The organism is Candidatus Aenigmatarchaeota archaeon (assembly GCA_016932615.1).
Lineage (GTDB): Archaea > Aenigmatarchaeota > Aenigmatarchaeia > QMZS01 > QMZS01 > JAFGCN01.
In genome coordinates this window covers 111225-162402 of sequence record JAFGCN010000007.1, presented here as the reverse complement: position 1 = coordinate 162402, position 51178 = coordinate 111225, and the positions used below count along the sequence as shown (strand labels likewise).

General features: G+C 46.4%; 71 protein-coding genes and 5 tRNA genes (2 of these 76 only partly in view). 48 read left to right on the top strand and 28 right to left on the bottom strand.

Translation table 11 applies throughout. The annotated features are described in order from the left end of the window. From JW727_01925 to JW727_01910, 4 genes are all read left to right on the top strand, one after another. Positions 1–1791 carry part of the coding region annotated (locus JW727_01925; protein ID MBN2094779.1) for a carboxypeptidase regulatory-like domain-containing protein on the top strand (this coding region is incomplete at its 5' end). 922 nt of the annotated region lie to the left of the window's left edge, so 1791 of the 2713 annotated nt are shown. Between the two features lie 45 nt (positions 1792–1836). Continuing rightward, positions 1837–2484 (top strand): triose-phosphate isomerase, encoded by a 648-nt coding sequence (tpiA, locus tag JW727_01920; protein MBN2094778.1) that lies wholly within the window; start codon positions 1837–1839, stop codon positions 2482–2484. A gap of 53 nt (positions 2485–2537) precedes the next feature. Further along, positions 2538–2993 carry a hypothetical protein gene (locus tag JW727_01915; GenBank protein MBN2094777.1) on the top strand — a complete coding sequence of 152 codons (456 nt, stop codon included), beginning with the start codon at positions 2538–2540 and terminating at the stop codon, positions 2991–2993. An 8-nt stretch (positions 2994–3001) separates the two neighbouring features. Next, positions 3002–3343, top strand: coding sequence for a DUF3467 domain-containing protein (locus JW727_01910; protein MBN2094776.1), 342 nt, complete (start codon positions 3002–3004; stop codon positions 3341–3343). Positions 3344–3453: 110 nt separating this feature from the next. On the opposite strand, the gene JW727_01905 is transcribed toward JW727_01910, so the two are convergent. The 7 genes from JW727_01905 to JW727_01875 all read right to left on the bottom strand — a co-directional run bounded on the left by JW727_01905 (position 3454) and on the right by JW727_01875 (position 6937). Beyond that, positions 3454–3804 (bottom strand): hypothetical protein, encoded by a 351-nt coding sequence (locus JW727_01905; protein ID MBN2094775.1) that lies wholly within the window; start codon positions 3802–3804, stop codon positions 3454–3456. A 95-nt stretch (positions 3805–3899) separates the two neighbouring features. Continuing rightward, complete coding sequence (locus tag JW727_01900; GenBank protein ID MBN2094774.1) at positions 3900–4241, bottom strand: hypothetical protein; 342 nt, start codon at positions 4239–4241, stop codon at positions 3900–3902. Between the two features lie 153 nt (positions 4242–4394). Then, positions 4395–4739, bottom strand: coding sequence for a hypothetical protein (locus JW727_01895; GenBank protein MBN2094773.1), 345 nt, complete (start codon positions 4737–4739; stop codon positions 4395–4397). Between the two features lie 62 nt (positions 4740–4801). Further along, entirely contained in the window at positions 4802–5224 is a 423-nt protein-coding gene (locus JW727_01890; protein MBN2094772.1) for a 30S ribosomal protein S12, read from the bottom strand. Positions 5225–5226: 2 nt separating this feature from the next. Beyond that, a complete protein-coding gene (locus tag JW727_01885) occupies positions 5227–5622 on the bottom strand; it encodes a hypothetical protein (protein MBN2094771.1) in 396 nt (131 codons plus the stop codon). Continuing rightward, positions 5619–5855, bottom strand: a complete 237-nt coding sequence (locus JW727_01880) for a ribosomal L7Ae/L30e/S12e/Gadd45 family protein (GenBank protein ID MBN2094770.1) — start codon at positions 5853–5855, stop codon at positions 5619–5621. Before JW727_01880 ends, JW727_01885 begins: the two co-directional genes overlap by 4 nt. Continuing rightward, the gene (locus tag JW727_01875; GenBank protein ID MBN2094769.1) at positions 5843–6937 is read right to left on the bottom strand and encodes a DNA-directed RNA polymerase subunit A''; all 1095 of its coding nucleotides are present in this window, start codon (positions 6935–6937) and stop codon (positions 5843–5845) included. Before JW727_01875 ends, JW727_01880 begins: the two co-directional genes overlap by 13 nt. Before the next feature lie 115 nt (positions 6938–7052). Between JW727_01875 and JW727_01870 the strand changes: the two genes are divergently transcribed. Genes JW727_01870 through JW727_01860 form a run of 3 tightly spaced genes read left to right on the top strand, consistent with a single transcriptional unit; the run spans position 7053 to position 10057 of the window. Next, positions 7053–7580, top strand: a complete 528-nt coding sequence (locus JW727_01870) for a hypothetical protein (GenBank protein MBN2094768.1) — start codon at positions 7053–7055, stop codon at positions 7578–7580. A 42-nt stretch (positions 7581–7622) separates the two neighbouring features. After that, positions 7623–9380 (top strand): Glu-tRNA(Gln) amidotransferase subunit GatE, encoded by a 1758-nt coding sequence (gatE, locus tag JW727_01865; GenBank protein MBN2094767.1) that lies wholly within the window; start codon positions 7623–7625, stop codon positions 9378–9380. Next, complete coding sequence (locus JW727_01860) at positions 9377–10057, top strand: PHP domain-containing protein (GenBank protein ID MBN2094766.1); 681 nt, start codon at positions 9377–9379, stop codon at positions 10055–10057. Before gatE ends, JW727_01860 begins: the two co-directional genes overlap by 4 nt. 56 nt (positions 10058–10113) lie before the next feature. Here the strand turns inward: JW727_01860 and JW727_01855 are convergent, their stop codons facing one another. Continuing rightward, positions 10114–12516 (bottom strand): DNA-directed RNA polymerase subunit A', encoded by a 2403-nt coding sequence (locus JW727_01855; protein MBN2094765.1) that lies wholly within the window; start codon positions 12514–12516, stop codon positions 10114–10116. Positions 12517–12581: 65 nt separating this feature from the next. Here JW727_01855 and JW727_01850 point away from each other — a divergent pair, with 65 nt between their 5' ends. From JW727_01850 to JW727_01825, 6 genes are all read left to right on the top strand, one after another. Then, on the top strand, positions 12582–12746 hold the full coding sequence (locus tag JW727_01850) for a 30S ribosomal protein S27e (GenBank protein MBN2094764.1): 165 nt from the start codon (positions 12582–12584) through the stop codon (positions 12744–12746). Positions 12747–12830: 84 nt separating this feature from the next. Continuing rightward, complete coding sequence (locus JW727_01845) at positions 12831–13295, top strand: signal peptidase I (protein MBN2094763.1); 465 nt, start codon at positions 12831–12833, stop codon at positions 13293–13295. Between the two features lie 2 nt (positions 13296–13297). Further along, complete coding sequence (locus JW727_01840; protein ID MBN2094762.1) at positions 13298–13615, top strand: transcription factor S; 318 nt, start codon at positions 13298–13300, stop codon at positions 13613–13615. Between the two features lie 107 nt (positions 13616–13722). Further along, positions 13723–13941, top strand: coding sequence for a small nuclear ribonucleoprotein (locus JW727_01835; protein ID MBN2094761.1), 219 nt, complete (start codon positions 13723–13725; stop codon positions 13939–13941). Positions 13942–14004: 63 nt separating this feature from the next. Further along, positions 14005–14196, top strand: coding sequence for a 50S ribosomal protein L37e (locus tag JW727_01830; GenBank protein ID MBN2094760.1), 192 nt, complete (start codon positions 14005–14007; stop codon positions 14194–14196). Positions 14197–14250: 54 nt separating this feature from the next. Continuing rightward, positions 14251–14661, top strand: a complete 411-nt coding sequence (locus JW727_01825) for a hypothetical protein (GenBank protein MBN2094759.1) — start codon at positions 14251–14253, stop codon at positions 14659–14661. Positions 14662–14820: 159 nt separating this feature from the next. On the opposite strand, the gene JW727_01820 is transcribed toward JW727_01825, so the two are convergent. The 3 genes from JW727_01820 to JW727_01810 are packed head-to-tail and all read right to left on the bottom strand — an operon-like array spanning position 14821 to position 16276. Next, positions 14821–15066 (bottom strand): hypothetical protein, encoded by a 246-nt coding sequence (locus JW727_01820; protein MBN2094758.1) that lies wholly within the window; start codon positions 15064–15066, stop codon positions 14821–14823. Between the two features lie 40 nt (positions 15067–15106). Continuing rightward, the gene (locus tag JW727_01815; protein ID MBN2094757.1) at positions 15107–15895 is read right to left on the bottom strand and encodes an RNA-binding protein; all 789 of its coding nucleotides are present in this window, start codon (positions 15893–15895) and stop codon (positions 15107–15109) included. Between the two features lie 39 nt (positions 15896–15934). Continuing rightward, complete coding sequence (locus JW727_01810) at positions 15935–16276, bottom strand: hypothetical protein (protein ID MBN2094756.1); 342 nt, start codon at positions 16274–16276, stop codon at positions 15935–15937. A 52-nt stretch (positions 16277–16328) separates the two neighbouring features. Between JW727_01810 and JW727_01805 the strand changes: the two genes are divergently transcribed. The 3 genes from JW727_01805 (at position 16329) to JW727_01795 (ending at position 19275) form a co-directional block, all read left to right on the top strand. Beyond that, positions 16329–17042 carry a glucose-6-phosphate isomerase gene (locus JW727_01805; GenBank protein ID MBN2094755.1) on the top strand — a complete coding sequence of 238 codons (714 nt, stop codon included), beginning with the start codon at positions 16329–16331 and terminating at the stop codon, positions 17040–17042. Between the two features lie 14 nt (positions 17043–17056). Then, the gene (locus tag JW727_01800) at positions 17057–17308 is read left to right on the top strand and encodes a hypothetical protein (protein ID MBN2094754.1); all 252 of its coding nucleotides are present in this window, start codon (positions 17057–17059) and stop codon (positions 17306–17308) included. Between the two features lie 89 nt (positions 17309–17397). Continuing rightward, on the top strand, positions 17398–19275 hold the full coding sequence (locus JW727_01795) for a hypothetical protein (protein ID MBN2094753.1): 1878 nt from the start codon (positions 17398–17400) through the stop codon (positions 19273–19275). Positions 19276–19326: 51 nt separating this feature from the next. On the opposite strand, the gene JW727_01790 is transcribed toward JW727_01795, so the two are convergent. The 3 genes from JW727_01790 to pgk all read right to left on the bottom strand — a co-directional run bounded on the left by JW727_01790 (position 19327) and on the right by pgk (position 23882). Beyond that, positions 19327–19812, bottom strand: a complete 486-nt coding sequence (locus tag JW727_01790; protein ID MBN2094752.1) for a hypothetical protein — start codon at positions 19810–19812, stop codon at positions 19327–19329. 39 nt (positions 19813–19851) lie between these two features. Next, positions 19852–22587 (bottom strand): cation-translocating P-type ATPase, encoded by a 2736-nt coding sequence (locus JW727_01785; GenBank protein ID MBN2094751.1) that lies wholly within the window; start codon positions 22585–22587, stop codon positions 19852–19854. Positions 22588–22670: 83 nt separating this feature from the next. Next, a complete protein-coding gene (gene pgk / locus JW727_01780) occupies positions 22671–23882 on the bottom strand; it encodes a phosphoglycerate kinase (GenBank protein MBN2094750.1) in 1212 nt (403 codons plus the stop codon). 42 nt (positions 23883–23924) lie between these two features. Here pgk and JW727_01775 point away from each other — a divergent pair. Both JW727_01775 and JW727_01770 read left to right on the top strand, forming a co-directional pair. Next, a tRNA-Ser gene (locus JW727_01775) sits at positions 23925–24101 on the top strand. 169 nt (positions 24102–24270) lie between these two features. Further along, positions 24271–24870: a hypothetical protein gene (locus JW727_01770; GenBank protein MBN2094749.1), complete on the top strand. Its 600-nt coding sequence runs from the start codon at positions 24271–24273 to the stop codon at positions 24868–24870. On the opposite strand, the gene JW727_01765 is transcribed toward JW727_01770, so the two are convergent. Further along, positions 24871–25473, bottom strand: a complete 603-nt coding sequence (locus JW727_01765) for a YIP1 family protein (GenBank protein ID MBN2094748.1) — start codon at positions 25471–25473, stop codon at positions 24871–24873. It lies immediately after the preceding gene. 94 nt (positions 25474–25567) lie between these two features. Here JW727_01765 and sepF point away from each other — a divergent pair, with 94 nt between their 5' ends. From sepF to JW727_01730, 7 genes are all read left to right on the top strand, one after another. Beyond that, complete coding sequence (gene sepF, locus JW727_01760; protein MBN2094747.1) at positions 25568–25924, top strand: cell division protein SepF; 357 nt, start codon at positions 25568–25570, stop codon at positions 25922–25924. Further along, positions 25921–26055, top strand: coding sequence for a DNA-directed RNA polymerase subunit P (locus JW727_01755; GenBank protein ID MBN2094746.1), 135 nt, complete (start codon positions 25921–25923; stop codon positions 26053–26055). Before sepF ends, JW727_01755 begins: the two co-directional genes overlap by 4 nt. 25 nt (positions 26056–26080) lie before the next feature. Further along, positions 26081–26509 (top strand): HIT family protein, encoded by a 429-nt coding sequence (locus JW727_01750; GenBank protein ID MBN2094745.1) that lies wholly within the window; start codon positions 26081–26083, stop codon positions 26507–26509. Between the two features lie 26 nt (positions 26510–26535). Beyond that, positions 26536–27573, top strand: coding sequence for an HIT domain-containing protein (locus tag JW727_01745; protein ID MBN2094744.1), 1038 nt, complete (start codon positions 26536–26538; stop codon positions 27571–27573). 3 nt (positions 27574–27576) lie between these two features. Next, positions 27577–28143, top strand: coding sequence for a hypothetical protein (locus JW727_01740; protein ID MBN2094743.1), 567 nt, complete (start codon positions 27577–27579; stop codon positions 28141–28143). Between the two features lie 22 nt (positions 28144–28165). Continuing rightward, positions 28166–28484, top strand: a tRNA-Met gene (locus JW727_01735). Positions 28485–28518: 34 nt separating this feature from the next. Next, the gene (locus JW727_01730; GenBank protein MBN2094742.1) at positions 28519–29127 is read left to right on the top strand and encodes a hypothetical protein; all 609 of its coding nucleotides are present in this window, start codon (positions 28519–28521) and stop codon (positions 29125–29127) included. Positions 29128–29171: 44 nt separating this feature from the next. Here the strand turns inward: JW727_01730 and JW727_01725 are convergent, their stop codons facing one another. Further along, positions 29172–29828, bottom strand: a complete 657-nt coding sequence (locus JW727_01725) for a hypothetical protein (GenBank protein MBN2094741.1) — start codon at positions 29826–29828, stop codon at positions 29172–29174. Positions 29829–29854: 26 nt separating this feature from the next. Between JW727_01725 and JW727_01720 the strand changes: the two genes are divergently transcribed. From JW727_01720 to JW727_01710, 3 genes are all read left to right on the top strand, one after another. Continuing rightward, complete coding sequence (locus tag JW727_01720) at positions 29855–30217, top strand: hypothetical protein (protein MBN2094740.1); 363 nt, start codon at positions 29855–29857, stop codon at positions 30215–30217. A 95-nt stretch (positions 30218–30312) separates the two neighbouring features. Then, positions 30313–30972: a hypothetical protein gene (locus JW727_01715; protein ID MBN2094739.1), complete on the top strand. Its 660-nt coding sequence runs from the start codon at positions 30313–30315 to the stop codon at positions 30970–30972. Continuing rightward, positions 30969–31355 carry a hypothetical protein gene (locus tag JW727_01710; protein ID MBN2094738.1) on the top strand — a complete coding sequence of 129 codons (387 nt, stop codon included), beginning with the start codon at positions 30969–30971 and terminating at the stop codon, positions 31353–31355. The genes JW727_01715 and JW727_01710 overlap by 4 nt, the downstream gene beginning before the upstream one ends. Before the next feature lie 66 nt (positions 31356–31421). Here the strand turns inward: JW727_01710 and JW727_01705 are convergent, their stop codons facing one another. After that, on the bottom strand, positions 31422–32681 hold the full coding sequence (locus tag JW727_01705) for a histidine--tRNA ligase (GenBank protein ID MBN2094737.1): 1260 nt from the start codon (positions 32679–32681) through the stop codon (positions 31422–31424). A 392-nt stretch (positions 32682–33073) separates the two neighbouring features. On the opposite strand from JW727_01705, the gene JW727_01700 reads away from it, so the two are divergent. Further along, positions 33074–33385 (top strand): hypothetical protein, encoded by a 312-nt coding sequence (locus JW727_01700; protein MBN2094736.1) that lies wholly within the window; start codon positions 33074–33076, stop codon positions 33383–33385. A 6-nt stretch (positions 33386–33391) separates the two neighbouring features. Here JW727_01700 and JW727_01695 read toward each other — a convergent pair whose 3' ends face one another. After that, on the bottom strand, positions 33392–34033 hold the full coding sequence (locus tag JW727_01695; protein MBN2094735.1) for a ChbG/HpnK family deacetylase: 642 nt from the start codon (positions 34031–34033) through the stop codon (positions 33392–33394). Between the two features lie 47 nt (positions 34034–34080). Between JW727_01695 and JW727_01690 the strand changes: the two genes are divergently transcribed. From JW727_01690 to JW727_01670, 5 genes are all read left to right on the top strand, one after another. Continuing rightward, positions 34081–34455 carry a hypothetical protein gene (locus JW727_01690; GenBank protein MBN2094734.1) on the top strand — a complete coding sequence of 125 codons (375 nt, stop codon included), beginning with the start codon at positions 34081–34083 and terminating at the stop codon, positions 34453–34455. A 65-nt stretch (positions 34456–34520) separates the two neighbouring features. Continuing rightward, positions 34521–34718 (top strand) — tRNA-Ser (locus JW727_01685). 24 nt (positions 34719–34742) lie between these two features. After that, a complete protein-coding gene (locus JW727_01680; GenBank protein MBN2094733.1) occupies positions 34743–35000 on the top strand; it encodes a hypothetical protein in 258 nt (85 codons plus the stop codon). Between the two features lie 11 nt (positions 35001–35011). Then, positions 35012–35371 carry a hypothetical protein gene (locus tag JW727_01675; GenBank protein ID MBN2094732.1) on the top strand — a complete coding sequence of 120 codons (360 nt, stop codon included), beginning with the start codon at positions 35012–35014 and terminating at the stop codon, positions 35369–35371. Between the two features lie 28 nt (positions 35372–35399). Next, on the top strand, positions 35400–35612 hold the full coding sequence (locus JW727_01670) for a hypothetical protein (GenBank protein MBN2094731.1): 213 nt from the start codon (positions 35400–35402) through the stop codon (positions 35610–35612). A 52-nt stretch (positions 35613–35664) separates the two neighbouring features. On the opposite strand, the gene JW727_01665 is transcribed toward JW727_01670, so the two are convergent. Further along, on the bottom strand, positions 35665–36264 hold the full coding sequence (locus JW727_01665; GenBank protein ID MBN2094730.1) for a hypothetical protein: 600 nt from the start codon (positions 36262–36264) through the stop codon (positions 35665–35667). 50 nt (positions 36265–36314) lie between these two features. Here JW727_01665 and JW727_01660 point away from each other — a divergent pair. From JW727_01660 to JW727_01625, 8 genes are all read left to right on the top strand, one after another. After that, positions 36315–36559: transfer RNA gene (locus tag JW727_01660), tRNA-Lys, on the top strand. An 11-nt stretch (positions 36560–36570) separates the two neighbouring features. Beyond that, positions 36571–36813, top strand: a complete 243-nt coding sequence (locus JW727_01655) for a DNA-directed RNA polymerase subunit H (protein ID MBN2094729.1) — start codon at positions 36571–36573, stop codon at positions 36811–36813. Then, a complete protein-coding gene (locus JW727_01650) occupies positions 36810–38288 on the top strand; it encodes a DNA-directed RNA polymerase subunit B'' (protein MBN2094728.1) in 1479 nt (492 codons plus the stop codon). Before JW727_01655 ends, JW727_01650 begins: the two co-directional genes overlap by 4 nt. Further along, complete coding sequence (gene rpoB, locus JW727_01645; GenBank protein MBN2094727.1) at positions 38285–40087, top strand: DNA-directed RNA polymerase subunit B; 1803 nt, start codon at positions 38285–38287, stop codon at positions 40085–40087. Before JW727_01650 ends, rpoB begins: the two co-directional genes overlap by 4 nt. Before the next feature lie 80 nt (positions 40088–40167). Continuing rightward, the gene (locus JW727_01640; protein MBN2094726.1) at positions 40168–40314 is read left to right on the top strand and encodes a hypothetical protein; all 147 of its coding nucleotides are present in this window, start codon (positions 40168–40170) and stop codon (positions 40312–40314) included. A gap of 76 nt (positions 40315–40390) precedes the next feature. Beyond that, positions 40391–40549, top strand: a complete 159-nt coding sequence (locus JW727_01635; GenBank protein MBN2094725.1) for a hypothetical protein — start codon at positions 40391–40393, stop codon at positions 40547–40549. Next, positions 40519–41532, top strand: a complete 1014-nt coding sequence (locus JW727_01630) for an MFS transporter (protein MBN2094724.1) — start codon at positions 40519–40521, stop codon at positions 41530–41532. The genes JW727_01635 and JW727_01630 overlap by 31 nt, the downstream gene beginning before the upstream one ends. 23 nt (positions 41533–41555) lie before the next feature. Next, complete coding sequence (locus JW727_01625) at positions 41556–42725, top strand: MFS transporter (GenBank protein MBN2094723.1); 1170 nt, start codon at positions 41556–41558, stop codon at positions 42723–42725. On the opposite strand, the gene JW727_01620 is transcribed toward JW727_01625, so the two are convergent. After that, on the bottom strand, positions 42722–43303 hold the full coding sequence (locus JW727_01620; protein MBN2094722.1) for a hypothetical protein: 582 nt from the start codon (positions 43301–43303) through the stop codon (positions 42722–42724). The genes JW727_01625 and JW727_01620 overlap by 4 nt on opposite strands. Positions 43304–43337: 34 nt before the next feature. On the opposite strand from JW727_01620, the gene JW727_01615 reads away from it, so the two are divergent. Then, positions 43338–43967 carry an MBL fold metallo-hydrolase gene (locus tag JW727_01615; protein MBN2094721.1) on the top strand — a complete coding sequence of 210 codons (630 nt, stop codon included), beginning with the start codon at positions 43338–43340 and terminating at the stop codon, positions 43965–43967. Positions 43968–43987: 20 nt separating this feature from the next. Here the strand turns inward: JW727_01615 and JW727_01610 are convergent, their stop codons facing one another. Continuing rightward, positions 43988–44707, bottom strand: a complete 720-nt coding sequence (locus JW727_01610; protein MBN2094720.1) for a cupin domain-containing protein — start codon at positions 44705–44707, stop codon at positions 43988–43990. A gap of 90 nt (positions 44708–44797) precedes the next feature. On the opposite strand from JW727_01610, the gene JW727_01605 reads away from it, so the two are divergent. Beyond that, the gene (locus tag JW727_01605) at positions 44798–45181 is read left to right on the top strand and encodes a hypothetical protein (protein MBN2094719.1); all 384 of its coding nucleotides are present in this window, start codon (positions 44798–44800) and stop codon (positions 45179–45181) included. 14 nt (positions 45182–45195) lie between these two features. Here JW727_01605 and JW727_01600 read toward each other — a convergent pair whose 3' ends face one another. From JW727_01600 to JW727_01590, 3 genes are all read right to left on the bottom strand, one after another. Further along, entirely contained in the window at positions 45196–45738 is a 543-nt protein-coding gene (locus JW727_01600; protein ID MBN2094718.1) for a histidine phosphatase family protein, read from the bottom strand. Beyond that, positions 45738–46889: a hydroxymethylglutaryl-CoA reductase, degradative gene (locus tag JW727_01595; protein MBN2094717.1), complete on the bottom strand. Its 1152-nt coding sequence runs from the start codon at positions 46887–46889 to the stop codon at positions 45738–45740. The genes JW727_01600 and JW727_01595 overlap by 1 nt, the downstream gene beginning before the upstream one ends. A gap of 103 nt (positions 46890–46992) precedes the next feature. After that, positions 46993–47241: a hypothetical protein gene (locus tag JW727_01590; GenBank protein ID MBN2094716.1), complete on the bottom strand. Its 249-nt coding sequence runs from the start codon at positions 47239–47241 to the stop codon at positions 46993–46995. Positions 47242–47270: 29 nt separating this feature from the next. Here JW727_01590 and JW727_01585 point away from each other — a divergent pair, with 29 nt between their 5' ends. After that, positions 47271–47516, top strand: a complete 246-nt coding sequence (locus tag JW727_01585) for a hypothetical protein (GenBank protein ID MBN2094715.1) — start codon at positions 47271–47273, stop codon at positions 47514–47516. 26 nt (positions 47517–47542) lie between these two features. On the opposite strand, the gene JW727_01580 is transcribed toward JW727_01585, so the two are convergent. Next, positions 47543–48184, bottom strand: coding sequence for an HD domain-containing protein (locus JW727_01580; protein MBN2094714.1), 642 nt, complete (start codon positions 48182–48184; stop codon positions 47543–47545). Between the two features lie 87 nt (positions 48185–48271). Continuing rightward, positions 48272–48510, bottom strand: a tRNA-Val gene (locus tag JW727_01575). A gap of 75 nt (positions 48511–48585) precedes the next feature. On the opposite strand from JW727_01575, the gene JW727_01570 reads away from it, so the two are divergent. Then, the gene (locus JW727_01570) at positions 48586–49005 is read left to right on the top strand and encodes a hypothetical protein (GenBank protein ID MBN2094713.1); all 420 of its coding nucleotides are present in this window, start codon (positions 48586–48588) and stop codon (positions 49003–49005) included. Here the strand turns inward: JW727_01570 and pcm are convergent. Next, positions 48974–49606: a protein-L-isoaspartate O-methyltransferase gene (gene pcm / locus JW727_01565; protein MBN2094712.1), complete on the bottom strand. Its 633-nt coding sequence runs from the start codon at positions 49604–49606 to the stop codon at positions 48974–48976. The genes JW727_01570 and pcm overlap by 32 nt on opposite strands. A gap of 85 nt (positions 49607–49691) precedes the next feature. Here pcm and JW727_01560 point away from each other — a divergent pair, with 85 nt between their 5' ends. Both JW727_01560 and JW727_01555 read left to right on the top strand, forming a co-directional pair. Then, the gene (locus JW727_01560; protein MBN2094711.1) at positions 49692–49832 is read left to right on the top strand and encodes a hypothetical protein; all 141 of its coding nucleotides are present in this window, start codon (positions 49692–49694) and stop codon (positions 49830–49832) included. Next, positions 49822–50664, top strand: a complete 843-nt coding sequence (locus JW727_01555; protein MBN2094710.1) for a site-specific DNA-methyltransferase — start codon at positions 49822–49824, stop codon at positions 50662–50664. The genes JW727_01560 and JW727_01555 overlap by 11 nt, the downstream gene beginning before the upstream one ends. On the opposite strand, the gene JW727_01550 is transcribed toward JW727_01555, so the two are convergent. After that, positions 50656–51178, bottom strand: the 3' portion of a protein-coding gene (locus JW727_01550) for a hypothetical protein (protein MBN2094709.1). The gene runs 494 nt beyond the window's last position; only the last 523 of its 1017 coding nucleotides appear in the window; its start codon lies beyond the right edge, outside the window — the gene reads right to left on this strand; its stop codon occupies positions 50656–50658. The two genes, JW727_01555 and JW727_01550, sit on opposite strands and share 9 nt — an antisense overlap.

The following is a 51178-nucleotide window of genomic DNA, read 5'->3' as shown; positions in this document are numbered from 1 at the left end:
TCATATACCTCCATCGACAGGGACATACATTGTGATTGCGATAATGAGCGTGCCTGTTATCCATGGGGCGTCTGGTCCCTTTCGAATGCTGATTGGTATAAAGCTCAGTGCTTCCAATGTTGCCAGGCGGAGACCTGCGGTCAGGGCTCAAGCGGCAGCAAAAGCAGCAAGGAGCCGAACTGGGATGAGCCGCCAGGAGAGCAAACTCCTGAAGACCAAGGTGAGGAAGGCGATTGCCCTAACCTTTGTGCCAATTATAACCCTGCGGGATGGTATAGTTGCCAGGATTCATGCACGGCAAATGGGCTTCACTACCTGAGTGGAGGGGACTCTTACTGCCAGAACGAGCATGAGGGAAATACTGCAGGAAACCATTGCTGCTGCACTCCCACTGGTGAGGATGATGACGACAGCGATGGAAACTCGGGCGACAGAACTTGCCAGAGGGAGGCGGAGATAGATATAGACTTTGAGGAGAGCAGCTATTGTGCTGGACGGGGCAATTTCTTTGACCTGACAATTCAGTTTGAGTATGATGGTGACGAGTATGACATGAATGAAGGTGACTTCCGGGTCGTGGTTTCCGGAAACTGTATTAACACAAGGACTCTTAAAGCTTACAGCGACAGGGATGTTTTCAGAGACCGGGGTGATGGCGAGTTTGAGCTTGAGGGGGGCACTTACTGGTTTGGCGATGTTTGCCGGAGGACATTTGAGGTCACAGGAAAGTTTAAGGATGGCAGCAGGTCCTGTGAAATTACTGAGTCCCAAAGCGTGAATGTAAGGGACTGTGGAGATGATGACGATGATGAGCCTTCAACCACCTGTGATGAAGCTTGTAATGGCCGTGACTGGGATTGTGACGACAGTTGCCGTGATGATGAGGATCATGAAAGCGACGGTGATGACTGGTGCGAATGGGATGATTCGGACAATGACCGCTGCTGCTGCGAGGTAGAGGAGGAAGATGATGAACCTCCAACCACCTGTGCAGAGGCCTGCGGAAACCGGGATTCGGATTGTGATGACAGTTGCAGTGATGATGAGGAACGGGAACGTGACGGTGATGACTGGTGCGAATGGGATGATTCGGACAATGACCGCTGCTGCTGCGAGGTAGAGGAAGAGCAAACCGAAACTTGTGAGGAGGCCTGTGATGGCCGTGACTGGGATTGCGACGATAGTTGCAGTGATGACGAAGAGCACGAAAGCGACGGTGATGATGACTGTAGAGCTGGCGAACGATGCTGCTGTGAGGAAGGGGATGGCGATGATGACGACGGCGAAACCGGGGAGATGAACTGTGTCGTAACCGGCTGCATCGAATCGACAATAACCTGTGATGGAACTGCTTGCTCCATGCCTTCTTTGCCTTGTGGGGGAGGAATCTTTTCATGCAATGGGCCTTTTGCTTGCTCTGGTGGGACATGCACTTGCCGTGACGCTACCTGTCAGGGAAAAGGCACTCCTGATGAGAATGATGGCGAGGATGACGATCAGGATGACCCCCAAGAAACGCAAATCAAAGTGGACTGTCCCGAGACCTGCAATAACGATGAGCCCTGCACCTGCACAATTGAGGGTTGCCTTAGGGGCGTGGCACAGTTTTCGGGGAATGCGCTGGACATAAGGACAATGGTTACAAAGTACCATGAGATTCCCATAAAAATCCTTACTCGTTCGCCAGATACCATCTCTATTCATCCCGGAAATTCCGGAACTCTGGCATTTGAGGCAATGTGCATCAATCCAATGGCCAATTCTGATGAAGTGAGAATCTCGGTCAATTAACCGAAGCTTAATCAGAGAATATATTTACATTTGGCTATTGATGTTATGCTGTATCTTATAAATTTCAAGACTTATTTTAAGGGCACTGGCTTGAACGCAGTCCGGCTTGCAAGCATAATGGCAGATGTTTCAGAAGAAAATAATGTCGAGATGGCTGCTGCAGTCCAGCCGACAGATATTGACAGGGTAAGCAAGCTCGTTTCTGTAGTTTCCCAGCACATAGACCCGATTCCTTACGGCGCGCATACCGGCCAAATTCTTCCTCAGGCAGTAAGGGATGCAGGGGCGGTTGGAACCCTCATAAACCATTCGGAAAGGAGGATTCCCCTAAAGGAAATCGAAAACTGTGTTTCGGTTGCAAAGTCCTGCGGGCTTAAGACAATCGTTTGCGTTTCAGACATAAAGGAGGCAATGGAGGTTTCAAAGCTTCTTCCTGACTCGATTGCTTTTGAGGACCCTGACCTTATCGGCTCGGGCAGGTCTATTTCAAAGACAAAGCCGGACCTTGTGAGCCGATTTGTGGAACTCCTTGAAGAGCTAAGCCCTTCGGTGATGCCTCTTTGCGGGGCGGGCATAAGCACACGGGAAGACGTGGTGAAGGCAAAGGAGCTTGGGACGAGAGGCGTTTTGGTTGCGTCTTCAGTAGTGAACGCGGAAAGCCCAAAAGAAGCTCTTCTCAACTTAATCCTTTAGAGGCGTGCGTAAGCTTTCTATAAGCATTTTAAATATAAAAAGGGGAGTATATTATGTCTGAGGAGTATGAGATTGTTTCAGTTACTCCGCTGAGAAAGCTCGAAAAGCGCCTTGAGATGGTGGAGAAGGGTTCTCCGGGATATAATGCTGTCCTTCGTGACTTGGTTGAAATGATGAAGGAAAACCAGCGGGTTGTTGATGATTTGATTAAGACCAATTCCGAGCTTATTGCAGGAATAGGCCAGCTGTCCCAACACCTGGCAGGGCTTACCGGAAAGTTTGATGAATTCATGGAAAGCATTGAGGTTGCCGGAACCAGCGAAGAGCCTCAGGAGTGGGCTCACATAAAAGAGGAGGCAAGGAAGATGGCTGACCTCAATACGGCTTTTGATGACCGGCTAAAGAAGCTTGAGCGGCAGATGAAGCTTACCGCCTTAAGCAAATATTATTACCAGGCCCCGCAGGGGCAGGGTGCTGGTGATCAGGGCGCAGGCCAGGGGCAGTACTGAATTTTATCATGGCAGAAGCAGAAAAAAAGAAGGTTAACTTGAATATTGACCCTGGAAAGGAAGCTTTTTACTCGAATAATGTTGCCATATTCAATAACCCTAACGAATTTGTCCTTGATTTTGCGCAGGTAAGCCCCAGGATGGACATGGTTGACGGAAAGCAGATGCTCACCTATATAGCAAAACACAATTCTGTAGTGCTTGAGCCAAAGCAGACAAAAATTCTCCTAAACCTTCTCAAGGAAAATGTCGAGAAGTTTGAAAAAAGGTTTGGAAAAATTGAGGTTTCAAAGAAGCAGAATGATTCGAAAAAGCCCGCTTCAAAGAAGTTTATGGATTACATTGGCTAGTTTTCTACAGTTTTTTCAAGCCAGGATAAAGGAGATAGTATCTGCATTTGGCAAACCCAGGGCTGGTGAAATTTCAGAAAAATGTATCCGGGGGCGTATTAATTGGGGAATTACTTCTTCTCTGCCTCCTTGGGTTTCGCTTTCGGCTTAATCTTTGTTTTTGCTGGAGGGTTTAAAATCTTAATCTTGTTCTTTTCGCAGAATTCTGCCATTTCAGCCAGTTTTTTCTTTCCGACAGTCCCGGAAAGTATGATTGTCTTGCCTTTCAGCTCTTCAAGCCGGCTGATTGATGCCACAAGGGCAGGAACTTCTCCTTTTGGCTGTTTAAGGCCAATGTTGGGCCTTTCTCCCTTGCCTTTTTTGTTGTGCCGCAGTTTGTTGTGTATTCCCTTAGGCCTTCTCCACACACTCTTAAGTTTTTTGTACTTTCCAAGGTTGCTTCGGGCAAATGTCTGTCGCATAATATAATAGTAGCGGAAGTTTTAAAAATGAGCACTGACCGGGCATTTACTTCGAGGACATTTATTGCCACCATTTATCTCTTATTTTGGGCTAATTAGTTGGCATATTCATATTTAGGCACATAGCCTACCCCTTTCGTGCCTTTTATGACGGCATCTTCCAACTCATGCCCATGGTTATCCAGCCCTTTGTAAAATCCGCCATCAAAATAGCGAAAGTAACGTATTGTGCCCGGATGCTCCAAACTGGCCTCTATTGCAGGGCAACCATACCAAGGGACTAAATTTCCCCGGGCTTTTACTTCAATAGAATCACCTCCACGTATTAGCTTCAATCGGTCAAATTTAATTCCTGATTGGGTTTTCTCTCTTTTATTAATTCCCTCCACTTCTTGGGCCATATAGTCCTTGAACCAGTCCCATCGACTTTCTGCCATATTGAGTCACCTAAAATAATTATCTTTGCGATTTATAAATAATCCACTATTTAAGGAAGAAAAAACTTAATTCGATGACCTCTGCTTTTTGCCCCTTCTAAGCATATCAAGGGTGATGCCGTTTATCGTGAAAACCGGGTATTTTACTTCTTCTTAACGGGGTAAAATACGGTCTTTATGTAGCAAGACACTATTCATCCCACGAGACAACGCCCTTTTGAACTTTCTGCGAGTGGTAAAGTCTAAAATCTCGTATCGGTCACTAAAGGGTAGGTCCTCCAAGGATGTTTTAATATGGACATAAGCAACCTTCCTATAGGTAGATCCTATCTTACCAACATCTCCAATTGCAATGGTTGCTCCAGGAATGGGAATATTCACCTCATGGTAGGTTGTGTCTGGGTCTATGAGGGAGTAGTCCTCAGTGTAATCTTGATGTGTAGGATTTATTCTCAAGTTCTTTAATTCTGAGATTACATATGCCCTCATTTCGTCCATATCAAATCTAGGTCTGTGCATAAGAGTTATTAAAAAAGTATTTATTATATAGTAATTATCTATTACTTCGAGGACCTCTGCTTTTTGCCCCTTCTAAGCATATCTAGGCTGATTCCATTGACCTTGAATACCCTGTATTTGACGCCACCGAGGCTTCCGTATGCCTTTTTCTGGGAGCCGCCAATGTACTCGATTGTGACCTCATCGTGCTCCTGGACATGCTTTAGCGCGCCGTCTCTTGGAAGGTGGGTGGTTATCTCCTTTCCGTTCTTGATAAGCTTTACCCTTGCGCACTTAAGCATTCCCGAGTGCGGCTGCCTCTGTTCGACCTGCCTCTTGCTAAGGACAAGCCCCTTTGCCTGGGGAGCTCCTTCAAGGGGGTCAAGCTTCTTTTGGAGGTTGAAAATTCTGACTCGGTATTTTCTCTTGTTGAGCCGTGCTTTTTTTCGCACCTGTTTTAATCTTCTTGCGTTAAATGTTCCCATATTTACCTCCTGAAGACGACGTCTTCGACATTATAAAGTCTACCCAAAAAGCTTTTAATGGCGTCCCCGTCGCCCTTTACTTTTTTTGAGTCATGGGCGCTTACGAATATCTTGAGTGACTTGTCTTCGGCCTCTTTAAGCTTAATAGTGTCGGAAATCGCTTCCTTTAGGAATTCCTCGACGCTTTCCTGGTAACTGAATATCACAACCCGTTTTCTGATGTGGTTTTCAAGCGTTTTTATCTTTTTGCCTTTGTTTGCAAGGACAGCCCCCATCTTCTTTTTGTCAACCACAAAATAGGTCTTTTCCGGCTCGTCTATGCAGTCCATGGGGGCGACACCCGTGACTAGCTCAAATATTGAAATCAAGTGCAGCATCCCCTTGTCAAAGACCCTCATTTTCTTACCCCGCAGATAGCTATAGGAAAATTCTTACCTAGGGTTTTGCCCAGTTCCGTTGCAGTGGCTTTCAGCTTTTTGGTGTCTATCCCATCCAGCTTCTTTTTTGTTTCTTCTGGCGTGGACAGTGTGGTGTACACAAGGGCTATTTTTCCCTCTCTAAGCATTTTTAGCGTCTTGTTGGTCCCAAGAACCAATTTTCCTTCCTGAAGTTGCCTTACTATAGCTTCCATTTTAGTTTCACCGTTCCCGTCCCTACTGGACAAATCTGGCCAATCATAAGGTTAGCCATTAATGTATTCAGCTTGTCCTTTTTATTTGCCACTGCCGCATTGAAAAGAACCTTAATTGTTTCCTCGAAGTTAAGCCGGGCAAGAATGCTCTTCTTGCTTTTCATAAGCCCATACCTTCCAACGGCCCTGACATCGCCGTCAACGCACATGGCGTCTGCAACAAGCCCGATGTACCTTTTGTCAACATCTACGCCCTGCTGCTGCAGGGTAAGGATGAGTTCTCTTATGACAAGGGCGCGTGCCGCCTCTATTCCGAACACATCGGCCATTTCCTTTATGTTGGTTGTGTGCGTGTTTTTGGCGTCAATTCCTTCAATTGCAAGTATCTTTTTAAGGGTTCCTCCTCTTGACTGGACTATCCACTTTCCGTTCTGGTTGATGATAAGGGATTCCAAAACGCCTTTTATTCCGGCAATGTGGATTTTAAGCAATTTATCCTTTAGCTCCCTGTACTCGGAGTAGGTTTCAACTTTGTCAAGGGTAATTTTTCCCTCCTTTAGCTCCACGCCGTGCTTTTTGATGGATTTGCTTATGAGTTCAGTAACGCTCTCCTGGGTGAGGCCAAGCTTCTTAAGCGTCTTGTTATCGAGGGCTATTTCAACGGCTGAGTTTACAAGGTCATAGGATATTGTGGTTAAGGCGTCTTCAAGGTTTGATTCTACTATTTCTGACGCGATTTTCTTGGCGCTTTCTTCGCTGTTTTCCTCCAGGCGGCAGGTTATTACATCGTCTATGTTCTTTCTAAGGTCGAATATTTCAATAAGCCGTGGAAGGCCAAGAGACATCTGTATGCCTGCGGAAGCTGCGAAGTGGTATGCTCGCATCGTCATCTGTGTGGCTGGCTCTGATAGGGACTGGGCGGTTACTATTCCAAGGGCTTCTCCTGGCTCGAATTTCGCCTTCTGTATGACGTAATCAAGCCGCCCCTTCAGCTTTTCCTTCTCTTTTCCAGCTATCTTCTTTTCTATGCAAAAATCTTCAAATTTGCCATAAAGAGCCGCCTCAATCTCGGTTTGTTCCATTAATTAACTTTACAAAAAAATATATTACTTCTTTTGGCTTATTTTACGGGTTTTTAATAGTTTTGAGGGGGTTTGGCGCCCACATTATCCTTTGAATTTAAACTATATCTACCTTATGCTGACGGAAGCAAAGGTATTGGAGATAAGCAATCTGGCACTGGAACTGGACTGGAAGCAGCTGAAGGCGGCAAGCCATACCGTTGCAAGGCATTTCAACAGGTACGGGCTGGATGGCTATGAGCATGGCGGCTTTGGGCGGAGAGTGGAGTGCAAGGGAAACCCTCTTGAGCCAATATTCCAGCTAGACCCAAACCCGGTAAAGAGTGCTTACGAAGATGCTATCCTGGACCTGACCGGGCAGGGCTTTGATGAAGACCGTGCGCATTATATGGCTCTGCCAAATCACCATCTTCTTGCCTGTGCGTATTGCCCTAGGCGTTTAGAGTTCTTGGGGGACCCTTGTGGAGTTCTGGGTGCAGGGTTTGTTTCCCTCATTTTATCGAAAGACGTCGAAAGATGCGGAGACGAGGAAGTTATTGCGGGAGACCGGATCAGGGAGTACTGGCATCCAATAAGGGAATCAAAGCAGCCATTTTTCTGGAGAATGACTTTGCCTGAATATGAAGCGATGTGCGAAGAGTAAGGGGATTCTTGGCTAACTAATTAACTTTCCCTAGCCATATTTATGGAGGATTACAGGGAAATAGGCCTGAAGGTTGGTATTGAAATACACCAGCGGCTTGGCACAAAAACCAAGCTGTTTTGCGCTTGCCCTGCTGATTTCGAGGATCAGGAAGAGCTTTTTGTGTTTGCACGGCGCCTAAGGCCTACAGCAAGCGAAATAGGGAAAGTCGACCGGGCCGCGATGGAGGAATTCTCGAAGGAAAAGGAGTTCGTATACCATTCTTACCCGAACTGCTGCTCGATTGAGACCGATTCAGACTTTCCAAGGGAGATTAACCCGGAGGCACTTGAAATTGCCCTGCAGCTTGCCAAAATGCTTAAGATGCAGGTTCCTGATGTTCTGCAGGTGATGAGAAAGATTGTAATCGACGGAAGCAATACCACGGGCTACCAGAGGACTGCGCTTGTGGGTGTCGGAACTATTGATTCTTTTATTGAAACCAGCTTTGGGCCGGTTCACCTGCAGGAAATGCAGCTTGAAGAGGAAAGCGCGACAAAGATAAAGGAAGAGGCGGGAGTCGTCCACTACCGGCTTGACCGGCTCGGAATTCCCCTGGTGGAGCTAAGCTCTGCGCCGGAAATATGGCACCCAAAGCAGGCAAAGGAATTTGCGGAAAATCTTGGGCTTATCCTGAGGTCTCTTAAGGTTCAGAGGGGAATTGGCACAATCCGGCAGGATATAAACATTTCGGTTAAGGGTGGAGCAAGGATAGAAGTGAAGGGCTTTCAGGACGTAAAGGTCCTTGACAAGGTCGTTGAAAACGAGGTAAAGCGCCAGAGAGACCTGATTGCCATTTCCGAAAAGCTGAAAGGAAAGGATATCGAATTTACCCAAAAAGACCTCACAAGCAGGTTTTCAAATTCCGGCTCGAAGCTTCTAAGGTCACTTTCAAGGGAAAAGGTTCTTGGCCTCAGAGTAGGCGGCCTTGGCGGCTTTTTCAGGGAAAAGTGCGGAGAGCTTACCCTTGGAAAGGAGATTGCAAATTATGTCAAGGTTTTTGGGATTGGGGGCATTGTCCACTCTGATGAGGACCTGCCAAAATACGGCTTTGAGCCGGAAGAAGTGCCGGGAATCAAAAAGGAGCTTGGTTTTAACGAATGCGACCTTTTCATACTTATTGGCGGAAAGTCCTCTCCCGAAGCCCTTGAATTGCTAAAAGAGAGAATCACTTACCTGAGGCAGGGGGTTCCTGAGGAAACAAGGTTTGTGGACGCGGAAAACACCCGGTACGCTAGGAAACTTCCCGGCTCTGCAAGAATGTACCCTGAGCCGGACCTGCCAAAAGTTGCCCTCAAGGAGCTTTACGAGAAGGCAAAGCCCCCCGAATCTCTTGACGAAAAGGCCGCAAGGTTCGAGAAACTGGGGCTTGGCAGGGAGATGGCTTTGCAGATTTCCCGAAGCAAGGACGTTTCAAGCTTTGAGTACTTTGTCGAAAATTACGAAGTAGAGCCAAAAGTCATTGCGGACATAATGACCTGCAAGAGAAAATCTGTTGAGAGGCAGGGAGTCTCCGTTGACGAGGAGAAGCTTTGCTTCGTGCTTGAGGCGCTCGACAGGAAGAGGATTTCAAAGAAGGCGGTAGAGGAGGTCCTTCTTTCCGGAAAAATTGAGGGCTTTGAGAGGATAAGCGGAAAAGACCTGGAGGCGCTTGTGGAGACATTCAAGGCAGATTTCGGGCCTGATGCTGCAAAAGAGCTTATGAAGCTTTATGGAAAGCGCGTGGAAAGCGAGGAGGTTTTCGGGCTTCTTAAACAATGATTCCTGCCTGCCTTCACATACACACGAAATATTCAATAACTTCGAAAGGGATTCAGGATTCAAGAAATAAGCCACAAGACATACTGCGCCGCGCAAAAAAGCTCCGCCTGGGTATTTTGGGAATAACTGACCATAACACTACAAGGGGAGCAATTGAGACAAGAAAGTTTGCAACCGCGCCAGAGGATCCCTTAATTTTGATAGGGCAGGAAATAAAGACCGAGTACGGCGACCTGATTGTTTATGGCTCTGAGGAGGACTTGTCAGGCGGGCTTTTCGACATTCTGGACAGGGTCCGCTCAGAGGGATGGTTTTCAGTCCTGCCCCACCCTTATGATTCGATAAGGAAGTCTTCTGCTATTGGCATGAATCTTTCGAGTCCCGAAATGGCGCACCTTGCAAGGAAAGTGGATGCCGTGGAGGTTTTCAATTCCCGCTGCTTAAAGACAAGGTTCAATTATAGGGCAGCGAAGTTTGCAGAACAGCACAATCTTCCCGGGGTTTATGGGGCAGATGCCCACTATTTGGGCGAGCTTTCAAATGCAGTCAACCTAATCAAGTGCGGCAAAGACGAAAAGGAGATATATGCTGCAATCAGGGAGGGAAAGCTGACGTGCCATGGAAGAAGGACTTCACCAATAAATTATATTCGCCGGCCGTTTGATAGGTTCATTTAGCCATATTTAACAGTCAAAAGAACTTGGCAGAGGGTATTGAACTGAAACAATCTTGCCTATACGAGGTCCTGCATCGTGATTTTGCCCTTGTTTGTCCTGTATGGGTTGATGTTGTTCTCGAAAGGCGTGAACTGGACAATCTGGTTTGACTCGTTTCTTACCGTTCCGTCTGACCTGATCTTGAGGTCGTGAAGTGAGTTTACAAGCCGTCTTTCAAGGTAACCGGAGTGCTTGGTCTTAAGGGCGGTATCGGAAAGACCTTCACGGCCGTGCATGGCATCAAAGAAGAACTCTATGGGGGTAAGCCCCTTTCTGTACCCGTTTTTGACAAACCCGTATGCGGAAGGGTTGACTTCGCCAATCTTGAAGAATGGAAGAGTCCTCCCATAGTAACCCCTTGTAATCCTTGAGCCCTTTAGCTTCTCCTGCCCCAAACAGCCGGTAATCTGGGCTACGGAAACCATGTTTCCCCTTGCGCCGGTCTCTGCTGCGACTCTTGAGTATGATTCTTTTGGAAGGTGCTCTTTTACGATGGCTTCAATTTCGGTAAGTATCCTTTCGAGGGCAAGCTGTTCTTCTTTTGCGCCTCCGTTTTGCACATACTTTTCGACCCTCTTCTTGATGATTTTTTGCATCTCTTTTATCCCTTCAGGGTCTACGTTGTAGTCGTTTATCGAGATTGTGTAATTGTAGCTTGTAAGGAACAGAAGGGATAGCCGGACGACATCATTAAGGAACCTTCCGCCGGCCTGATAGCCGTAAACAAGGTCTATCTTGTTCAGAAGGCCGCCGTGCTCAGAGCCGATTGCCTTTACATCAATATATCCCTTTGTGAGAAGGCCGTTTTCGATTACAACATCTTCGCCGGTCTTGGTTTTTCCTTTGAAGTTAAGGTCGCCTGGAAGCAAAAGAAGCGAAAAAACTTCTTTTCCGGTATAAGTGTCCTTGTCAAGCTTTACGTCAACGCCCAGGGTGAACGCAAGGTTTGAAACCTCCTTTTTGGTCATGGTTACCTTGTCGTGGGTGAGAAAGAATGCCCCCATAAGGTGGTCCTGCTTTGCCCCGATAATTGGAAGGCCGTACCTTGGAGTCCTTATGTGTTTTTCAACGCTCATAAGCGTCTTTATCTCGGCTTTTGCCTCTTCGGTCTGAGGGACGTGAAGGTTCATCTCGTCGCCATCAAAATCTGCGTTATAGGGGGTTGTAGCGCAAAGGTGAAGCCGGAAAGTCTTTCCCGGCATTATCCTTGCCCGATGTCCCATCATAGACATCCTGTGAAGTGACGGCTGCCTGTTGAAGATTACCCAGTCTCCCTCCTGCAGGTGCCTTTCAACAGTGTAGCCCGGGATTATCTCCTGGGAGATGAATTCCTTTGTTTCTTCCGTAATTTTCTTCTTAAGTCCGTCAATCCTGATTATGTAATTTGCGCCAGGGTATTTGTCGTTTCCGTTCACGATGGCCTTTTTCATGTCCTCAAGGTTCTGCTCGGTTACCTTTTCAGGCACGGTAAGCGTTTTTGCAATGACCTGCGGTATTCCGACTTCGTCTATGTCTATGAAGTTATCTGGAGAGATTACGCTTCTTGCAGAGAAGTTTACCCTCTTTCCTGTAAGGTTGAACCTGAACCTGCCTTCTTTTCCGATAAGCCGCTGGGCGAGCGTCTTAAGAGGCCTGCCGCTTCTGTGCCTTGCCGGAGGCACGTTTGCAAGGTCGTTTTTGATATAGGTTGCGACGTGGTACTGCAAAAGCTCGATAATATCTTCAATAAGGAAGTCTGGCGCCCCAATGTCTAAGCTCTTTTTAAGCCGCTCGTTTATCCTTACGATGTCTACAAGCTTGTGAGTCAGGTCGTCTTCGCTTCTTTCACCAGTGTCAAGCACGATTGAAGGCCTGTCCGTTATTGGGGGAACAGGCAAAATTGTAATAATCATCCATTCAGGCCTGCCGCCCTTGAATTTAAGCCGATCCAGATCTTCGTCAGTTATCCTCTCGAACCTTTCCCTGAGCTCGTCAGTGGTTATCTGCCTGCCGCCTTCATAGTAGCTGGTGGGCTTTTCATATCTTATCTTGTGCTGCTTTTCTCCGCAGAATGGGCACTTGTCCGCCCTTTTCTTTGCGCATTCGGCAGTGCCTTTTGCGCTTTCGGGGGCAGTTAGCCGACCGCATTTGTGGCAGATTGACAAAAGAATAGCATAAATTTTAGGCGCAAAAACCGGGTGTATTACGGGCTTAACGAGCTCAATGTGCCCAAAATGGCCCATACAATCGCCCAGCCGGGATCCACAGGTCCTGCAGACTACGCCCGGGTCGACAACACCCATTCTGGGGTCAACAATTCCGTGCTCGACGGGGTAGCCGTCAGCATCGTAAAGCTCAGGACGTGTTATCTCAACACAGCTCAGTTTTTTTATCTGAGTTGGGGACAATATACTGAATTCTGCTTGGGTTACTCTAGGCATAATTGATGAAGGTAAATCTTAAATATTAGCTGGCTCTCTTAAATATTAATTTGATTTATTTACTAATGGCATCAAAATTCCTGAGGGTTAGGTGCGAGTGCGGAACAGAGAGAGTGGTCTTTAACAAGGCAACCCGGCTCATAAAGTGCGAGAAGTGCGGCAAAAACCTTCTCAAGCCAACCGGAGGAAAGTCAATCGTTGTTTCAAAGGTTCTTGAAACCCTTGAGTAATTGCCAGAAATAGACCCCCGCTTGCCGGTATTTTGAAAGCATCCTTGGACTATTCGAGGAAATTATTTAATTTCATACCTATTAATGGGTTTTGATGGACTCGTGGAAAGCGCCAGGAAGTTTCAGTACTGGGACGTCGTGCTTACTGTAGTCTTTGTGTTTGCTTTTTACCAAGCACTTGCATTTGCCCTGGGCACAAGCCACCCGGTTGACGTTATAGTGTCGGAGTCTATGCTTCCGACGATGAAGATGGGGGATATTGTAGTATGCGCCAAAGATACGCCAGAGGTTGGGGAAGTGGCCATTTACGCCTCCTCCCGGAAGTATCCAATTATCCACAGGGTAATCGGCATAAATGACAGCTTCTGCCGCGGGCAAAACCCCTATAGAATAGGGATCCAGGAGGGCACGTGCTACACAATAAAAGGGGACAATAATGACTATCCGGACCCCCCCGTTTCGGAAGGCCAGATTTTGTGCGTAGTAAAGGCCCACATTCCCTATGTAGGGTATCCAAGATATCTTATTTATAAACTTTTGGGTATTTAAAAATGGAGTTTTGCAAAAAGTGCGGTGGGATGGTTGTCCCCAAAAAAGTGGACAAAAAAGTGGTTTTTTACTGCAGAAGCTGTGGAGAAAAGTGCAAGGCGGAAGTAGACAGCAAGCTCAGCGAAAAGGTCGAAAAGAAGGAGAAAGTTGTGACCATAGCTGAAGACAAGGTTGAACTTCCGGTTACTGACAATTTATGCAGCAAATGTGGAAACCCCAAGGCATTCTGGTGGATGCAGCAGACAAGGGCCATAGATGAGCCGCCCACCCGGTTTTTCAGGTGCACCAAGTGCAGTTATAGCTGGAGAGAATACAGTTAGCGTCTCTTTTTTAGGTTTTATTGCCTATTAGCGATTAGAGAGGAATTATTCAAAAATAGGTACATTAACGACCTTTAAGTTAGTATTTAAATTTTCCTACTAATGTTATGAGCGAAGACAGACCAATTGACGTTTTGAACAATTCAAAAGGAAAGTGCATTCTAGTGAAGCTTAAGAACGGAATTGAGATCTCAGGCACCCTTAGGGCCCACGACCTTCACCTGAACATGTGGCTTGAGGATGTCGAGATGACAAAAGACGAGGAAAAAATGAGCTTCAAGAATATGCTTGTAAGAGGAGACACAATCCTTTACGCAGTGCCTTAGTTTTGTTCATTGACGAAGAAGGGTAAGTGACAGGATAACTCCAAATAAGCTGAGGAATAGAATATGACAAAAGGAACACCAAGTTTCGGAAGACACAACAAGGTTTTGCATAGCATATGCAAGAGATGTGGCAGGCATTCATTTAACCTGACGAAGGAAGTCTGCGTCAACTGCGGCTATGGAAAGTCGAAGAGAATACAGAGTTATACCTGGAGATGGAAGGATCCAATTGGAAAGGGAAACCGCAAGAAATAAGCTTGCACTTCTCCCTGGAAAAAATGATTCTAAGAAATACTTTGTTATATTATTATGTCGAAAGATAAAACTACGCAGGATGCTATTGAACTTCAGAAAAAATATGTCCAGTTCGAGCTTTTGGGCAAAGAGCTTGAGCAGGTCGAGTCCCAAAAAGAGCTTGTGGCGGTAAAGGCAAAAGAGCTTGAGCTTTTAAGCCATTCCATCGGCCAGTTGTCGAAGGGAGAGGGCTTCTCACAGCTTGGGGAAGGAATATTTGTTCCCGCCAAGTTTACCGACACGGACACGTTTATGGTTGACGTCGGCAGGAAAATCTATGTGAAGATGCCTCGGGCCGAAACACAGAAGTATCTGGACAGGAAAGTCAAGGAATTCAACGAGGTGCTTGAGAAAATCGAAAAGCGCTCCCAGGAGCTGACATGCGAAGTGCAGGCAATGGCTTCCGAAATGCAGGGGCTTCTTTAAATTCAATTTCAGAGAATTGGTTTAGAAACTTCACTTTCCAGAATTTTTACATAAATGCCCGTTCTTTTACAGGATATTATTGGCTATTGGCATACTTGCTGTTTGCAAATAAACCTGCCTGAAATAGACTTGGCATAAATCCTTTGAGATTGGAGGAAATTAGTAGGTCCGTTGGCCTCGGTTCATGTAGCCAGGGTCCACAGATATCATAAAATCTCTTCTTTTTGTAGAGTAAGGCAATTTTCCCTGGCTGTCCGTCATCTTCATGCATGAATGTGCCTCTCTCAAGAGGTCTTCTGAAGGTTTTTGTCCGGAATTTAATATTGAATCCACTGCCCAAAGAGTAACTTTCGTGTAAAGTTTGAGGTCTGGATTTCTATTTCCCGGAATATATGCTTCTCCCATATTACTTACCGTATATATCTGATCTGAAACTATTTATGGGTTACTCCTTCTTGCCGCCTTCCCTGCAGATTTTTTCATATTCTTCCCGGAATTCTTCCTTTATTTTGCGGCTTCTGTCCTCCCCCGAAAAGTAATCAATCCTTGAGGCAACCATGATTTTGGAAGCAAGGGCGCGGGCGACCTTCCCTCTGGATTTTTGAGGTGCGTTTATTATGAAGGGCGACATGTAAATCACCCCATATTTTGGGTTTTTGCTTTCCTTTCCCTCCTCTTTTTCTTTCAGATACCTGAAAAGTGACTTTTCTGCTCCAAGAACCTGTATCTTCGAGACCGGCATCTTCGAGAGCCGCTCAAGCCCGTTTGCTTTTGATATAATCCGGGCGCTAAGGATTGGGCCCAGAAGCCCTGATGTGTTCGGGGCAGCTTTTTCTGCAAGAGTGCGGATTTTCTTTTCGATTTTGTCCCTCATCTTTTCTGTTGTTTTGGATAATGCCTCGTAGCTTTCATAGTTCTTGAGAATTTTTTCCCTGTTTTTAAGGACTTTCGAGAAGTGGGTCATCTCATCATAGGTTCTTGCAAGAAGTATCAGCTTTTCCTCTTCCCCGTCGCCAGATTCCAGCTTCAGCCGGGCAAGCTCAAGCCCGAACGCGTTAAGCCACAAGGGATAATTTTCGTAAGGGAACAGCTTTTCGGCTTCAGGGGAAGTTGGAGCGGTCCTGCAGGGGCTTGACAAAAACTCCCCTGCCGCTTTTTTTGGGTCTTTGCTGAATTGCTCGTCCAGCCGCCCGCCTTCTATTATTCCAAAAGGAACTTTGATTTTCTCTGCCATAAAATTGATTTTTTTGATTATACTTTCTCCGGAATTCACCTAAAGGTATCGCTTGAGGTCGTAAATCTTCTTGTCCTTTAGCTCTTTCCAGTATTTTTTGTCCCTTTCTCCTGCCCGAAGGTGGCTTTTTTCGACCATCTGCACTGCGCGGGAATATTTTTTCTCAAGGTCAAGCGTGCCGTATCCTTCGGGGTCGGCTTTTTTTATCTCGACAAGAGCGTCGCGCATTTCAGAGAGCCGGAACCTGTCGTCCGCTGTGGTTTCAGTTGAAAGCGAGCTTTGGAGATCCTTAAAAGACCGGTTAAACCTATTTTTGAATTTTCTTAGCGCAAAGAAATTCTTGATTTTTCTCAGGCCTGGAACTTTTTTGAAAAATTGCATAACCCTCTTTAGGATTATTTTTAATAAAGCATTTTATTAGAATAGTAATATTATGCTTTGGCAACTTGATGAAACAAAAAACAGGGTTGTTGACATAAGGCGCCTATCCGACATGAAGGAACTGGTTTTTGATAAGGGATGGCTTGAGAACAACTGGGCGCAAAAATCCACGGCTCCGGTTTATTATATCTATCGCAATATCTTCAAAAAGGAAGATGCTTCCAGGATAAAGCAGTCAGGTCTAAGGTACAACATTACTGTTGTCCCCGGGCAGATGCTGGGGGAAGAGTATACAAAGACATTCGGCCACTACAACCCTATAGCAGTGGATGAATATAGCTTTCCGGAGGTTTACCAGGTTCTGGAGGGCGAAGCGATTTTTCTCATACAGAAGGTGGATAATTTCAACCAAAATAACATTCAGGATGTCGCTTTTGCAAAAGGCAGAGTGGGTGAAGTTTTTGTCGTGCCGCCAAACTACGGCCACATTATAATAAATCCTTCGCCAAAAAGGCGCCTTGTGCTGGCAAGCTGGGTGGCCGATGGATTTACTTCAATTTACGAGCCGATAAAGCGGCTTTGCGGCGGCTCTTACTTTTTCACGAAGGACGGTTGGGTCAAGAACCACCGCTACGGGCTTGTTCCGGATATAAGGCAGATAAAATGCAAGAAGCTGGATGACATCTATGGCTTTGCGGCGGACCTTGAGAAGCTTGCGTTTCTTAAAGACCCTTCGATCCGGCTATCGGGATCCGGCGTCCAGTAATTTTTGCTTATCCCATGAGAGACATAATCAAGCTTAGGGTAAAAGAGCAGGAGTTTGAGGTTCCTTCAGGGATACGGCTCGACACCGCCTGCTGGAGAGTCCTTAACACCAGCATAACTCCGGACATCGCTGAAGTTTTAAGGTCAATCGGCACGATGGGCTTCAAGAAGGCCAGAGGAATGGAAGTGCCAAAGGTGCGGCTTAACGGGAAGTTCGTGGATGTTGACGCAAAACTCACGCAGGATTGCGAAGTTGATTTGGGATAGGTGCCCTTGCCTTTCTATTAAGCTACTTTAGAATTTTTCCAAATTCCTGGAAGCGAAATAATGCCGATTGTTAAAATAAGGAATATATTATGGAAAAACCGCCCGAGATGCAGCAGGATTCCGCTGGCCTTCAAGCCGAAGGAGAATTTTTGAGGGAGCTTAAAGGCCTTTCGGAAAAGATTGGTGTCCCGGGCGGAGAGATCGCAAGGATTTTTTTGTCCTCTCTTATGCCGCACCAGCTTGTTGTGGATGTTGCTGAGTCTGGAGGCAGGAATACGCAGGTTGTACTTGAGGAGCTTAAGCGCCAGCGCCTTTTAAGCCACATAACCGAAGACGTTATGTCGGAAAAGCCAAAAGAGTTCTCTGGTGATGCCGGGCTGGATGAATTGGCAAATCTTATCCGGGAGGCAGCACAGGAGCAGGATGTCAGTGCGGATCGGATAGTGGATATATTTATTAATTCGATCGAGCAGGCAGTGTTCATGGAAAAGCTTGCGCTTTCAAGTTTCAAGGACCCCCGTGACTTGAGCCGGCTTCTAAAGGGCTTCCCGCTTTTTGTTCTCATCGGAACTTCCTATCGGCTGAAAAACCTCGAAAAGGAAGCGACAGGTGAAAAGATTCTGATTCGCGCCGAGGACCTGTTTGACAGCTCCGCACTGTCCTACACGGAAGGGCTGATTGAGATTAAAGTAACGTTTCCTGGAGAGGGGCTGGCAGTCGACAAGGGCATTTGGGAGGCAGTCCGGGACCATTTTGAGGCAGTGGCAAATTCAACTGCCAAAAGAAGCTACAATTACCGGGGCGGCGTGATGAAGTATTTTGAAGAGGAGTTCAAAAAAGAGAAGCAGTTCTATGAAGAATACCTGCAGAGAGAATTTTATTCCAAAGGCCTCAAAGTGGATTACCTGATTTCTTCCGGAATAGGGGGAAACGAGCTTTTCTCTCATGGGCTTGCGGCAATCCATCGGTTGTCGGGGGACACTGCAGTGAAGTGGATTGTTATTGACAGCCCCGGAGATATAAAGAACCTGCCAAAAGAAGCAAACAATGACAATACCCTGGTAATCGAATTCAGCCGGAGCGGAGAAACGCAGGAAACGCTCAAGATAGTGGAGCTTACCTGCCGGAGGTTTACGAGAAGAATTGCTTACGCAAACAAGGGCCCCCTGAAGGAGTTTGCTGAATTCCTTAAAGTGCAGAGAGGACTTCCTGTTGAAGTAAGAGGCATCGAGGCACGGATAGGTGGGCGGCTTATGAGGCGCCTTACTCCAATGACATATGGGCCAATGATTCTGGCGGGAATGGACGCTGAAAAATATGCGCGCATTACCGACAAGTATGACCTGCTGCTTGATTTTTCGAATAAGGAGAAGGGGCTTGCCGTGGGCCTTGCGCGCTTTTTGTTTGTGTGTGTTGTCCTGGGAAAAAGGCATGACCTTAGCTGCATGTACAACAATAGGGAACTATTAAAGCCGACCTTTTATGAGCTAAGGCAGCTTTTCATGGAGGGTGCAAACAAGAAACCCGAATATCCTCTTGTGATGAACTTCAATGAGTTTCCCCGGGACGCTCATGTTTCTATGGAGGGCGTGTTTGCCCAGAGCCATTGCCAGGTAGCTCTTGGGCTTGTATCCAGAAGGTCCGGGAGCTCTGAAGACGAAACAAAGCTCCTGGAGGAGGATCTTCACGATAAGCTTCACCTCGGGCTTGACATAAATGATATAGAATATTGCCTTGCGCACCCGAATATATTGAAGTGCCAGGGTGTAATGCCTACAATCTCGATAGAGATTGATAAGATGGGCCTGGAAGTTGCTTCTGCCCTTTCCTGCCTTTGGGAGGACCTGGTCGTGCACTACTGCGCTATAACCGGGCAGGACCCAAATTCGAATTCGGAGGTAAAACATGTCAGGGAAATTACCGGCCGCCTGCTGGAGCAAAAGGCGACAGGAAAAGCCCGGCGCTAGTTCTGCCTGAATGCCAGCACTCAATAAGCAGGATGGAGATTTGAAAGGCATCTATTGCGGAAAAGCAAAGCCCTGCCCATCTTCGGGTTCCGTGGCGGCATTCCCGCCCTCTGCTGAGCTTTCATTTCCGGTATTTCCCGGGCTACCGAAGTTATTCATTGGACCGTTTAGTATGTAGTCCTTCAGGAGAACCTTTAGCTTTCTGAGCAGCTTTTCGCACCTTTCGATATGCAGGGTAAGCATCGGCTCATCACCAGAGCTTCTGGCGCGGTTTGCGTAGATTACCTCAAGGGAAGATATCTCCGGGTTGCTTATGTCCCCCCTTTTCAGGAATCTGTATAGGAACGCTTTCGCCCCGGCAATGTCCCGCACATCCATTCCGTCCATGGCCCCCAGTGCAGAGATTATTGTCAGGTTGGCCTTCCAAAGATAGTTGCATGCTTCGGCAAAGTCACGCCGGCCATATGCCCTCTGAAAGCTTTCGTAAAGATAGTCTGCGTTTCTTTCCTTAACCCTAAGGTCATTTGCAGCATCCATAATAATTTCTTATTTATTGGGTATGCCAAGGTTTAAGGATTATTTTCCTGCTTCCCTTTTTGCTCTGCCGTCAGGCATGGCGTATTTGCTTGCTTCCATCAGGACAAACCCAAGAGACGAAAAACCGACAATCTTTATCCAGTCTGCAGCAGCCAGGGAAACCGTGCCGAATACCGCCTGAAGTGGCCCCCAATAAACTACTGCGGCCTGTATTCCCACGGAGAGAATTATCGTGCAGAGCAGGTATTTGTTTGAAAGTAGGTTTAGGTGCTTTATGGAAGGGTAAAGTGTCCTGCTGCTGATTACCGCGAACATCTGGAATATGACTAGCGTCGTAAATGCAACGGTTTGCGCCTTTATAAGCCCTTCTCCAAGGTACGCCTGGAACATTACCAGTGTGCCGATTCCCATTATCAGCCCGAATGCCACAATCGACAGGTACATCCTGTTGCTGATTGGCTTCTCCTTTGGGTTTCTCGGAGGCCTTTTCATCGCCCTTTCATCATTCGGCTCAAAGCCGAGGCCGAGGGCGGGGAGGTTATCTGTCAGCATGTTCATGAGCAGTATCTGAAGGGGTATCATCGGGAGGGGGAGCTTCAGAAGTATCGAGCTGAAGACTGCAGTTATCTCGCCCATATTGCAGGCAAGGAAAAACTTTGCCGACCGGATTAAGCTGTCATAGATGTTCCTTCCGGTTTCTATCGCCTTTACTATTGTTGCAAAATTGTCATCCACAAGCGTTGCATCTGCAACTTCTTTTGCAACGTCCGTTCCGGTTATGCCCATGGCAATGCCGATATCTGCTTTTTTGAGAGCTGGCGCATCGTTAACACCGTCCCCAGTCATCGCAACTATATGGCCTTTTTTCTGCAGCGCCTGAACGATTCGAAGCTTTTGCACGGGAAGGGCCCTGGCAACAATTCTTACACTCTCAATTTTAGCTTCAAGCTCCCCGTCAGTTATTGTGTCCAGTTCTTCCCCGCTTATTACAATGTCGCCTTCTCCAAACAGGCCAATCTTCTCTGCTATTGCCTTTGTAGTCAGGGCGTGGTCGCCCGTAATTATCATTACCTTTATTCCTGCTTCCCTGCACTTGGCTATTGCCTCTTCCACTCCTTCTCTTGGTGGGTCTATCATGCCGACAAGGCCCATAAACACCAGGTCTTTTTCAACTTCGTTTTCGCTGGTGTGCTGGCCTTCCTGAATCTCGCGAAACGCAAAGCCCAGGACTCTCAGGGCTTTTTTGGCAAAGCTTGTGTTGACGCCCATTATGCGCTCCCGGTCTTTTTCTGTAAGTTCCCTGCAGCTTCCGTTTTCATATATTCGGCTGCACTTTTTCAGGAGAAGGTCTGGCGCTCCCTTGATATATGCTTCAAGCTTGCCAGTTTCTTTGTCTTTGAAGATGACCGACATTCTTTTTCTGTCGCTGTCAAATGGAAGTTCACTTACCTTTATCAGATTTTCCTCGTAATGCTTTTCGTCAAGAAGCCCTTTTCTGGCAAGCGCTATGAGGGAGCCCTCTGTGGGGTCGCCGATTATCTCGTAACCTTCCCTGGTTTTGTTAAGCTTTGCGTTGTTGCAAAGAAGCCCGATTTTCAGAAGCCCTTCAAGCTTTTTGGGGTCGATTTCTCCTTCGTTGGAAATGAACTTTCCTTCCGGCTGGTAGCCAGAGCCGGTAACGCTTAAGGTGGCTTGGTTGAAGTATATGTCTGTTACTGTCATCTGGTTTTTGGTTATTGTCCCGGTTTTGTCTGAGCAGATTATTGTGGCAGAGCCGAGACTTTCCGCAGCGGGGAGGCTTTTGATAAGCATGTTTTCTTTTGCAAGCTGCTTCGTGCCTCTGGAAAGGCCAATTGTAACAACTAGCGGAAGAGAGTTCGGAACTGTGGAGACCATAAGGGCTACCGAAAGGAGTATCATCTTCTCGATTGATGTGACCCCCTGAATAGAGCCGACGATTAAGACAAGTATTACGAGAAGAGCGGCTATTATTCCTATCTGTTTTGACAGCTCCTCGAACTTTCCCTGGAGAGGTGTTTTTGTGTCTCCGGTTTCCTGAAGCGACTGGGCGATTTTTCCAAACTCGGTTTTCATTCCTGTCGCTGTCACAACGGCAAGCCCATTTCCGTAAGTGACGATTGTTCCCATGAAGGCCATATTCTCCTGGTCTGCAACAGACACCGGGCTTTCGTACTTGTCGGTTGTCTTGGATGATGGAACCGATTCCCCCGTAAGAGATGCTTCGTCTATCTGGAGCCCCGAGGACTTGATAAGGCGCGCATCTGCGGGTACAACGTCTCCTGCTTCAAGGACAATTATATCCCCAGGAACGACTTCTCTTGCAGGAATTCTTAGTTCTTTGCCGCCTCGCATGACTCTTGCCATGGGTGAGGATATTTTTTCGAGCGCCTGGAGGGCTTTATCCGCTTTGTACTCCTGAAAAAATCCTAGAATGGCATTAAGAAGTATTATTGCAAAAATCGCGGCTGAGTCCAGAATCTCCCCAATGAACAGTGAAAGTATGCCTGCTCCGACAAGGAGGAGGACAAGAGGGCTTTTGAACTGGCTGATGAATATCAGGAGCGCTTTGTGCTTTTTCTTTTTCTGCAGCTCGTTGTAGCCGTATTCTGCGAGCCGATTTTTCGCTTCTTCCTCGCTAAGCCCTTTCTCTGAGCTTTTGAATCGGCTTATAACTTCAGATGGCTCTAGCACGCAGTAGTCTGCAATTTCCTTTTTCGGTGCAGGCTCCCTGGGGGGAACTATTTCCTCCGGCATACATAATATATTGCCTAGTTTTACAGATAAGGCCTATAAGGTTAATATTTGGAATCAGAGATTCTGAAAAAAGGCCTGCTGGCTTAGAACTTCCTGCAGCTTTCCTTTAGCGCAGCTATCCCAGGAAGCTCGGTTCCGCTGAGGAATTCGACAAATGCCCCCCCGCTTAAGCTTATGTAAGTGAACGCAGCGGGGTCAATTTTGAGCTTTTCCAGGCAGTCAATGGAGTTTCCGCCCCCGATGAGGGAAATGCACTCAGAGTCAGCAATCGCCTCGAAGAGTTTTTTTGTCCCCTCTTCAAAGCCCGCCCTTTCATAAGTTCCCGCAGGCCCTTTCATGCAAACAACATTTGCCTCGGAAATTATTTTCGAGTAGAGGGCTATTGTCTTGCTTCCGATGTCAAGTATTGGCTCTTCCACGGGCAGGTCTTTTATTTCAATCTCGGCGCGCTTTCCGTTTCTTTCAACTGCGACGTCAACGGGGTAGAGAATACTTTCTTCCTTTGCAAATGGGGCAATGTCTTTCAGGTAGTCTAGGTACTTTTTTTCTTTTAAAAACTCTTCGCTTTTTCCCAGCTTGTAGCCGCGTGACATCAGTATCAGGAGAGAAATGACGCCTGTCGTCAGGACGGTTTCGATTCCTTTTCCGTAAAGCCGGTTTATCAGGTTTATCGGCTCGGTTGGCTTTGCCCCGCCAAGCACGACCACATCATTTTTCGAAAACTGTATTTCCCGCAGGAACCTTTCCAGGAATTCGTACTCCTTGTAGAAAACCGGCCCTGCAATTGAAGGGATAAGCGTTGAAAATCCGACTACGCTTGCGTGAGCCCTGTGTGCAACCGAGAAAGCATCGAGGATGAAGCAGTCGAGAAGGGGAGCCAGCTTTGAAGGAAGGGCGCTTTTTGCGTGCTCCTCTGATGAAAGTTCTTTTGTTTCGTCGTCGAAGCTTCGCACATTGTCAAGAAGCGCAACTTCACCTTCCTTAAGCTCCCTTATGCCTGAGAAGTCTGAGTCAAGCTTTATGAACCTGACGGGCTGGCTGAGGTGCTTTTCAAGAAGATTTGCGTGGTCTTCGAGGGAAATGAAGTCCTCGTCACCCTTTCTCCCTTGGTGCGCCAGCAAAATGACTTTAGCGCCGCTTTCAGAGAGGTGTTTTATGGTCTTTGCGTGGTCGATGAGCCGGGGGGTTTCTGAAATGGTTTTCGTTTTTGGGTCATAGGGGAGGTTGAGGTCAACCCTAAGACCGACTGTCTTCCCCCTGTAGCTGAAATCTTCGAACTTCAGGAGTTCTGCCATAACTAAGCTAGGGATATAATTATTTTGCCTTAATTAGGTTATGCTGGGGTGGCCGAGCGGTTAAGGCGCATGCCTGCTAAGCATGTTCCCTTTGGGAGCCCGGGTAAAGACCTTTCTTTATGAAAGAAAAGTCCTTAACGTCAAAAGAAAAACTATTCCGCTTCGCGAAATGGTCTGCAATTTGGCTGTAATTTCCGGTATCGAATCCCGGCCCCAGCGTAGCTCAAAAAGGGTTATTTTTGCGGAAAGCTTATGTTTTGCCTGCTTTGGGGTGAAGACCTTTTGACCAAATTAGCCCTTAAAGGGTTTCATCGAATCCCGGCCCCAGCGTATTAAAAATTTGGGCATTAGGAAATAACTACCTAAACGTATATTTTGGGGTATTCTTATGGCATTTGAAAAAGTAATCAGACCAAAGGATTTGCTCCAAAGTCTATTGGATCTGATGGACTATGGCGCAAGTTATAGCGGTTCTTGGGTAAGGATAAGAAATGGAGATTATGTAGATTTTTCCACCCAAAATTTTTTTGAGCAAATAGCTGTGCCGCTTCTGGCTGATGGCAAAAGACATGAATCAAACTTTGGAGTTTATTACAATTCAGACAGGATTAAACCTGTTGTAATGGGAAGCTTATATCTGGGGATATTTCCTGTAGAGGGTCTCCATATTTTTCCTGGAGAGAAGAGTTCGGAGTCATCAATCCAACTTGGAAATCAGGGCTTCTCTGATCCAGGCGTTTATTCTTTCATTTATTCGGGCAGGCCATTTCTCATGCCTGAGGGGGATAGTTTTATTTCCAGGGGTCTCATTTGGCTAGGCAATTACCACGATGGCGGAAATTTTAGAGGGGAGGCCATCGCTTCAGTTGAGGCAAATGGAAGCCAAAGAAGGTGTCATTTTCATGGGATGGGAGCTTCTGCAGATGTGCTTTATCGTACCCTAGAGGCCTATTTAAGGCGTGAGTTGCTGGAGGGAGAGAACATTTAGTTAAATTGTCGAATTGGTCAAAAATACGCTCATAGCGTCAGAGTTCATGAACTGCATGAGAAAGATTATCGAAACTGCAATGTATATGAGGTAAGGCACAGCAAACATCCAGATTGCCCGGTTCCTTTCGATTCCTTGAATTTTATGCGTCCCGGCAATTAAAAGAACGACGTGGTACGCCTCAGCAAGTACTGAAAAAAATGGAATCCAGCCGAAAAGAAAGCTGGGAGTCTTAGAGTAAGCATATATCTGATAGGTCTTTTCATATTCCTCTTTGCCTCCAAAAAGCATAATCCAGAGGTGGATTAGCCCTGCCATTAGAAAGCTTATGAGCAGGCCTGAGAAAAACATTATTGCGTACCAGGTGCCCACAATCTGCTGTGAAACTTCCTGCTGGGGGGCTGAGAATCCATAAGCATTCATTAGCGGCCCGTAAACATAGTCAAGAAGCATTTCATTTGCGGCAAAAGACATGACGGTTCCAAACAGGGACAATACAAAAAAGTAAGTAAACGCCTTCTTGAGCCCCTTTTCCTTCTTTATTTTGCTGAAGAACCGGCTGGGGTCTGAGATGACACCCCAACTCCGCCTGAAAATCTCCATAATTAGTATAGCCAATATAGTATATATTTTCAAGCCACTGGCCCACTCTGAATAAGCCCACCAGAAGGGGATATTTATATATTTAAGTATAGTTATGGTATTTGATCGAATCTTTGGTAGGCCATCACGCCAGGAGTCAGACAGCGATGAATATATTGATTTGGACAGCATTATCGAGGAGCCAAGGCAGCAGTCTGGAAAAATCCGGATTAGGATAGAAAAATTGACCGAATTTCGGGATTGTGAAAAGATTCTGAAGTACATCCGGGAAGGAAGCATAGTTTTGGCGGAGACACTCGAAATGAAAAACAAGGATGTAGGCGAGCTTAAAAGGTCAATCGAAAGGATAAAGAAGACGGTTACGGCGATAAACGGGGATATAGTAATGGGGCCTCAGTCAATCCTCATCGTTTGTCCTCCCAACGTAATGGTTTCAAGGATTAAAGAATAATGGGATATACATGCGTAAAATGTAAGGGCAAAGTAGAAAAAATTGAAGAGAGCGTAATCTGCCCGACCTGCGGTTTCAGGATACTAATGAAAGACCGAATCGGCGAAACCAAGACAATTCTAGCAAGGTGATGTTTTATTTGGCTTGTGATTTATTATGGACTGCCTGTTTTGCAGCATTATTTCGGGAAAAATCCCTGCCCTGAAGGTGGCCGAGGATGGGAGGTTTCTTGCGTTTCTTGACATCAGCCCTTCTTCCAGGGGGCACACTGTGATAATTCCGAAAAAGCATTATGCTTCCCTGCTGGATATGCCCCTTTCCGAAGCGGAAGGATACTTTGGATTTATCTATTCTCTTTCAAGCCAGGTGATGTCTGCTATGGGGACTGATGCTTGCAATATCGGGGCAAATGTTGGAAAGATTGCCGGCCAGGAGGTCCAGCACGTCCATTTCCATATAATTCCCCGTTATGCTGGTGATGGCGGAGAGTCGGTTCAGGCAATCGTTAAAATGCCCTTTCGTAAGGAAGACCTGCCCCAAATTGCCGAAAAAATCCGCGCATTTTCGCAAAAAAGCCCGCCCTGAATAGTTACTCTTAATCCATTTTAATTATGCCTGAAGAACAGCCAAGAAGCGCCGAAGATGCCCGGGGGGCCTGCCCTTTTTGCAAAATAGTGTCTGGAGAGATCCCTTCCAGGAAGGTTTATGAAGACGACCTCTTTGTAGGTGTCCTTGACATAAACCCCAAGGCACCGGGGCATACTCTCCTTATGCCAAAGGAGCATTATCCGATTCTGCCAATGGTTCCTGTCGAAACATTTGCCCGGCTGTTTACTGTAGCAAAAAATCTGGGCGGTGCTTCTGCAAGGGCAACCGGCGCTCCGAATCTGGATATTTTCATTGCAAACGGCGCAGTGGCGGGCCAGCAGTCGCAGCATTTTATGGTTCACCTGATTCCAAGCCCGGAGGGAGGCGGCTTTAGAGTTCCCGAAATCGTTCCGGACCCGGCAAAGCTTCAGGAAATATTTGAAATATTCTCCCATAACCTGCCGATAATGATCCAGAACCACTTCAAGCGAAATCCAGGCCTAAAGCCAGGTTTGGAAGCAAAAAGCGACCCCATACCGCGGTATGCAGACACTAAAGTTATCTATGACGATACTGCGGCCTTGGCGATTATGTGCAAGGGTGCGCTTGGCCACGTGAAAGTTTATGCGAAGGGAGAGGTTGCCAAAGTCGGGGAACTGTCCGACTCTGAAGCAGTCCACCTGTTTTATGTTGCAAGCTTTGCCGCAACTGCCGCTTTTGAAGCACTCAAAGCGCAAGGCACGAACATAATTGCCGGCAATACTGAGAAGAGCTTCTGTATTGACGTTTTTCCAAGAGTTGAGGGAGATGGACTCAATTTTATGTGGAACCCTGCCCCTGCAGACCCTAGTGAGCTAGACAAGATTGCCGAAAAGGTGCGTTTCGAGATGGGCTCTGGTAAGGGAAGTGGGGAGAAAAAGGATGGACGGGGGGAAGAAAAACCGCCCGAAAGATCCTCGCCAAAGCCGAAGAGCCGGAAAAGCCCCGAGAGGGAATGGCAGGAGTTTAATCTTGCGCATCAGGATGACGTTTTTAATATAAGCGAAGTAAAGAATGTGTAGATTATGATGAAGACCGATGCTTTGGGGCTTATCGATGAGTTTCTTGAGAACTATTTCGAGGCGTTAAGCTCGATGTCCCGAAGCGTAAGGTGTGAGCGGGTAGGAGACAAGTGGCACTGTAGGATATATCCTTTTGGGGATATCGAGCAGAGGGTAAACTATCTCAATTCAATCTCCCGGGCTATTTCAAGCGAGATACCTAAGGCAAAAGACCCCCAGGTTTATGATAGGTTTTACCTTCTCTTTGACGTTATGTCCAAGATACTTTCAGAGCTTTCAAACACTGATGGCGGCTATGACAGCTCAAAAGTATGCCAGAGGTTTGTCTTTGACTGCGCTTACATCTGGGACAATCTTGCCTTTTACCTCTGCCTCAAAAGCCCGCGCATGGGCTACCAATTCAACCAGCTTTTCTCGGTCTACCACTCGTTTTTTACGAACCTGTCCCTGTTTTTTGACCCTCTCTACCATAAGGAGTTCTCTGAGGACACAATAGCAATGCTTCGAAGCGGCTTTGACGAGACAAAATGCGGGTTTATAAGGGACCTTGAGAAGGCAAATATATGTTAATCTTTTTCGTATAGCAAATTATGCCGGGGTGGCCAAGCGGTTAAGGCGCTGCGCTCATAAAAAGACTTTTCTTGCGAAGAAAAGTCCTTTACGTCAAAAGAAGCGGTTTCCCGCTTCGCGGTAATTCTACCGTTAAGTTGGCTAGCTAGTGAGCTTTGAGAGAAATCGATGAAAGTTTCGCGCTAAACTTGTCTTGAGAAACGCAGAGATCGAGGGTGAGCCCTTTCTTTCAGGGAAAGAAAGTGTTCAATTCCAAAGAAAGTAATTCCTGCTTCGCAGGCATATTACTGGGAAATTGGGTAAGAATAAGGCTTCCTCGAATTCAAATCCCTTCCCCGGCACTATTTCTATATACTTTCCTTAAGATATGATATTATGTCTGATTCCGGCAGTTCTTATGCTCCTCCCCCTGCAGCGGATGAAGGGGCTTATGGCTCAAAACCCCCTAGCGGTTCTGTATCCAGCGCCCTGAAGTGCGGTTATAAGACCCTTGTCAAGCAGACCGCGCTTCCCGCTCTTGCAATAACCGGCGCTCTTTTGGGGGCGGCTGGCGGGGAGGTAGTCGATAATCTGCCTTATTTGAGTACAGCGATACCCGATGCTCTTGTTATGATAACTCAATACATTAATCCTATTGGGGCATTTGCAACTTCCGTTGAGTCTAACCAGTCGGGAGGTTTGCAGGATACTTTGGCTTCTTATCTGGGGGGCATTGATCCTGAGAAGGCAGTAACTGCAACGGGGGCTGCAGAAGGTACAGGTATTAGTACCAGTACTGTGATAACCACACAGGGAATGGGTATGGATGAAATAGTTCGGCAGAGGATTACTGGGAATCTTGATAAAATTGGAGCTCTTCTGGGGCTGGTGTATGGAGGAAGCATGGCCAAAAGGTGCCTTGAGCGTTCGGATGCTTCCCAGAATTCCAAAATTGAAAGTAATGCAAAACTGTTTTCTGTAGGGGCAAAGGCAAAAGTTTACTGAGTGTTTTCATTGGTGTTATTTTTGGTAGTTTGCCGGACGTGGGTTTATAGGGGGTTTTTGTGTTTGGTTCTTGATTCAGCATAGGCGCCTGCCGCTGCGCTTGCTCCGGCAAGGCCTACCAGCCCGCCTGCACCTGCGGCCCTTACCTTTTCAACCATTTCCTGGGTAAAAATTGGGTCAACCAGATTATATTCCGGGTTGGCCTGGAAGATGTATGGATGCGCCTGCCTTTCCGCTTCAATAATCCTGTGCGCTTCCTCGGGGTCGGAATTCATGATGCTTGCGGCTTCTCCTACCTTGGCAAGGACAGATTTTTCGGCAACAGACACTTTTGTGCCCGCAAGCTCATTCTGGACTTTATCCAAAAGCCCGGGGTCAGATCCGTCTGTTTGCATATTGTCGGAGGCCGCTTCCATTATCTGCCGGTATTCTGCAGAGGTCACACGGTCAATCCCTCCGGTGTGCTTAAGCGTTTCAATCATTGTTTCGTCCATTCCCTGGATCTGGCTTATCGAGTAAGCAATGCCGGCAGCCCCGACTGCAAGAGGAAGAACCCATTTTTTGCTTCCGGATTTTTTTGGGGAAAGCTTTGAGTACATGCCGCTTGAATACGAAGAACTTTCTTTTGCGCTACTCTTTCCAGACGATTCGTAAGCATTCTGGACAATTGTGCTGTTAGAATAGAGTGGCTTTTTGTCCATATATTAGGATTGTATTTGTTATAATTATGGCAAAGCCAAAAGTATCAAAGGTTGCTAAAGCGCCCAAGCCTTCTGTAAGTGTACCTCCGGCATCCACAAGCAATAGCGTTTTTTCGAGCAGCTACTCCGCGAGCATAGAGGCAATAGACAAGGTTGAAAGGGAAGGCGGCGTTGAAAATTTGAAAATCGCCAAGGAAATATCCGATACCTGGGTGGATTATTTTAAGGCGCTCAGGACCTTGGTCGAGAAAAACTCAAAAGGCGATAAGGCGGGCGTTGCAGTTGCAAATGCCTACATAGAAAGCCAGGTCAAGCTTTTTACACTGAAATCAAAGGAGCTTAAAAAGGAGATTGCTAAGAAAGGCGCCAAAAAGAAAGCCAAGAAATAGCTGTAAGGGATTTTATTTTTGGATTCTGAAAGTTTTGAAGTATGATTTTTCCGATTTCGAAAGGACGCTATATATATATCAGGAAAGGTATATTTATGATAAATCTAGAAGACTTAGGAGAAGCATATAAAGTGGTTAATTGCGCCTTTGAGAACTTAAATGTAGAACCTTTGAAGGACGCAGCAGCAGGAGCTAAAGACACATTGGTTCAGGGATACGATCAGGCAAGGCCAGTGGTTGACGGCGCTATCGGTCATGGCAAAGTGGCTGCAGAAGCATACGGCAACCTTGAGTCGAGTTATGAAACTGTCCAGGAATTAGAAGGAGCTTACATGATGGAGCCACCTGGAGAAACAAAGGAAGCGCTTGGCAATGCCTTATTGGCTCGCCTTGACCAGTCAGGACAATATGCCCAAACAACGATTGAAGAAGGTATAGCTTCAGCTGAAGGATTCGAGGAGACCAAGCGTATTGCAGATGGGGCGATAGGCAGCGCAAAAGAGCAGCTTTCTCAGGGCTTTAGGGAAACCTATGGCAGCATAGCTGGTACTGGAATAGATACCCATGCTGGTGAAGTAGTTCCGGTTGGATTCAAAGGCGCAATGAATGCTGTGCCCTCTGCTATGACTTATGGAGAAGCACTTGACGCAGGTGATTCTTTTGCAACAGCATTGAGCGGTCTTGAAGTGAGTCCAGAAATGAGGGAGCAACTTTATGCAGCATCCCCCGCAGTGGTAAGCAAGGGCGCAGTATGAAACTAAAAACCCTTTCCCCGAAAAAGCATGCATCAGCTAAGAAGCAAGCAGCAAAGCTAAAGATTCCTTCAAGCGATGCCTGCCTTAAGGCAGCACCGGATTCAGGAAGGCCGTTCATGATGGCGGTAAACAAGTACAACTACGAGCTCACCTGCCTTGTAAGCTCCATCTTCCTTGCAGAATCAAAGAGCGACAAGAGGACCCTTCTTTTGGCAAAAAAGATCGTAAAGAACTGGAGTGAATACTTCAACGCACTTGGAGTCGTGATAAAGAAGGAATGCGGGTCATCCCTTCCAAGCACGAAGCTCACGCTCGACTACCTCAAAGTCCAGGTAAGCTTCCTTCAGGTCGTAGACCAGGAGCTTGACCATATGCTCAAGTAGTTTAGAACACACCTTTGATTTTTTTACATTTGTTTCAAGTTATTTTTCTGGTTATCTCTAGACAGTCTATTTAAGGAGTTTTAGGGTATCTTTCAGCGCAACCGTTTTCTGCTCACTGGTTTCCATATTCTTTAGCGTGTAAAGGCCTTTCTCGGCCTCGTCCTTTCCGATTATTGCGACAAATCTGGCTCCAATGTCTGAGGCATAAGCCATCTTCTTCTTGAAGTTGCTTCGCATTATCTCGATGTCGCACTTTATTCCTTCGGCCCTCAGGTTTTTTGCAAGCTCGACTGCGTTCTTCATGAAAGTTTCCTCGATTGGAAGAATCAAAACATCTAGCGGACTTTCTGTTTTCAGCTTGTCTCCTAGAATCTCCATAACCCTTTCAATCCCTATTGCCATCCCTGTCGCAGGAGTTGAAGGCGCGCCAAAGCTTTCCATCATCGTGTCGTACCTCCCGCCGCCTGCAATTGAGCCAAGGTCTTTTTCGCCAGGCACAACAGTCTCGAAAATAAAATCCGTGTAATAGTCAAGCCCTCTCATGAGAAGCAGGTCTATTTCTAGGTTATTTTTGTCAATTCCGAAGGATTTTGAGTAGTCAAGTATTTTCTCGAGATAGTCTATATCCTCTTTTGCAAAAGATGACAGTTCCTTTTTGGCCTCTTTCCAGGGCATCTTCGAAATATTCATGAATTCTTCTGCGTCTTTTTCCTTTTTGAAAAACCCTGAAAGCTCGTCAGCCCAGATTTTTTGGGGCATTTTTTCTTTCTTGTCAATAAGCCGGAAAAATCCGGTCTTGTCCTTGATAGAGTATTTGTCCGCGATTTTTGAAATCAGTTTTCGGGAATTTACCTTCATCGTGAAGTTTTCTATTCCGATTGCCTTAAGCGCATCATAGGTTATCGCAAGGATTTCCGCGTCAACAAGCTCGTCTTTTTTCCCCATGTTTTCTACGCCTGCCTGCCAGAACTCCCTTTGCCTCCCCTTTCTTGTGGCTTCATACCTCCACAGGTTTGCGACGTAGTACCACTTGATGGGCTTAGGCAGGTTGGGGTTTGCCATGAGTAGCCGTGGCATCACTATAGTCATCTCGAAGCGAAGGCCAAGCCATCTCTCGGACTTGTCCTGAAACCTGTAAATGTCCTTTATGTTTTCGTCGCCAATCCCGCCTTTTTTCTCGAAGACTTCAATATTCTCAAAGGCAGGGGTGCAGACTTCAGAGTAGCCGTACTTCTCGAAAACTTCCCGGATTCTATCCATCACGAATCGCCTTTTTCGCATCTCTGCCGGGAGGTAGTCCTTGGTTCCTTTTGGGGCTTGTAGCATAATATGCTTTAACTAGAAATATTGTCTCATTTTATGAATTCTGAGCAAAGGACGGGCTGGAGACGCTTATATGATGGAGAGATGACTCGCTGGTTTGCCCTTCCACACATTGATTCGAAGCTTTTAGGAGAAGATCAATCTTTTGCTTGGATGGGGGGCTGGCTTAAAGAAGATGGAGGCAAGAAGTATATGATTCCAGATACTCGAGGCGAAATACGCCTTTGGTTTGGGTTGTTGACGAAAACCAACAGCGATTCTCTGGAAAAGAGAGGATCTGCAGTCCAGATAGCCCAATTTATGCAAAGGTTGATCATATACCTGAAGATTGTATCTCAATAGGCCTTTCTCCGGATAGGGCTTCTCAGTTTTTTGAGAATCCATGGAATTTTTATTTGATAAAATATTCGAAGCTTTTGGATGAAGCGGGTCACGTACTGAACAAAAGAGGCAATGCCAAAATTAGCAAATTCACGAGCATCATGTCCCCAAAAGAAACCTTTGATTATTGCAGTGATTGGATTAGGGTTCTGTTTGACTTTCCAGAGGAGGGTCTAGAGGATATCGGATTCAATGGCTCTCGCCGGGACATCATAGATTATTTTGCGGGTTTTCAGGGCCTTGCAAAAACGTGCTCTGAAATCTATAATTTAAGCCATTTTTCCCTGCCCAGAAATAACCCCAAATATCTCCCTATTTCAAGATAGTTTTTTCTAAAGCTCCTTGTAGCTGATTACCTTGATATTTTTCTGCTGTTTAAGCCATTTATCCAGTAGGAGAAGGACGTAGTAATTGTTCTGCCTAATCTCATTAACTTTCGATTTGGAATCAGGGTCATATTCGCCAGGGTGGGTTATTATTTCGCACGATTCCCCATCTTTGGCCTTTTCAAGAAAATCCTTGCATTCTGAAAGATATAAGACCCAGGTTGGATTATAAAAAGCGGGGTGCGTTGTCATTTTTGCTTTTGTCTTGAAGCCATGGTTTCTTACGGGGAGCCCTTTTGACTTTGCAAATTCGCTCACAGTTTTTACAAAAGATTCATCACTAATTCTCTTGTGGAGGTCAATATGGCTAGGATTGAAGCCAAATATTTCCTTGAATTTTTTGTACTGGTTGTCCATATCTTCTTCTGTCGGCAGGCCTGAGGGAAATTCGATGTGAAGCCCGACCCCGATTCTTCCTGCCTTTTCAAGGGCGATTAGCCGCTTAATCTGCCTTTCCTGGGTTTTATAAAGCCTGTTGACCATCACCGTTGTTGATTTTATCACGCCTCTTTCAAGAAGGTCGAGTATTTTCTCATTGAATACGGGGCTATAGCCAAAGTCGTCAGCATTGATTATGAGCTTTATCATAATTCTAGTCGCTTTACATAGTTTCATATTTATTTTTTAGTTCTTGTATGGGAAAGATGGACTTAATGGAGTTGCCTGAATATGGCTCTAAGAAGCCGGGTAGGGTATTGCTTGAGAGTTTTTTTGATGGGGTTGGGCAAGGGGTATCTGGTATTGTCATGTCCCCTGAAACAAAAGGAAAATTTTTTGGAAAGAGCAAGGATTATTCAAAAGATATGTATGGTGAGATGGTTGTCAATACAATAACCCGAAGGGCAACTTTTGCAGGAACGTTTCTAACGCTTTCATACTACTCTGTTGACAATACGCCCTTAAAATATGCTTTTTTGAGTATGCTTGCCCTTCGGACTGCTGGAGAGCTTTATAATGGCCGTGGACATATAAAATCGGCGGCTAGGACGGCCAGGAGATATCTGAGATGAATCTCTGCACTAATAAGCTCTTTGTGCAGTTTATGATTATTTTCTTTTCTTGTGGATATGTTTATGCCGGGGTGGCAGAGCGGTTAATGCGCTGGTCTCGAATGAAGCTTTTCTTTGCAAAAGAAAAGCTTCAGGAGCAAAAGAAAGCAGTTTCGCGCTTCGCGAAATATTATTGACGCTTTCTACCTTCCTTTTGGGAAGTCGATTATTAAATGAGTAAACCAGTCCCGTGAGGGTCGTGAGTTCGAGTCTCACCCCCGGCGCTTATTTTTTATTGTATCTTAATAATGGGAAAGCCCCTTCGCTGCCGGCTTGGTTTCCACAAATGGGGAAGAGCGGCCGTTTCAGACCATGTAAGTTCTTCAAACGTCCAGGACTGGAAGCAGGGCTGCCTTCTTTGCAACAAGAAAATCGCCTGGTCTCAGCCAAAAGGATCTGACAAGATAGTTTACCCGAAGCATTCGGCAAAAAGAAATGAGGTGTGGGTTTTAGCGGTTATTGCGTTTATTCTCTCGCTTGTTATCTGGAAGGTTCTTACTAACTGATGGGCCGGGCTATGCGCTATCTGGGAAAGTTCGTCCGCCTTCTGGGGCTTCTGATTATGGTCTTTCCGATAATCTTCCCGATTATGGCCATTTTTTTCTTCTCTGGCGCATCTGTGATTGCCCTTTTCGCCGCATTTATACTCTTTCTTTTCATCTGCTCGTACCTTGGCGGAAAAGTCCACAACCTAGGGCTTGAAATCGAGCTTCACGAGAGGGGAATAGAAACGCCAACAAACCTTCGAAAGAAGCTTGAGCCGCTCCTGGGTGACCGCCCGCCTGAGCTTCAGGGGCTGGAGGTGCCGGAATCCCTGGCAAGGGTCAATATCGAGCCGGTGAATGCGGCTAAAAAGGCAGGAAGGAGGGGAAAATAATTGAAAGATTATTTGGGGGAGTTTCATTATGGGCAAATCCTTAAATCTCATCAGGGAAGGAGCAAACTGGGAAAATATCCTAAAGGAGATTATTCTTGAAGAAGGGCTTGAACCATGGAACCTTGATGCCCTCAGTATTTCTGAAGCTCTTTTCAGGCGTATAGAGGTGCTTGAAAGAGAGGGTTCTGTTGATGTAAGCAGGATGAAGGTGATTGTTGAGAGGCTTAGAGACTCGCGCTAGTAGCTGCCCGGAAGAAGGGCAAATGACCGATTATCTGGAGGGCGTTAAGAGTTTAGCTCTCATATACTCTAATTAGTCTCAGTCTTTCCTCTTCAGAGGGGTGATAGTCTATGGACGAGGCTATTACTCTTACCAGACGGTTCGTCTTTGCCCCTACAGTTAGCTCTTTGAGGGTGGCTTTGAGGGCATTGCTGGGTTTTTTAATGTTTAACTTATCCTTCATCTGAATGGCTGCCCATAGGTCAGCGTCTATTTCGTCCTGCTTCAACCAACTTTTAAAGTAGAACCACAAAAGTCCTAATATGAGTATGGACCATAAAATATGTGCCCCTGGCTGGAGTGCAATTTCCAAGTATCGGATTTGGTAATAATGGACCAAGGATAAGCCAATTAACCCGAGTAGGGGGGTCAGCAATAGTACTAGGTCGCTTCTTTGTTTGCTTTGGGCGTGATGGGCTTCGTGGAGTAAGGTGAAGATTAGTGCATTTTCGGCAATGGTAGCATACTTAGGGCTATAGCTGATTCTTTTTTGAATTCGGTCTATTGGACCGGAGCCGAAATTGGAGGTAAAGGTACTTTTTTCAAGTTTTAGCCAGACAGGTATCAGTTTCTTATCCTTTAACTTTTTGAATACCTTTTCTATCCTTTCCATAATAGTCGCTTCCCTGCAGAATTTAAAACTATCCTCCAAAGTATATAAGTGGGCCCGTAGCTCAGGCTGGTAGAGCACCGGACTTTTAAGGGCATTTCCGCCTTAAATAGGAGGCGGCTATGTCGAGTTTAAAAGTTTTGAGGGTATTAATATAATGCCCTATGACGACAGGTAAAAACGGTGCACAAAGATATCCGGGTGTCGCGCGAGAAAACATCTCCCAAAAAGGGGTGCTTGTCCGCGAATTCGAATAAGGATGTCCGAAAAGACGCCACCGAAAATCGCGTCGGGCCCAAAAAACATACCATGGTAAAAAAAGAAATTCCGGTTAACGAGCATTTTCTGGTTCCTGAGCACAGGAAACTCACTGAGGAGGAAAAGCAGGCAATTTTTGAGAAGTTCAGCGCGACCGAGAAAAACATGCCTAAAATCAGCGTTAAAGACCCCGCAATCAGGGTTTTTGACCCAAAAGTAGGGGATTTATTTGAAATAAGGAGGAATGTCCTTGATGATGAGGGCACTTACCTTTATTACAGGGTGGCCGTATGAACGATAAGATGCTTTTTGAGGGTTTCAGGCACGTTATTGAAAATGAGCTCTCAGACATCGCCGTAAAGCACCACTTAAGGTCATACAACCAGTTTGTTACTGGCGGAATCCAGCAGATTATCGACTCTATTGGCCAGATTCCTCTTGAAGACAACTTAAAGCTTGTTTTGTGGAAAGTATCCTTTGGAGAGCCGGTCATAAAGGAGGCGGACGGCTATGAGAGAAAGATTACCCCTATGGAGGCGATAATCCGAAACCTCAACTACTCCTGCCCTCTTTATGTAACGACTGTTTTGGTCGCAAATGAAATCCCACAGGAGCCGGAAAAAATCAAGCTTTGCGACTTTCCAATAATGGTCAAGTCGTCACTTGACCCCATTTCCAAGCTCACTCCTGAAGAATTGGTCGAAATCGGCGAAGACCCTCAGGACCCTGGCGGCTACTTTATAATCAACGGAACAGAAAAGGTCATTATCGGCGTCGAGGAGGTTGCAAATAACCGGCTTGTAGCAACAAAGGAGAAAAAGAACGAGATGGCAAGGATTAACTCCGAAAAGGACCAGTACATCCAGAGGCACATGATTGAAAGAAAAGACAAAATCCTCTACATGAACTTTTCAAACCTCAGAAACGTGCCGCTTATTGTTGTAATAAGGGCGCTGGGGCTCGAAACCGACCAGCAGATAATCCAGAGTCTGGCAGTGGCCCCCAAGATGGAGGATGAAGTCCTTACAAACATCTACGAGTTCGAGGAGGTAAAGTCCAGGGAAGACGCGCTTACGTTCCTTCAGAAGTTCGTCAAAGGCATGGGAAAGGAAACCCCCGAGGAGAGGGTCCAGAACCTTCTTAACAACTTCTTGCTCCACCACCTTGGAACCGAGCCAAAAGACCAGCAGATAAAGGCAAAATATTTGGCTCATGTCGCAAGGCGGCTCATAAAAATTGGCATGGAAAGCCAGAGGGGCGATGACATAGACCACCTTGCAAACAAGAGAATCCGGCTTTCCGGCTACTTTATGGACGTTTTGCTGAGGTCTCTTTTCCTTGGAAAGAATGGGCTTTCAAGCAGGGTAAGGTACAATTACCAGCGGCTTACCAAGAGAAAGAAATACCCTGTAATCCAGGCATTGTTCGAGTCAAACTACATCACAAGGAGGATTGTTTCGTCCCTGGCCACCGGACAGTGGGTCGGAGGAAGGGCTGGAGTCGCTCAGCGGCTTGACAGGGTAAATTATGTGCGCCGGCTTTCAAACATGAGGGCTGTTATTTCAATGCTTTCATCATCACAGGAGCACCCGGAGGCGCGTGAGCTTCATGGAACCCACTGGGCAAAATACTGCACCCAGGAAACCCCTGAAGGAGTCAAAATCGGGCTTAGAAAGCACCTTGCGTGCATGGTTACAATTTCAGAAGGGCTCAGTAAAGAAGAAAAAGAGACATTAATGAATGCCGTTCTTGAGAGGGTTGAAAAATGACAACTGTTTATTTTGAAGGGCGGCTCGTAGGCGAGACGACAAAAGCAAAGACTTTTGTAAAGGAGCTTAAGGAGCTCAGGAGAAAAGGGCTTGTTGCAAACGAGATGAATATTGTCCATCTGGATGATATTGATGAGATAAGGGTGAACATTGACGAGAGCCGGCTTAGGAGGCCGCTTATAATTGTCAGGAAGGGCGCGCCTCTTTTGACCGAGGAACACATAAAGAGCATACTCGCCGGGGAAATTGTTTTGGACGACCTTGTAAGGGAAGGTGTTATCGAGTACCTTGACGCAGAGGAGGAGGAAAATGCCTATATTGCGCTTACTATGGAGGATTTGAACGAGGAGCACACGCACCTTGAGTTTAACCCTATGGTCGTCCTGGGAATTTCTGCTTCCATGGTGCCTTTCACGCAGCACAATCGTGCAGACCGTGTAAACTACGGCGCTAAGATGATGGGGCAGTCTCTTGGTCTTTACTCAAGAAATTACCTGCTTCGTCCCGACACTAAGGCGTACCTTCTTGTTTACCCTCAGCACCCGATTGCAGACACAATTACCTTTAGGTCAAAGCTTCTTGAAAAGCACCCCCAGGGCCAGAATGTTGTTATTGCCATAATGCCGTTCAAGGGATACAACATGGAGGATGCGGTAATCCTGAACAAGGCCTCCGTCGAGAGGGGAATATTCAGGTCGGTGTTCTTCAGGACTTACGTTACCGCAGAAAAGAAATACTGGGGCATAGAAAGCGACCAGATTTGCATCCCCGACGAGGGAGTCAAGAACTTCCGGTCAAAGGCGGAGTACAAGCACCTTGGCGAGGATGGCATTGCCTCTCCTGAAACAGAGGTTGAGGGCGGGGCGGTTATTGTCGGAAAGGTTTCCCCACTTAGGTTTTACGGCCCTATGGAGAGTTTCCTTCTTGAGGCGGAAAACAGGAGAGACACCTCAACAACAGTAAAGTTCGGCGAGCGCGGAATCGTCGATAGGGTTTTTGTCACCCAGACTGACAGCGGAGACCGGCTCGTAAAGTCGGTTGTAAGGGAGACAAGAATCCCTGAAATCGGCGACAAGTTTGCTTCCCGTTACGGGCAGAAGGGTGTCGTCGGGGCGATTATCCCTGAAGAGGACATGCCATTTACGGCCGAAGGGATTGTGCCCGATGTTATTGTCAACCCGCTGGGTATTCCTTCCCGTATGACTATCGGCCAGCTTCTTGAGCTTATGTATGGAAAAGCAGGAGCGCTTTCGGGCCAGGTAATGGATGGAAGCCCGTTCAATGAAGCCCCTGAAGAGGGGGTAATTAAGGTTCTTCAGGGAGCCGGCTTTGACCCGACTGGAGTTGAGGAACTATATAATGGTGAAACTGGAGAGAAGATGCACGCCAAAGTCCTTATCGGCCCGTGCTATTACCAACGGCTTTACCACATGGTTACAGACAAGTATTTCATGAGGGCGAGAGGCCCTACAACCATCCTCACGAGGCAGCCGACAGAAGGAAAGGCAAGGGAAGGCGGCCTCAGGTTTGGTGAGATGGAAAAAGATTGCCTTCTTGCTCACGGAGCGGCGCTTGCGCTTAAGGAAAGGTTCTCTTCTGACGAAACCGAGATACCCGTATGCAGGAAGTGCGGGACAGTTGCAATCGAAAACAAGCCAAAAGGAATCATTCAGTGCCCTCTTTGCGGAAAGCCAGACCACATCCTGAGGGTAAAGATGAGCTACGCTTTCAAGCTCGTCATGGATGAGATGATGTCCATGGGAATCTACCCCAAGCTTAAGGTCGAAGAGGAATTGTAGAATTCCTGCATATTTCAGCGCTTTTTTAGGCAAATGCCGATTCAGTTTTTAGGGAATATCTTCTGGCGCAAGATTTATTTATGAGAAGGGACTTAACACAGGGCTCTTTTGGGCTTTCCGCTGCCATAGAAACCGGGCCAGTATATGATTCTGGATGCAATCTGGTGCTTAGGTGCCAGAATGTTGGAATGGCAGGGGCAAGATATCCCACATACGTGCCCAGATAGATTCTTTGAATGCTTTTTTTGGCTTTTTGGTTCTCTAATGGGCTTTTGGCCAGGCATTTTTTCTCGCAGGTAATTTATGGAAGGCGACTTCAGGAAACTTTTGTTCTGGAATGTTCTTGCTTCTATCCCGGCTGGGCTTGTTTCTGTACTTCTTCCGCTCTACCTGGCAGAGCTTGGGATTGATTATTCGGGAATGGGTTTTATATTCGGGCAGGGGCAATATTTGGCCTCATAATAAATTATCTGGTCGGGGCTCACTCGGATTTTGTCGGCAGGAAGCCATATATAGCACTTTCTTCGGTAATAGAATTGGCCTATTATACAATCCTGGTATTTGCTTCAAAGGTCTGGCATTTTGTCTTTGCATCATTTGCAAACTCTGCAGGGGCAGCCCTCTCCTCGTCTTCCACTCAGTCTTACCTTTCAGACAAGCTGCCTAAAAAACGGAGGGGCCATTACATGGGCCTTTGGAGCGGCATTTCCGGCTCTTTCTACGCACTGGGAATCTTTTCCTCAGGGTTTTTGCTTGCCTACCTAAGCTACCGGAATATTTTCTTTGCGTGTGCCCTCCTTTCAGTCATCGGCTTTTTCCTGTCACTTAAGCTTTCAGAGAAAAAAACAAGGAGGAAGGCCCAGACAGGATTTTTGGACAATATTTCCAATCTTAGGGAGATACCTTTTGAGGTAAAGTTTATGTTCTTGCTTCAGTTTATTGGGATGACTTCTACCTATGTCCTGACCGTGTTTGGCTACCCTCTCCTCTACAAGAGCCTTGGCGCAAGCGTGAGCTTGGTGGGTGTTTTCATAGGCATCGCCTGGGCAGTAAATTACGGTTCCCAGATTGTATTTGGAAAGGTTGCCGATTCCAATGACCCGCGCAGGATATTTATCCGGTCGCTGCTTATCATCGTTCCTATTAATCTTGTGCTGGTTTTTGTGAATAACCTCTACCTTGTTTTTTTGCTGATGGTAATTCAGTCAGGTTTTTTTGGGTTTTATAACGTGTCCATTATGAGGATGCAGTTTGACTCGGTCGGAAGAAATAATGGGCGTGACATGGCATTCATATCAAATGCTTATTACCTTGCAACAATTGCTGGCTCATTTATTGCTGGCATCATAATGTCCAATTTTGGCTTTTCGGGCATCTTCATATTCAGGGTTATTGGGTTTTTCTCCTGCATGATTATGGCGGCATATTATCTGCAACGGGGCTGATTTCTTTTCTTGATTGGCATATTATGGCAAATGGCGATTTCCAAAAGTTTCTTGTCTGGGGGATTGTGCTTTCTATTCCAGCGGGAATCGCTTCGGTAACTTTTCCGCTTTATCTTCAGGGGCTTGGGATAAGCTACGCGGAGATTGGCGCCATCTTTGCAATCGGTCCGGTTCTGGGGCTTGTTCTCAATTATTTTGTGGGCACCCATTCGGATGCGGTTGGGCGGAAGGCGTACCTCGTACTTTCCTCGGTGCTCTTTTCGGCATATTTTATTGCAATTGCCTTTTTCACTAAATCCTGGGAGTTTACAATTGCGTCTCTCCTCTGGTCGTCATACCTTGCGATATCAAGTGCGTCTTCTGGGGCATACCTGTCGGACATCATGCCGAAAAACAAGCGTGGGCAGCTTGCTGGCCGTTACAATGGGATTGCTGGCATGGCCGTAGTCGCTGCTATGGCTTTGGGGGGTGTTCTTCTGCTATGGCTTGGCTACCGAAACCTTTTTCTTGTCTGCGCCCTTTTTGGCATGTTTTCTGTTCTCTTGGCGATGGGCTTTAGGGAAACGGTTAAGAAGCCCAAACCGAAATCCGGTGGCAGGCCTTCAGGCATCTCGAAGGCCTTTGACTTTGGAAGTATTCCCTGGAAAATAAAGTTCCTCTTCCTGGTGCTTCTTATCTCGAACATTGCAGGGCAGACCATTACTGCTTTTGGCTTTCCGCTTTATTTCAAGCATCTTGGAGCTGATGCAGGGCTTATCGGATTTTTGATTGGCTTTATGTGGTGCGGCTATTACCTATCCCAGCTCTTTTTTGGAAAATTTGCTGACCGATTCCACCCCGGGCTTTTATACGCTTCCACGTTTGCTTTGATAATTCCGGTCAATGTATTTTTGGTATTTAATCAAAGCCCATTCGCTGCGGCAGGTGTTCTCTTTCTTCAGGCAGCAGCATTTGGGCTTGGCTCCACTGCCGTCACGAAGATGATTTTCGATTCTGCTGGAAAGAATAATGGCCGTGACATTGCCTTCGTCACCAATAATGCATTTATCGCCAGTGTAATAGGCTCGTTTTCAGGAGGGCTTATCATGGAGCATCTGGGATTTTCCTGGATATTTGCTGTCAGGGTGGTGCTGTTTATCATATGCGCCCTCCTGATGATATGCTTTGCCAGGAAGTTTCAAAAGTCTGCTTAGGACGGCCTTCCTGTGATAACTACTATGCCTCTTTCCCTGGCAGGAGGCGGAGAGTTTTCTTTTTGCATCGCTTTGATTAATCTGTCAAGCGGCACAAGGTATACCTGCTTATGCCCCCAATATGGGTCAACCAATTCAGCAAAGCATTGGCGCCCTTTCTTTTTCAGCCCGGATATAAGGCAGTCATGCCCTCCACTAGTTCCGTAAATAGGCATATTTGAAAACTCTGCCCACAAGTCATAATCTTTGTCGAGGGCTTGCCTTATGAACTCTTCAGGGTTTTCAATCTGCGATATTTTGAATCCCCTGGCAGAAAGTGGAATTCTATTCTTCCTGAAGAATTCATTTATCTTCCTGGCGCTTTTGACGGTCTCGTTTATGTCTGACTTCTTTGACCGGACTTTCAGCTTTTCAGAAAAAGCATCTTTGTTTTTAGGGCCTATATACAGCCCCAGCTCTTTAGCAATTTTCTCCTGAGTGAATCGAGTGAATCCTCTTTTGAAAAGAATCATCTGAAGGCATGCAGCAGAGCAGCAGTCCGGCTTTTGGATAAGGGGGATGTATTTCCTGTTTTCCATGATAAACTTACCTAGATTTTAGGCAAGTAATTTAATGAACATTCCGGGTGGCATATTCCAGTTTGGGGGATTTGGCTCTTCAAGCAATGTCTACTTGATTGAGGGAGAGCTTTTGGTGGATACCGGAACTAAAAGCGACTTTCCGGCAATACTCGAGCAGATGAAAATGCAGGGAATAAGCCCTGGCAAGGTGAAGCGAGTTGTCTGCACTCACGGCCACTTTGACCACATTGGAGGAACTGAATGGTTCAGCCAAAACACAAAGGCCCTAATATGTGTCCATGAGTTTGATGCAGAGAAGCTAAAGTCTGGAATCGGCTCATGCGCAGATTTATTTGGAAGCCCCCCCATAAAGCTAGAGCCGGACATGCTGCTGGAAGAAGGAATAGAGATAAAAACTCCTTCCTACCGGTTTAGGGTTTTGCATACTCCAGGCCACACAAGAGGGAGCATCTGCCTTTACGAAAAAAACAAGAGAATTTTAATTTCCGGAGACACGCTTTTTTCTGACGGATTTGGAAGAACAGACCTTCCAAGCGGAAACATAGACGAGCTTAAGGCATCCCTGAAAAAGCTTGCGCAGCTTGATGTGGATGCATTGCTTCCAGGGCACGGCCCGCCAAGGCGAGGCATGCCTATGTTTTCAGCTAGCATGTTTGACTAGCGGCATAACTGTAGTGCCGTTTACTCTTCAGGCACAATTTTGTATTGGTCTGCGTACCAGGCAGGCGCATTTGCAACTGCGACTTTTAGACCCCTGCATTCTAGGGAGTAGGGCTTTCCTTTTTCAAAGAAGAATGCGTCACCTGCTTTCATCGGGTATTCCTTTCCTTCGTAGTGAACTTTTGCCTGCCCTTCAAGCACGTAATAAATCTGGCTGCAGGCGGTGTTTGTAGCGAAGCCCTTGTCGGGGTACCTTCCCTCCATATCGGCAGTTGCAAATCCCAGGTCTTTTGATGGAAAGTAGTGCTCATGGACTGTGCAGTTTGGCCCATTTTTTATTTCAACTGCGTTGGATTTTTTGACCAGATTTTGGGATTTTCCAGGCAGGAAGTTTCCTGGTGAGGATTCCAACTTAGACTGCTCAGGAAACCATGCGGGGGCAGTGACCAGTATCAGCGTCATGTTTCGGGCATCCACTGAGCAGGGGTTGCCTTTTTCAAAGAAAAACAAGTCTCCCTGCTCTAATCCGGATTCTTTACCCCCATAACTTACATGGGCATTTCCATCCAACACAAAATAGACTTCGTCGCACTTAGAATTTACTATTTGATTCTGCTCGGGGTACCTGCCGTCCATATAGGCGGTTGCGAATCCCAGGTCTTTATACGGAAATTCATATTCCCACACAGTATGTCTTTCTCCGGCCTTTTTTGGAACTGACTCTTCCTTTCTTATCAGCATAAGTTTAGAGAACAAAATAACCTATTTTGGCAGACTTAGACAATTGACTTATAGCAGAGTACTTAAAGCTAATATAAATCGTTAATGTTTATGATTGTTACAGAATTAAAACCCTTTGACACAATCACAGATGAGCTTGGAAAAGATGATAGGATTTGTGTGGTGTCCTGCAACACATGCGCCAGAAAATGCGAAACTGGGGGAAAAGAAGGGATGGAAGCAATTTCCTTCAAGCTTCAGCAGGAGGGCTACAATATTGTATGCCAGGCGCTCGTAGGAATGCCCTGTGGAATAAAGCACCTTGGAGAAGTGATGCTTGGCGGAGATGTCGCGGTTGTTCTTGGCTGCGACGCAAGCATTCATGCGCTTAGGAAACTATATCCTGATATAAAGATTATCCCCGCACTGAATACTGTTGGCCTTGGCTCCTGGGATGAGGACGGGCATGTAAACATTGTCAAAAGGTTTAAATGACCGTTTTGCTTTAATCAGTCTGAAAGGACATATTTCCATCCGGGCTTCCAGTCTTTTTTCCTTCTCCAATCTTCACTGAGTGCCTCTTTCCAGCTCTTTTTGTTTATCAGGACTTCAAGGGCAAGCTGCGGCCCCTGGTGGGAAACAATCGCGATTTTCTTTCCAGGATAATTTGTTTTCAGAACTCCCAAAAACTCTGAAACCCTTTTTTCAACGTCCTTGTAGCTTTCACCCCCGGGAAATTTGGCATCTATAAAGTCAGCAAGCTTTTCGCTGAAAGCAGAAAACTCTGTTCCGGTAAGATTGCCATAATTAACCTCTCTCAGCCGCCTGTCAGGGATTACTTGGTATTTTTTTCCAAAAGCAATTTCGGCAGAATCAATGGCCCTTTTGAGGTCCGAGCAGAAAACTAAATCAAACTTTTCAGCTATTGCTTTTTCCAGGTCTTCGGACTGCCTTTTGCCGAGTTCAGACAATTCCCCACCGTTCCAGCCCGTAGCAAGCCCCGCTTCATTGTCGGTTGTTGTTCCGTGGGCAAAGAAGGTCAGTTCAGTCATTATTTTGGCTTCCCTTCAAGAAACTTACGGTGAATCTTCATGTGCCCCTTCTGTATTCCAACAGAAACTATGGCGGAAGTTGCCGCAAAGTTATTGGAAAGGCCGACTGACGCGCATATTGCGCCAAGCTCTTCTGCCTTTTTAATTCCAAGTATCTTTAGAGCAAGCCGCCCCTTCTTTGTCCCTGTCGCGCCGCCCACGGTTCCAATGACAAGGGGCACTTCTATTTTTCCGTTAATGTAATTTCCGTCAAGCCACCAGTCGGTTATGGCGGTATATTTTCCGTTTCTTGCGGCGTAGCTATGAACTCCCGCCTCAACGGCCCTAAAGTCATTTCCGGTTGCAAGAACTACGGCATCTATTCCATTCATTGCCCCCTTGTTATGTGTTGAGCCCCGGTAAACGTCCACCTTTGCAAGGGCCGTTGCCTGGACAATTCTTTTTGCAACCTCTTCGCCCGGAAAATCCTCTATTGCGAGCTTTTCGATTGGGATTTTGCAGCACATTTTCACAACGCGCCTTGGCGCAAAGTTTGACACAATTTTCAGGTTGGGCCTTCCTCCCGAAAGCTCCGACAGATAAGGCGCGATTTCCTCAAGCATAGTGTTTATGATGTTTGCCCCCATCGCGTCAAGCGTGTCGACGGTTAGGTATGCAACAAGGTGCTTTCCTTTTTCGGTCTCAACTGTTTTTACCTCCAGGTCTTTTGCCCCTCCGCCCCTTTCAAAAATGAAAGCATTTGTCCGGTTAGCATCTCTCAGGATTTCCTGCTTTTTCCGGGAAATGTTCCTTATTGCTTCTTCCAGCTCCGGGATATCAATCAGCTGCACAATACCGACGGTTTTTGATTCCAGGTAGCCGCCGGTAAACCCGCCCCCCTGCCGCGCAAGCTTTGCCCCTCTCGAAGCAGCAGCGACAACTGAGGGCTCTTCAGTTTCCATGGGGACAAGAATGTCCCTTCCGTTTACAAGGAAGTTTGTCGCAATCTTGAATGGCCCGATATTGTTTTCAAGCTCCGAGTAGTCGGGGAGCTTTCTGTAAGTTTCCAGGATTTTGAGGTCTTCGCTGTCAAGCCCCGAAAACTTCTCAACTACCCTTATCTTTTCCTCAAGCGGCATCCGGCTGAATCCGCTTATTGCTGAAGTGCGCATTATGTTACTTGTAAGAATCCTATATCTTTTTTTCTGTATTTGGCTGATCCTCTAAGAGCCCTAGGGCAACCCCTGGCGCTTTAAACCTGCCAAAACCTTAAAATTACTCCTTAAGCCCGTAATGCTTGAATTCCCTCGGGTCTTTTCCGTCGATGGTTATCCTGTAAGACATGCACGTTCCGACAATCTGCCGGATTTTGGCTTCAAGCGTATTTCCTGGCATTTCCCTGTTCTTTGCAATCTCCTTTATCTTCTCGAAAGGGATATTTCCCATTATGTTCTGTGGAGTCTCTTTACTTGCAAGTTTTTGAAGCTTTGCTTCCTTTTTCACCAATTCTGAAACCGTTGCCATTATATAGCTTTAATTTTTTAAAATACTTTATGAGAATTGTTGAGAGTAAGGAGGGAAAGGTAGTCCTCGAGACCGACGAATCTGCAACCATTCTGAACCTTCTCGTCGAGAGGATTTGGGAGCAGAAAGGCGTAGAAAGGGCCGCTTACGGCACAAAGCACCCTTTTTTGGGAAAAGCGGAGATGTTGGTTGAAGGCAAAAACAATAAAAAGGCGATAGAGGATGCCTGCGACTCGATAATAAAGGACTGTGACAAGCTTTTGAAGCAGATTTAGGTCTCCGGCAAGCATTTTGGTGGGTTTTATAGTTCTCCATTGAGTTCTTTTTCCATCCTGTCGAGAAATTCCCTGACGAATTTTTCCCTTTCTTCTGCGAGTTCCTTTCCTTTTTTGGTGTGCATTTTTCGCTTCAGCCTCAGTATCTTCCAGTATATATGGTCTACCGTATAGTTTTCCATCGGCCGGTCCTGTTTGAGAAATGGGTCCTCTGGGTTATACTCAGGCCAGTTGTTCGAGCCGCCGAAGGCAAAGCCGCGTGCCAGGCCAATCGCTCCGATTGCATCCAGCTTGTCAGCGTCCTGCAGTATTTGCGCCTCCTTTCTCTCGGCAGTGCTTCTCCAGGAATGGTTTTCGATTGCGTACAGTATTGGCCCCCAGTATTCTTTGGGGTAGTCCACCTTTTCAAGTACTTTTTTTGCGACGTCTACTGAGAATTTTGAGTGGTGGGTCTTTCCGTCTTCGCATGTTCTGCCAAGGTCATGCATCAATATCGCCGGCTTGAGTATTGCCATGTCTGCGCCTTCCTCTTTTCCAATCTCCAGGCCAAGCTTCAGCACCCGTTTTATGTGCTCGAAATGGTGGGCCGCTCTCGGGCAGGAAACCATAATCTTTTCCGATTCTTCGGCAATTTGTGAGATTTTTTTGTCAAGCTCTTTTTGGTCCATAACTCAGTTGAATTTATCAAAAATTTAAGAAAAATGGGCCGCCGTCAGGCCCCCTCAAGAAAACAGTTCCAAAATATTTTGAATATATGGGCCCGCCCAGATTTTCATTTTTATTGTGTGAAGCACGAATCTGCTTCTTTTTGGTCATGGAGCTTTTTCTTGCAAGAAAAAGCTTCATTTGAACTGGGGATCTTCTCCATTTTGAGCCATGCGCGGAAATTATCCCTGCGAAGCAGGAATTCGGTTTCTTTTGCGCCTGGGGCTTTTCTTTGAAAAGAAAAGCTTCATGTCAAGGAGACGTCTTAACCGAGCTGGACTACGAGCCCATAAGTAGATTGGAAAATAATCTTTTTAGCTGTTTTAATTGGTTGTGTGTGGTATATATATTTGGTTTTTAAGTTATGGTTACGGAACTTTGGATGCTTGTTTTGGGCACGTCAGGGCTTTCGCTTTTGACTTTGCTTATACAGAAACGCCTGGTAGACCTTGATCTCGTCAGGTCAATAAAAGCAGACATCAAGAAGCTTGAAAAGGAGATAAAAGAAACAAAGTCCGAGGAAAAGAAATTGTCAAAGCTTTCAAAGCAGATAGATCTTCAAAAGAAGATGCTTGGTCTGACTATGAAGCCAATGATGCTTTCCTCGCTTCCTGTGCTCCTTGCAGTGGTGTTTTTGTCCAGCGCTTTTGAGGCGCTTGTAGTCACCCTGCCTGTCGCTTTGCCGTTTATTGGGGCGCAAATCGGCTGGTTTGGGGTCTTCATAATGGTCTCAGTACTTTCGACGCTTGTTTTCAGGAAGTTTTTGGGGCTTGACTTTTACTGATTAAGGGCACAAAAACAAACCCCGGGTATTCTTCCCGGAGAAAGCAATTTTCTTCCTTTTTTGTAATCCTTAAGATACTGTTTTTCACAGGTATCACCATCACTCCCCCGATTTTAAGCTGGTCTTTCAGGGAGCCGGGCACATTAGGCGCGGAAGCGGAAACTAGAATTTTGTCGAAAGGCGCTTTTTCCTTAATCCCCGCTGTGCCGTCTCCAAGGTGGAACTTCAGGATTCCCTTTTTGGCAAAGCCGTATTTGGCTGCGTTTTTCTCGCCAAAATCCTTGATTTTCGGGAGTATTTCGATGGCATAGACTTTTCCGCTTTTGCCAACGATTTCAGACAAAAGCGCGGCAGTCCATCCGGAACCCGACCCGACATCCAGAATCCTGTCCCCAGCACCAGGCGCCAGAAGCTCGAACATAAATGCGACTGTCAGGGGCTGTGAGATGGTCTGGCCTTCCCCGATTGGAAGCGGGGCATTTAGCGGCGACAAATGCTTAATCTCGGGCGGCAGAAAATCCTCCCGCCTTATTTTGCGAAAGGCATCGATTATCCGGGGCGTCCGCAGGCACCCGGAGCTTACAAGAGTGCTGACCAGCATAAATCACTCTTCTCCGGGGAAGTATATAATCATTTGGCTTTTGAACAAGGGTCAAGCTTTTATATATGAACTCATATATATTTATATGGTACGAAAAACGGTTGCCCTAAGCATAGATGGCTTGGTTTATGACAAGTACCAGGATTATTGCAAAGCCAATTGCTTGATTTTATCCAGAAAAATCGAGGAGTTTATGAGAAAGGAGTTGAGTGAAAATGGCTGTTAAAACTAACCTTCTGGGGGGTTTGGAGCTTGGAAAAGTGCATTGTATGGATTGTGTCGAAGGTATGAAGCTTCTCCCCAAGAATTCCGTTGACCTTGTGGTAACTTCGCCGCCGTATGATGGTGTGAGGGTTTACAAAGGGAACCTGACTTTTGACTTGCACGCGACAGGGGAGCAGATTTATCGCGTGCTTAAGGAGGGGGGAGTTGCAGTAATGGTTATTCAGGACCAGACGAAGGATTTTGGAAAATCCCTCACAACTTTTAAGACCGTGCTGGACTGGTGCGACAACCTTGGCTTTAAGCTCTTTGAGTGCCTGATTTACCGGAAGCATGGCGTTGAAGGTGCATGGTGGAAACAAAGATTTAGGGTTGACCATGAGTACATGCCTGTTTTTCTGAAGGGAAAAAAGCCACAGTACTTTGACAAGGAGCCAATTAAGATTCCTTCCAAGCACGGCGGAAAGGTAATGAAGGGAAGCGGCAACAGGAGAACGGATGGCACTACAACCTGCACAGTGAAGCGCCCAATAAATGGGATGAAATGCCCTGGCACAGTGTGGGAATATCTTATGGCTGGCGACAAGAATCCCCTGAAGCGCCAACACCCTGCGGTTTTTCCTGATAAAATTCCGTGTGACTGCATCAAGGTGTTTTGCCCGCCCAAGGGCATTGTTCTGGATCCGTTCATGGGCTGCGGCTCGACGGCTGTTGCGGCAAAGCGGCTTGGGCGGAATTTTTTGGGGTTTGATTCTGTCCAGGAGTATTGCGACCTTGCACACAGGAGGTTGAAGGAAGAATTTGATGACTCCCAGAAAAAGCTGGAGTTAAGGTAGCTTGCTTGGGTTTTCAAGCGTGTATTCTATGTTCTGACCGCTTGTCATCGCCCATGAGAGGGGCTCTTTTTCCATGAGCCCTTTAAAGTTCTTTCCATTGACGCTTAGCCCGTCTCTTGAGAAATCTCTTTTTGTGAATTTGTAGAGTGAAAATCCCTCCCAAGTCCAGGCGGATTCCTTGAAGTTCCATCCCGTGTATTTGGAGAGCAGTTGAATGAATTTTATTATCCTCTCTACCGCTTCTTTGGAGAGGTTGGCGGTTTTGTCTTCAAGCTCTATGTTGAAGGGACTTCCATCTTTCAAGGATATTCTCATACGGTCGCCTCGCTCATTGTGTACGCTGAGGTTATCCCTCTCCCTGAAAAATTTATCCATTTCCTGCATCAGTGCGTGAACAGTGCATTTTTCGTTCATAAATACTGTTTTCAGGGGGCTTTCAGGTTCGTCTGCTCTTAGGTATGCTAACCAGTTAAGCACGTTTTCAGGATACTTGAATAGTACGTTGAAGGTTCCG

What these genes read in the sequence shown, in the direction of transcription:
- tpiA (MBN2094778.1), top strand. Translation starts at nt 1,837, where the DNA reads ATGCTGTATCTTATAAATTTCAAGACTTATTTTAAGGGCACTGGCTTG.
- JW727_01915 (MBN2094777.1), top strand. Translation starts at nt 2,538, where the DNA reads ATGTCTGAGGAGTATGAGATTGTTTCAGTTACTCCGCTGAGAAAGCTC.
- JW727_01910 (MBN2094776.1), top strand. Translation starts at nt 3,002, where the DNA reads ATGGCAGAAGCAGAAAAAAAGAAGGTTAACTTGAATATTGACCCTGGA.
- JW727_01905 (MBN2094775.1), bottom strand. Translation starts at nt 3,804, where the DNA reads ATGCGACAGACATTTGCCCGAAGCAACCTTGGAAAGTACAAAAAACTT.
- JW727_01900 (MBN2094774.1), bottom strand. Translation starts at nt 4,241, where the DNA reads ATGGCAGAAAGTCGATGGGACTGGTTCAAGGACTATATGGCCCAAGAA.
- JW727_01895 (MBN2094773.1), bottom strand. Translation starts at nt 4,739, where the DNA reads ATGGACGAAATGAGGGCATATGTAATCTCAGAATTAAAGAACTTGAGA.
- JW727_01890 (MBN2094772.1), bottom strand. Translation starts at nt 5,224, where the DNA reads ATGGGAACATTTAACGCAAGAAGATTAAAACAGGTGCGAAAAAAAGCA.
- JW727_01885 (MBN2094771.1), bottom strand. Translation starts at nt 5,622, where the DNA reads ATGAGGGTCTTTGACAAGGGGATGCTGCACTTGATTTCAATATTTGAG.
- JW727_01880 (MBN2094770.1), bottom strand. Translation starts at nt 5,855, where the DNA reads ATGGAAGCTATAGTAAGGCAACTTCAGGAAGGAAAATTGGTTCTTGGG.
- JW727_01875 (MBN2094769.1), bottom strand. Translation starts at nt 6,937, where the DNA reads ATGGAACAAACCGAGATTGAGGCGGCTCTTTATGGCAAATTTGAAGAT.
- JW727_01870 (MBN2094768.1), top strand. Translation starts at nt 7,053, where the DNA reads ATGCTGACGGAAGCAAAGGTATTGGAGATAAGCAATCTGGCACTGGAA.
- gatE (MBN2094767.1), top strand. Translation starts at nt 7,623, where the DNA reads ATGGAGGATTACAGGGAAATAGGCCTGAAGGTTGGTATTGAAATACAC.
- JW727_01860 (MBN2094766.1), top strand. Translation starts at nt 9,377, where the DNA reads ATGATTCCTGCCTGCCTTCACATACACACGAAATATTCAATAACTTCG.
- JW727_01855 (MBN2094765.1), bottom strand. Translation starts at nt 12,516, where the DNA reads ATGCCTAGAGTAACCCAAGCAGAATTCAGTATATTGTCCCCAACTCAG.
- JW727_01850 (MBN2094764.1), top strand. Translation starts at nt 12,582, where the DNA reads ATGGCATCAAAATTCCTGAGGGTTAGGTGCGAGTGCGGAACAGAGAGA.
- JW727_01845 (MBN2094763.1), top strand. Translation starts at nt 12,831, where the DNA reads ATGGGTTTTGATGGACTCGTGGAAAGCGCCAGGAAGTTTCAGTACTGG.
- JW727_01840 (MBN2094762.1), top strand. Translation starts at nt 13,298, where the DNA reads ATGGAGTTTTGCAAAAAGTGCGGTGGGATGGTTGTCCCCAAAAAAGTG.
- JW727_01835 (MBN2094761.1), top strand. Translation starts at nt 13,723, where the DNA reads ATGAGCGAAGACAGACCAATTGACGTTTTGAACAATTCAAAAGGAAAG.
- JW727_01830 (MBN2094760.1), top strand. Translation starts at nt 14,005, where the DNA reads ATGACAAAAGGAACACCAAGTTTCGGAAGACACAACAAGGTTTTGCAT.
- JW727_01825 (MBN2094759.1), top strand. Translation starts at nt 14,251, where the DNA reads ATGTCGAAAGATAAAACTACGCAGGATGCTATTGAACTTCAGAAAAAA.
- JW727_01820 (MBN2094758.1), bottom strand. Translation starts at nt 15,066, where the DNA reads ATGGGAGAAGCATATATTCCGGGAAATAGAAATCCAGACCTCAAACTT.
- JW727_01815 (MBN2094757.1), bottom strand. Translation starts at nt 15,895, where the DNA reads ATGGCAGAGAAAATCAAAGTTCCTTTTGGAATAATAGAAGGCGGGCGG.
- JW727_01810 (MBN2094756.1), bottom strand. Translation starts at nt 16,276, where the DNA reads ATGCAATTTTTCAAAAAAGTTCCAGGCCTGAGAAAAATCAAGAATTTC.
- JW727_01805 (MBN2094755.1), top strand. Translation starts at nt 16,329, where the DNA reads ATGCTTTGGCAACTTGATGAAACAAAAAACAGGGTTGTTGACATAAGG.
- JW727_01800 (MBN2094754.1), top strand. Translation starts at nt 17,057, where the DNA reads ATGAGAGACATAATCAAGCTTAGGGTAAAAGAGCAGGAGTTTGAGGTT.
- JW727_01795 (MBN2094753.1), top strand. Translation starts at nt 17,398, where the DNA reads ATGGAAAAACCGCCCGAGATGCAGCAGGATTCCGCTGGCCTTCAAGCC.
- JW727_01790 (MBN2094752.1), bottom strand. Translation starts at nt 19,812, where the DNA reads ATGGATGCTGCAAATGACCTTAGGGTTAAGGAAAGAAACGCAGACTAT.
- JW727_01785 (MBN2094751.1), bottom strand. Translation starts at nt 22,587, where the DNA reads ATGCCGGAGGAAATAGTTCCCCCCAGGGAGCCTGCACCGAAAAAGGAA.
- pgk (MBN2094750.1), bottom strand. Translation starts at nt 23,882, where the DNA reads ATGGCAGAACTCCTGAAGTTCGAAGATTTCAGCTACAGGGGGAAGACA.
- JW727_01770 (MBN2094749.1), top strand. Translation starts at nt 24,271, where the DNA reads ATGGCATTTGAAAAAGTAATCAGACCAAAGGATTTGCTCCAAAGTCTA.
- JW727_01765 (MBN2094748.1), bottom strand. Translation starts at nt 25,473, where the DNA reads ATGGAGATTTTCAGGCGGAGTTGGGGTGTCATCTCAGACCCCAGCCGG.
- sepF (MBN2094747.1), top strand. Translation starts at nt 25,568, where the DNA reads ATGGTATTTGATCGAATCTTTGGTAGGCCATCACGCCAGGAGTCAGAC.
- JW727_01750 (MBN2094745.1), top strand. Translation starts at nt 26,081, where the DNA reads ATGGACTGCCTGTTTTGCAGCATTATTTCGGGAAAAATCCCTGCCCTG.
- JW727_01745 (MBN2094744.1), top strand. Translation starts at nt 26,536, where the DNA reads ATGCCTGAAGAACAGCCAAGAAGCGCCGAAGATGCCCGGGGGGCCTGC.
- JW727_01740 (MBN2094743.1), top strand. Translation starts at nt 27,577, where the DNA reads ATGATGAAGACCGATGCTTTGGGGCTTATCGATGAGTTTCTTGAGAAC.
- JW727_01730 (MBN2094742.1), top strand. Translation starts at nt 28,519, where the DNA reads ATGTCTGATTCCGGCAGTTCTTATGCTCCTCCCCCTGCAGCGGATGAA.
- JW727_01725 (MBN2094741.1), bottom strand. Translation starts at nt 29,828, where the DNA reads ATGGACAAAAAGCCACTCTATTCTAACAGCACAATTGTCCAGAATGCT.
- JW727_01720 (MBN2094740.1), top strand. Translation starts at nt 29,855, where the DNA reads ATGGCAAAGCCAAAAGTATCAAAGGTTGCTAAAGCGCCCAAGCCTTCT.
- JW727_01715 (MBN2094739.1), top strand. Translation starts at nt 30,313, where the DNA reads ATGATAAATCTAGAAGACTTAGGAGAAGCATATAAAGTGGTTAATTGC.
- JW727_01710 (MBN2094738.1), top strand. Translation starts at nt 30,969, where the DNA reads ATGAAACTAAAAACCCTTTCCCCGAAAAAGCATGCATCAGCTAAGAAG.
- JW727_01705 (MBN2094737.1), bottom strand. Translation starts at nt 32,681, where the DNA reads ATGCTACAAGCCCCAAAAGGAACCAAGGACTACCTCCCGGCAGAGATG.
- JW727_01695 (MBN2094735.1), bottom strand. Translation starts at nt 34,033, where the DNA reads ATGATAAAGCTCATAATCAATGCTGACGACTTTGGCTATAGCCCCGTA.
- JW727_01690 (MBN2094734.1), top strand. Translation starts at nt 34,081, where the DNA reads ATGGGAAAGATGGACTTAATGGAGTTGCCTGAATATGGCTCTAAGAAG.
- JW727_01680 (MBN2094733.1), top strand. Translation starts at nt 34,743, where the DNA reads ATGGGAAAGCCCCTTCGCTGCCGGCTTGGTTTCCACAAATGGGGAAGA.
- JW727_01675 (MBN2094732.1), top strand. Translation starts at nt 35,012, where the DNA reads ATGCGCTATCTGGGAAAGTTCGTCCGCCTTCTGGGGCTTCTGATTATG.
- JW727_01670 (MBN2094731.1), top strand. Translation starts at nt 35,400, where the DNA reads ATGGGCAAATCCTTAAATCTCATCAGGGAAGGAGCAAACTGGGAAAAT.
- JW727_01665 (MBN2094730.1), bottom strand. Translation starts at nt 36,264, where the DNA reads ATGGAAAGGATAGAAAAGGTATTCAAAAAGTTAAAGGATAAGAAACTG.
- JW727_01655 (MBN2094729.1), top strand. Translation starts at nt 36,571, where the DNA reads ATGGTAAAAAAAGAAATTCCGGTTAACGAGCATTTTCTGGTTCCTGAG.
- JW727_01650 (MBN2094728.1), top strand. Translation starts at nt 36,810, where the DNA reads ATGAACGATAAGATGCTTTTTGAGGGTTTCAGGCACGTTATTGAAAAT.
- rpoB (MBN2094727.1), top strand. Translation starts at nt 38,285, where the DNA reads ATGACAACTGTTTATTTTGAAGGGCGGCTCGTAGGCGAGACGACAAAA.
- JW727_01640 (MBN2094726.1), top strand. Translation starts at nt 40,168, where the DNA reads ATGAGAAGGGACTTAACACAGGGCTCTTTTGGGCTTTCCGCTGCCATA.
- JW727_01635 (MBN2094725.1), top strand. Translation starts at nt 40,391, where the DNA reads ATGGAAGGCGACTTCAGGAAACTTTTGTTCTGGAATGTTCTTGCTTCT.
- JW727_01625 (MBN2094723.1), top strand. Translation starts at nt 41,556, where the DNA reads ATGGCAAATGGCGATTTCCAAAAGTTTCTTGTCTGGGGGATTGTGCTT.
- JW727_01620 (MBN2094722.1), bottom strand. Translation starts at nt 43,303, where the DNA reads ATGGAAAACAGGAAATACATCCCCCTTATCCAAAAGCCGGACTGCTGC.
- JW727_01615 (MBN2094721.1), top strand. Translation starts at nt 43,338, where the DNA reads ATGAACATTCCGGGTGGCATATTCCAGTTTGGGGGATTTGGCTCTTCA.
- JW727_01610 (MBN2094720.1), bottom strand. Translation starts at nt 44,707, where the DNA reads ATGCTGATAAGAAAGGAAGAGTCAGTTCCAAAAAAGGCCGGAGAAAGA.
- JW727_01605 (MBN2094719.1), top strand. Translation starts at nt 44,798, where the DNA reads ATGATTGTTACAGAATTAAAACCCTTTGACACAATCACAGATGAGCTT.
- JW727_01600 (MBN2094718.1), bottom strand. Translation starts at nt 45,738, where the DNA reads ATGACTGAACTGACCTTCTTTGCCCACGGAACAACAACCGACAATGAA.
- JW727_01595 (MBN2094717.1), bottom strand. Translation starts at nt 46,889, where the DNA reads ATGCGCACTTCAGCAATAAGCGGATTCAGCCGGATGCCGCTTGAGGAA.
- JW727_01590 (MBN2094716.1), bottom strand. Translation starts at nt 47,241, where the DNA reads ATGGCAACGGTTTCAGAATTGGTGAAAAAGGAAGCAAAGCTTCAAAAA.
- JW727_01585 (MBN2094715.1), top strand. Translation starts at nt 47,271, where the DNA reads ATGAGAATTGTTGAGAGTAAGGAGGGAAAGGTAGTCCTCGAGACCGAC.
- JW727_01580 (MBN2094714.1), bottom strand. Translation starts at nt 48,184, where the DNA reads ATGGACCAAAAAGAGCTTGACAAAAAAATCTCACAAATTGCCGAAGAA.
- JW727_01570 (MBN2094713.1), top strand. Translation starts at nt 48,586, where the DNA reads ATGGTTACGGAACTTTGGATGCTTGTTTTGGGCACGTCAGGGCTTTCG.
- pcm (MBN2094712.1), bottom strand. Translation starts at nt 49,606, where the DNA reads ATGCTGGTCAGCACTCTTGTAAGCTCCGGGTGCCTGCGGACGCCCCGG.
- JW727_01560 (MBN2094711.1), top strand. Translation starts at nt 49,692, where the DNA reads ATGGTACGAAAAACGGTTGCCCTAAGCATAGATGGCTTGGTTTATGAC.
- JW727_01555 (MBN2094710.1), top strand. Translation starts at nt 49,822, where the DNA reads ATGGCTGTTAAAACTAACCTTCTGGGGGGTTTGGAGCTTGGAAAAGTG.